Origin of the sequence: Asaia astilbis JCM 15831 (genome assembly GCF_000613845.1) — a bacterium.
Lineage (GTDB): Bacteria > Pseudomonadota > Alphaproteobacteria > Acetobacterales > Acetobacteraceae > Asaia > Asaia astilbis.
Window position 1 is genome coordinate 1 of record NZ_BAJT01000015.1, and the last position, 57,671, is coordinate 57,671.

The 57,671-nt window shown below is 58.6% G+C and carries 52 protein-coding genes, 6 pseudogenes and 1 riboswitch (1 of these 59 running past the window's edge); of the genes and pseudogenes, 20 read left to right on the forward strand and 38 right to left on the reverse strand.

The genetic code is table 11. The annotated features are described in order from the left end of the window. A partial coding sequence (locus tag JCM15831_RS18605; RefSeq protein ID WP_035774404.1) for a hypothetical protein occupies window positions 1-408 on the reverse strand: 408 nt, incomplete at its 3' end. Window positions 409-657: 249 nt separating this feature from the next. Between JCM15831_RS18605 and JCM15831_RS11500 the strand changes: the two genes are divergently transcribed. From JCM15831_RS11500 to JCM15831_RS11515, 4 genes are all read left to right on the forward strand, one after another. Then, a complete protein-coding gene (locus JCM15831_RS11500; RefSeq protein ID WP_025824379.1) occupies window positions 658-993 on the forward strand; it encodes a flagellar hook-basal body complex protein FliE in 336 nt (111 codons plus the stop codon). A gap of 12 nt (window positions 994-1,005) precedes the next feature. Then, a complete protein-coding gene (locus tag JCM15831_RS11505) occupies window positions 1,006-1,281 on the forward strand; it encodes a flagellar biosynthetic protein FliQ (protein ID WP_025824380.1) in 276 nt (91 codons plus the stop codon). Between the two features lie 47 nt (window positions 1,282-1,328). After that, window positions 1,329-2,120, forward strand: coding sequence for a flagellar biosynthetic protein FliR (locus JCM15831_RS11510; RefSeq protein WP_035774406.1), 792 nt, complete (start codon window positions 1,329-1,331; stop codon window positions 2,118-2,120). Window positions 2,121-2,198: 78 nt separating this feature from the next. Continuing rightward, on the forward strand, window positions 2,199-3,272 hold the full coding sequence (locus JCM15831_RS11515) for an EscU/YscU/HrcU family type III secretion system export apparatus switch protein (RefSeq protein WP_025824382.1): 1,074 nt from the start codon (window positions 2,199-2,201) through the stop codon (window positions 3,270-3,272). On the opposite strand, the gene JCM15831_RS11520 is transcribed toward JCM15831_RS11515, so the two are convergent. Then, window positions 3,269-3,763, reverse strand: a complete 495-nt coding sequence (locus JCM15831_RS11520; protein ID WP_025824383.1) for a lipocalin-like domain-containing protein — start codon at window positions 3,761-3,763, stop codon at window positions 3,269-3,271. The two genes, JCM15831_RS11515 and JCM15831_RS11520, sit on opposite strands and share 4 nt — an antisense overlap. A 1,143-nt stretch (window positions 3,764-4,906) precedes the next feature. On the opposite strand from JCM15831_RS11520, the gene JCM15831_RS21950 reads away from it, so the two are divergent. The 3 genes from JCM15831_RS21950 to JCM15831_RS23400 are packed head-to-tail and all read left to right on the forward strand — an operon-like array spanning window position 4,907 to window position 7,901. Further along, window positions 4,907-5,992, forward strand: coding sequence for a TonB-dependent receptor plug domain-containing protein (locus JCM15831_RS21950; RefSeq protein ID WP_198024311.1), 1,086 nt, complete (start codon window positions 4,907-4,909; stop codon window positions 5,990-5,992). Continuing rightward, a complete protein-coding gene (locus JCM15831_RS21955) occupies window positions 5,986-7,236 on the forward strand; it encodes a TonB-dependent receptor (RefSeq protein ID WP_198024312.1) in 1,251 nt (416 codons plus the stop codon). The genes JCM15831_RS21950 and JCM15831_RS21955 overlap by 7 nt, the downstream gene beginning before the upstream one ends. After that, the gene (locus JCM15831_RS23400) at window positions 7,233-7,901 is read left to right on the forward strand and encodes a TonB-dependent receptor domain-containing protein (RefSeq protein ID WP_051528477.1); all 669 of its coding nucleotides are present in this window, start codon (window positions 7,233-7,235) and stop codon (window positions 7,899-7,901) included. Before JCM15831_RS21955 ends, JCM15831_RS23400 begins: the two co-directional genes overlap by 4 nt. Window positions 7,902-7,919: 18 nt before the next feature. Here JCM15831_RS23400 and JCM15831_RS11530 read toward each other — a convergent pair whose 3' ends face one another. Beyond that, window positions 7,920-8,945 carry a HoxN/HupN/NixA family nickel/cobalt transporter gene (locus tag JCM15831_RS11530; protein WP_156938859.1) on the reverse strand — a complete coding sequence of 342 codons (1,026 nt, stop codon included), beginning with the start codon at window positions 8,943-8,945 and terminating at the stop codon, window positions 7,920-7,922. 111 nt (window positions 8,946-9,056) lie between these two features. Further along, window positions 9,057-9,269, reverse strand: a riboswitch (cobalamin riboswitch). Between the two features lie 199 nt (window positions 9,270-9,468). Here JCM15831_RS11530 and JCM15831_RS18615 point away from each other — a divergent pair. After that, window positions 9,469-10,837 (forward strand): annotated as a pseudogene (locus tag JCM15831_RS18615) (NAD-dependent succinate-semialdehyde dehydrogenase). A gap of 130 nt (window positions 10,838-10,967) precedes the next feature. Further along, a pseudogene (locus JCM15831_RS18620) lies at window positions 10,968-11,830 on the forward strand (SDR family oxidoreductase). 91 nt (window positions 11,831-11,921) lie between these two features. Here JCM15831_RS18620 and JCM15831_RS11545 read toward each other — a convergent pair. Then, a complete protein-coding gene (locus JCM15831_RS11545; protein WP_025824385.1) occupies window positions 11,922-14,012 on the reverse strand; it encodes a S46 family peptidase in 2,091 nt (696 codons plus the stop codon). A 648-nt stretch (window positions 14,013-14,660) separates the two neighbouring features. Here JCM15831_RS11545 and JCM15831_RS22875 point away from each other — a divergent pair. The 3 genes from JCM15831_RS22875 to JCM15831_RS11555 all read left to right on the forward strand — a co-directional run bounded on the left by JCM15831_RS22875 (window position 14,661) and on the right by JCM15831_RS11555 (window position 17,743). Continuing rightward, window positions 14,661-15,530 carry a TonB-dependent receptor plug domain-containing protein gene (locus tag JCM15831_RS22875; protein ID WP_232228159.1) on the forward strand — a complete coding sequence of 290 codons (870 nt, stop codon included), beginning with the start codon at window positions 14,661-14,663 and terminating at the stop codon, window positions 15,528-15,530. 107 nt (window positions 15,531-15,637) lie between these two features. Continuing rightward, a complete protein-coding gene (locus tag JCM15831_RS22880) occupies window positions 15,638-17,194 on the forward strand; it encodes a TonB-dependent receptor plug domain-containing protein (RefSeq protein ID WP_232228160.1) in 1,557 nt (518 codons plus the stop codon). A gap of 165 nt (window positions 17,195-17,359) precedes the next feature. Further along, window positions 17,360-17,743 carry a VOC family protein gene (locus JCM15831_RS11555; RefSeq protein ID WP_025824386.1) on the forward strand — a complete coding sequence of 128 codons (384 nt, stop codon included), beginning with the start codon at window positions 17,360-17,362 and terminating at the stop codon, window positions 17,741-17,743. Here JCM15831_RS11555 and JCM15831_RS18630 read toward each other — a convergent pair. The 5 genes and pseudogenes from JCM15831_RS18630 to JCM15831_RS11575 all read right to left on the reverse strand — a co-directional run bounded on the left by JCM15831_RS18630 (window position 17,728) and on the right by JCM15831_RS11575 (window position 23,138). Further along, window positions 17,728-20,825, reverse strand: a pseudogene (locus JCM15831_RS18630) (efflux RND transporter permease subunit). The gene JCM15831_RS11555 and the pseudogene JCM15831_RS18630 overlap by 16 nt on opposite strands. A 7-nt stretch (window positions 20,826-20,832) precedes the next feature. After that, window positions 20,833-21,144: an efflux RND transporter periplasmic adaptor subunit gene (locus JCM15831_RS20375; RefSeq protein WP_156938851.1), complete on the reverse strand. Its 312-nt coding sequence runs from the start codon at window positions 21,142-21,144 to the stop codon at window positions 20,833-20,835. Then, window positions 21,129-22,082: an efflux RND transporter periplasmic adaptor subunit gene (locus JCM15831_RS18635; protein ID WP_156938852.1), complete on the reverse strand. Its 954-nt coding sequence runs from the start codon at window positions 22,080-22,082 to the stop codon at window positions 21,129-21,131. The genes JCM15831_RS20375 and JCM15831_RS18635 overlap by 16 nt, the downstream gene beginning before the upstream one ends. 14 nt (window positions 22,083-22,096) lie before the next feature. Continuing rightward, a complete protein-coding gene (locus tag JCM15831_RS11570; protein ID WP_025824387.1) occupies window positions 22,097-22,363 on the reverse strand; it encodes a metal-sensing transcriptional repressor in 267 nt (88 codons plus the stop codon). A 73-nt stretch (window positions 22,364-22,436) separates the two neighbouring features. Continuing rightward, window positions 22,437-23,138: a pirin family protein gene (locus JCM15831_RS11575; RefSeq protein WP_025824388.1), complete on the reverse strand. Its 702-nt coding sequence runs from the start codon at window positions 23,136-23,138 to the stop codon at window positions 22,437-22,439. A gap of 91 nt (window positions 23,139-23,229) precedes the next feature. On the opposite strand from JCM15831_RS11575, the gene JCM15831_RS11580 reads away from it, so the two are divergent. Further along, entirely contained in the window at window positions 23,230-24,171 is a 942-nt protein-coding gene (locus JCM15831_RS11580) for a LysR family transcriptional regulator (protein WP_025824389.1), read from the forward strand. 66 nt (window positions 24,172-24,237) lie between these two features. After that, window positions 24,238-24,672, forward strand: a complete 435-nt coding sequence (locus tag JCM15831_RS11585; protein ID WP_025824390.1) for a helix-turn-helix domain-containing protein — start codon at window positions 24,238-24,240, stop codon at window positions 24,670-24,672. A gap of 13 nt (window positions 24,673-24,685) precedes the next feature. Here the strand turns inward: JCM15831_RS11585 and cobM are convergent, their stop codons facing one another. The 3 genes from cobM to cbiE are packed head-to-tail and all read right to left on the reverse strand — an operon-like array spanning window position 24,686 to window position 27,079. Continuing rightward, window positions 24,686-25,468 carry a precorrin-4 C(11)-methyltransferase gene (cobM, locus tag JCM15831_RS11590; RefSeq protein WP_025824391.1) on the reverse strand — a complete coding sequence of 261 codons (783 nt, stop codon included), beginning with the start codon at window positions 25,466-25,468 and terminating at the stop codon, window positions 24,686-24,688. Continuing rightward, complete coding sequence (locus JCM15831_RS11595) at window positions 25,465-25,848, reverse strand: cobalamin biosynthesis protein (RefSeq protein WP_025824392.1); 384 nt, start codon at window positions 25,846-25,848, stop codon at window positions 25,465-25,467. The genes cobM and JCM15831_RS11595 overlap by 4 nt, the downstream gene beginning before the upstream one ends. A 58-nt stretch (window positions 25,849-25,906) precedes the next feature. Then, window positions 25,907-27,079 carry a precorrin-6y C5,15-methyltransferase (decarboxylating) subunit CbiE gene (cbiE, locus tag JCM15831_RS18640; protein ID WP_306301847.1) on the reverse strand — a complete coding sequence of 391 codons (1,173 nt, stop codon included), beginning with the start codon at window positions 27,077-27,079 and terminating at the stop codon, window positions 25,907-25,909. A 3-nt stretch (window positions 27,080-27,082) separates the two neighbouring features. Here cbiE and JCM15831_RS18645 point away from each other — a divergent pair. Further along, window positions 27,083-27,822: pseudogene (locus JCM15831_RS18645) on the forward strand (cobalt-precorrin-6A reductase). Here the strand turns inward: JCM15831_RS18645 and cobJ are convergent. From cobJ to JCM15831_RS18695, 25 genes and pseudogenes are all read right to left on the reverse strand, one after another. After that, on the reverse strand, window positions 27,798-28,559 hold the full coding sequence (cobJ, locus tag JCM15831_RS11610) for a precorrin-3B C(17)-methyltransferase (RefSeq protein WP_025824393.1): 762 nt from the start codon (window positions 28,557-28,559) through the stop codon (window positions 27,798-27,800). The pseudogene JCM15831_RS18645 and the gene cobJ overlap by 25 nt on opposite strands. Continuing rightward, window positions 28,556-29,278 (reverse strand): precorrin-2 C(20)-methyltransferase, encoded by a 723-nt coding sequence (locus tag JCM15831_RS11615; protein ID WP_025824394.1) that lies wholly within the window; start codon window positions 29,276-29,278, stop codon window positions 28,556-28,558. Before JCM15831_RS11615 ends, cobJ begins: the two co-directional genes overlap by 4 nt. Beyond that, window positions 29,275-29,910 (reverse strand): precorrin-8X methylmutase, encoded by a 636-nt coding sequence (locus JCM15831_RS11620; protein WP_025824395.1) that lies wholly within the window; start codon window positions 29,908-29,910, stop codon window positions 29,275-29,277. The genes JCM15831_RS11615 and JCM15831_RS11620 overlap by 4 nt, the downstream gene beginning before the upstream one ends. 37 nt (window positions 29,911-29,947) lie before the next feature. Continuing rightward, window positions 29,948-30,976 carry a hypothetical protein gene (locus tag JCM15831_RS18650; RefSeq protein WP_084490677.1) on the reverse strand — a complete coding sequence of 343 codons (1,029 nt, stop codon included), beginning with the start codon at window positions 30,974-30,976 and terminating at the stop codon, window positions 29,948-29,950. 172 nt (window positions 30,977-31,148) lie between these two features. Then, window positions 31,149-32,597, reverse strand: a complete 1,449-nt coding sequence (locus JCM15831_RS11630; RefSeq protein ID WP_025824396.1) for an NADH-quinone oxidoreductase subunit N — start codon at window positions 32,595-32,597, stop codon at window positions 31,149-31,151. Beyond that, window positions 32,597-34,147, reverse strand: a complete 1,551-nt coding sequence (locus tag JCM15831_RS18655; protein WP_084490678.1) for a complex I subunit 4 family protein — start codon at window positions 34,145-34,147, stop codon at window positions 32,597-32,599. Before JCM15831_RS18655 ends, JCM15831_RS11630 begins: the two co-directional genes overlap by 1 nt. Then, entirely contained in the window at window positions 34,095-35,489 is a 1,395-nt protein-coding gene (locus JCM15831_RS18660) for an NADH-quinone oxidoreductase subunit L (RefSeq protein WP_232228161.1), read from the reverse strand. Before JCM15831_RS18660 ends, JCM15831_RS18655 begins: the two co-directional genes overlap by 53 nt. Next, on the reverse strand, window positions 35,465-35,926 hold the full coding sequence (locus tag JCM15831_RS22885; protein ID WP_232228167.1) for a proton-conducting transporter membrane subunit: 462 nt from the start codon (window positions 35,924-35,926) through the stop codon (window positions 35,465-35,467). Before JCM15831_RS22885 ends, JCM15831_RS18660 begins: the two co-directional genes overlap by 25 nt. A 10-nt stretch (window positions 35,927-35,936) precedes the next feature. After that, a complete protein-coding gene (gene nuoK / locus JCM15831_RS11645; RefSeq protein WP_025824397.1) occupies window positions 35,937-36,248 on the reverse strand; it encodes an NADH-quinone oxidoreductase subunit NuoK in 312 nt (103 codons plus the stop codon). A gap of 1 nt (window position 36,249) precedes the next feature. After that, window positions 36,250-36,753: an NADH-quinone oxidoreductase subunit J gene (nuoJ, locus tag JCM15831_RS11650; RefSeq protein ID WP_025824398.1), complete on the reverse strand. Its 504-nt coding sequence runs from the start codon at window positions 36,751-36,753 to the stop codon at window positions 36,250-36,252. A 2-nt stretch (window positions 36,754-36,755) separates the two neighbouring features. Beyond that, window positions 36,756-37,268, reverse strand: coding sequence for an NADH-quinone oxidoreductase subunit NuoI (nuoI, locus tag JCM15831_RS11655; protein ID WP_025824399.1), 513 nt, complete (start codon window positions 37,266-37,268; stop codon window positions 36,756-36,758). Between the two features lie 13 nt (window positions 37,269-37,281). Beyond that, entirely contained in the window at window positions 37,282-38,229 is a 948-nt protein-coding gene (gene nuoH, locus JCM15831_RS18665) for an NADH-quinone oxidoreductase subunit NuoH (protein ID WP_051528481.1), read from the reverse strand. 10 nt (window positions 38,230-38,239) lie between these two features. Beyond that, a complete protein-coding gene (gene nuoG, locus JCM15831_RS18670) occupies window positions 38,240-41,278 on the reverse strand; it encodes an NADH-quinone oxidoreductase subunit NuoG (RefSeq protein WP_373277645.1) in 3,039 nt (1,012 codons plus the stop codon). Next, a complete protein-coding gene (locus JCM15831_RS18675; RefSeq protein ID WP_373277646.1) occupies window positions 41,275-42,279 on the reverse strand; it encodes a complex I 51 kDa subunit family protein in 1,005 nt (334 codons plus the stop codon). The genes nuoG and JCM15831_RS18675 overlap by 4 nt, the downstream gene beginning before the upstream one ends. Then, window positions 42,279-42,788 (reverse strand): NADH-quinone oxidoreductase subunit NuoE, encoded by a 510-nt coding sequence (gene nuoE, locus JCM15831_RS11675; protein WP_025824400.1) that lies wholly within the window; start codon window positions 42,786-42,788, stop codon window positions 42,279-42,281. Before nuoE ends, JCM15831_RS18675 begins: the two co-directional genes overlap by 1 nt. Beyond that, window positions 42,775-44,538: an NADH-quinone oxidoreductase subunit C/D gene (gene nuoC, locus JCM15831_RS11680; RefSeq protein WP_025824401.1), complete on the reverse strand. Its 1,764-nt coding sequence runs from the start codon at window positions 44,536-44,538 to the stop codon at window positions 42,775-42,777. Before nuoC ends, nuoE begins: the two co-directional genes overlap by 14 nt. A gap of 11 nt (window positions 44,539-44,549) precedes the next feature. Then, complete coding sequence (locus JCM15831_RS11685; protein ID WP_025824402.1) at window positions 44,550-45,191, reverse strand: NADH-quinone oxidoreductase subunit B; 642 nt, start codon at window positions 45,189-45,191, stop codon at window positions 44,550-44,552. A gap of 2 nt (window positions 45,192-45,193) precedes the next feature. Further along, window positions 45,194-45,649: an NADH-quinone oxidoreductase subunit A gene (locus tag JCM15831_RS11690; protein WP_025824403.1), complete on the reverse strand. Its 456-nt coding sequence runs from the start codon at window positions 45,647-45,649 to the stop codon at window positions 45,194-45,196. A gap of 267 nt (window positions 45,650-45,916) precedes the next feature. Next, on the reverse strand, window positions 45,917-47,218 hold the full coding sequence (locus tag JCM15831_RS18680) for a glycoside hydrolase family 15 protein (protein WP_198024313.1): 1,302 nt from the start codon (window positions 47,216-47,218) through the stop codon (window positions 45,917-45,919). Window positions 47,219-47,349: 131 nt separating this feature from the next. Then, window positions 47,350-47,745, reverse strand: coding sequence for a trehalase-like domain-containing protein (locus JCM15831_RS21965; protein WP_269530454.1), 396 nt, complete (start codon window positions 47,743-47,745; stop codon window positions 47,350-47,352). A gap of 96 nt (window positions 47,746-47,841) precedes the next feature. Then, window positions 47,842-48,672, reverse strand: coding sequence for a glucose-6-phosphate dehydrogenase (NADP(+)) (locus tag JCM15831_RS22890; protein WP_306301849.1), 831 nt, complete (start codon window positions 48,670-48,672; stop codon window positions 47,842-47,844). Next, window positions 48,555-49,346, reverse strand: coding sequence for a glucose-6-phosphate dehydrogenase (NADP(+)) (locus JCM15831_RS22895; RefSeq protein WP_232228162.1), 792 nt, complete (start codon window positions 49,344-49,346; stop codon window positions 48,555-48,557). The genes JCM15831_RS22890 and JCM15831_RS22895 overlap by 118 nt, the downstream gene beginning before the upstream one ends. 95 nt (window positions 49,347-49,441) lie before the next feature. Then, entirely contained in the window at window positions 49,442-51,058 is a 1,617-nt protein-coding gene (locus JCM15831_RS11705) for an efflux transporter outer membrane subunit (RefSeq protein WP_198024315.1), read from the reverse strand. Beyond that, window positions 51,058-52,640, reverse strand: a pseudogene (locus JCM15831_RS18690) (DHA2 family efflux MFS transporter permease subunit). The gene JCM15831_RS11705 and the pseudogene JCM15831_RS18690 overlap by 1 nt, the downstream one beginning before the upstream one ends. Next, window positions 52,637-53,757: pseudogene (locus tag JCM15831_RS18695) on the reverse strand (HlyD family secretion protein). Before JCM15831_RS18695 ends, JCM15831_RS18690 begins: the two co-directional pseudogenes overlap by 4 nt. A 351-nt stretch (window positions 53,758-54,108) precedes the next feature. On the opposite strand from JCM15831_RS18695, the gene JCM15831_RS11720 reads away from it, so the two are divergent. From JCM15831_RS11720 to JCM15831_RS11740, 5 genes are read left to right on the forward strand one after another with little or no spacing between them, the layout of a single operon-like run. Continuing rightward, the gene (locus tag JCM15831_RS11720) at window positions 54,109-55,386 is read left to right on the forward strand and encodes a molybdopterin molybdotransferase MoeA (protein ID WP_232228163.1); all 1,278 of its coding nucleotides are present in this window, start codon (window positions 54,109-54,111) and stop codon (window positions 55,384-55,386) included. Further along, window positions 55,376-56,413, forward strand: coding sequence for a GTP 3',8-cyclase MoaA (gene moaA, locus JCM15831_RS11725; protein WP_025824406.1), 1,038 nt, complete (start codon window positions 55,376-55,378; stop codon window positions 56,411-56,413). Before JCM15831_RS11720 ends, moaA begins: the two co-directional genes overlap by 11 nt. Before the next feature lies 1 nt (window position 56,414). Beyond that, window positions 56,415-56,912, forward strand: coding sequence for a cyclic pyranopterin monophosphate synthase MoaC (moaC, locus tag JCM15831_RS11730; RefSeq protein ID WP_025824407.1), 498 nt, complete (start codon window positions 56,415-56,417; stop codon window positions 56,910-56,912). After that, the gene (locus JCM15831_RS11735) at window positions 56,893-57,156 is read left to right on the forward strand and encodes a MoaD/ThiS family protein (protein ID WP_232228164.1); all 264 of its coding nucleotides are present in this window, start codon (window positions 56,893-56,895) and stop codon (window positions 57,154-57,156) included. Before moaC ends, JCM15831_RS11735 begins: the two co-directional genes overlap by 20 nt. Continuing rightward, a complete protein-coding gene (locus JCM15831_RS11740) occupies window positions 57,153-57,587 on the forward strand; it encodes a molybdenum cofactor biosynthesis protein MoaE (RefSeq protein ID WP_025824409.1) in 435 nt (144 codons plus the stop codon). Before JCM15831_RS11735 ends, JCM15831_RS11740 begins: the two co-directional genes overlap by 4 nt. Before the next feature lie 36 nt (window positions 57,588-57,623). Here the strand turns inward: JCM15831_RS11740 and JCM15831_RS11745 are convergent, their stop codons facing one another. Further along, on the reverse strand, window positions 57,624-57,671 hold the end of the coding sequence (locus tag JCM15831_RS11745; RefSeq protein ID WP_025824410.1) for a sulfite exporter TauE/SafE family protein. It continues 738 nt past the right edge of the window; only the last 48 of its 786 coding nucleotides appear in the window; its start codon lies off the right edge, out of view — the gene reads right to left on this strand; it ends in the stop codon at window positions 57,624-57,626.

The following is a 57,671-nucleotide window of genomic DNA, read 5'->3' on the forward strand; positions in this document are numbered from 1 at the left end:
GGTCAGCGGAACATAGATATTCGCATTCAACCGTGCTGTCCGACCATGAATCTGAATCGACCCGTCAACGCCCGTTTTACGTCCAGGTGATCCGTTGCCAGCCGCCTCATCAGGGGCCCCTCTGGTGACAATGTCGATGTATTTGGTCTCGTTATCGGCACAGATCTCAACAGAGGCTGATCCAATCGTCTGACCTCCAGAGCGATTGGCGTCACCTTGTATTATCGCCTCTATCTCCGCAACGCGGACAATGCCTGAAGGGCACCGGATACTATCTCCCGTCCCTTGATCCACCGCGATCGGACCAGCAAGAGCGCTCGCAGGCATTAATGAGGTCAGGGCTGCAAGAGCCCCCGCACAATAGAAGACGCAACGCGCCTTGGGAGCAAGCTCCAGCGTTCCTGGCACTCGTTCTTTCCTTAGCCATCGTTTCAAATCATATTCGGGGGGAGCGTATTGCAAGAACACCCATGAGATAAGGCGTCTTGCACGAAAATGGTTTAGAAAACGTTCCTTTTCGCGACAAACGAACCGCTCCACCCTATTTAATTAGTAGATCTCGAAACATGTTGCCGCAGGCATCAGATCACGTTACGAACGCTTAAAGGAAGTGACTTATCGCTTCATCACGATCTCCTTCAAAATTGGTGTAGACCCATGATCAGCGACGTCACCACCCGTAGTCTTGATGCGTTGAACGCTTACGGACAAACCCAACGCAGCCTGCAAACCGGCATGGGCCAGAGCGATAGCAGCCAGCAATCGACTGATAGTGTCACCAATTTCAGCAACGTCCTTGGAGACGCCCTGAAAAGCGCCATCCATGTCGGCAAAGCCGCAGAAACACAAGCGGCTACAGGCCTCTCAGGGGGAGGCGATCTGACCACGATCGCAACATCTGTGGCCGAGGCCAAGATGACCCTGCAAACGGTAACAACCGTTCGTGATCGCTTCGTTCAGGCCTATCAGGACATCATGAAGATGTCAGTCTAACGCTGAGCGACCATGCAGCCAACCGTCGATATCCATGAAATTCTGCAACAAAGTCTTTTTGTTGCAGTGAAGATGGGTGCTCCGTCGCTTCTTGCGTCGCTGGCGGCTGGCATCTTGGTCTCCCTTTTTCAGGCCGTCACACAGGTCAATGAAGCGACACTCTCCTTCGTCCCGAAATTTGTTGCCGCAACGGCGGCACTGATGCTTACGAGTTCATTCCTGTATGCGACGCTGCATAGCTACGCCATGCAGATCTTCGATCAAATGGTCATCGCCGGGGGGTCATGAACGGCACGGCCAACAACCCGTGTTTCCCTCATGCGTCGCAGTAGCCCATGATTGACCTCTCTATTCCTCTACCCGTCTTGTCGGCTATCTTCATACTGACCTTGTGCCGGGTCAGCGCCCTGATCATGGCTGCGCCTGGCTTCGGAGAATCGACTTCTCCCATGGTCGTGCGCGCCGGTCTCGCCATCACAATCTCGGTCCTGATCATGCCGGTGGTCCAGCCTCAGCTCGAAAAGCTGGCGACACACATCCTCACGAGCCCCACTTTGCTCGTCGTAGCCGTTGGTCAGGAACTTCTTGTAGGGATTTTTATCGGCTGGATTGCAAAGCTGGTTGCCCTTTCTCTGGTCATTGCCATGCAGTTCATTGCGACCTTTACCGGCCTAGCCAGTGTGTTGCAGCCCGATCCGGACCTTGGCGCTTCAAGCACCGCAATCAGTCACATGGCCTCTTCCCTGATTCCTGTCCTGTTTTTGACAACCGGGCTCTACGTCCTGCCGCTTGCAGCCCTGACAGGATCATATAGCGTCTTCCCACCGGGCGAGATGCCGCTCGTGAATGACATGGCCAAAGCGCTCGTCATCAGTACGGCACTCAGCTTCAAGCTCGGCTTTCAATATGCTGCACCGTTCGTCCTCATCGGCACGCTCTGGCCGGCCATGCTTGGCGTGTTGAACCGCCTGATGCCCTCTATCCAGGTTTATGGTATCGCCATGCCTGCACAGCTTCTTGGAGGCGTGTTGCTCATCGCCCTCCTGATTCAGGTTATCACCGGCGTTTGGCAGGAGCGAATGCAGGAGGCACTGTCAGAACTTCCCGGAATTCATGGGCAGCGCTAGACTGGCTGCCTCGATCTTGCAAAACGCGTCCGCACTCGATGCGCTATTTGAGAGACATACTGCGATAAGGGTGGGCTGATGGCAGAGGAAAGCAGTAGCGAAGATCGCACGCAAGCTCCTACAGGCCGACGACTTGCCAAGGCGCGAGAAGATGGCAACGTCGCCCAATCTCGCGAAACCCAGATGCTGCTGGTGTTGGGCGCGTTCCTTGCTGTGTTTTCTTTCGTCGGGGCAACCTCGGCCTCCCGTTTCGTCAATCACATGCATGGGCTCATCGAGCATTTTTCAACGCCTATCGACGATATGGCCACGATAGGCCTGGTCTTGCGCCAGGCGTTGCAGGAAGGCTTCATCCTCATGGCACCTCTGGTGCTTGTGAGCATCTTCGTTGTGGTCGGATTCAGCCTATTCCAGACCCAGTTCCTGTTCCGTCCTCAGGCTTTGACCCCTGATCTGAAGCGCCTTTCACCCATCACAGGTGTCAAACGTGTCTTCAGTATGAAGAACGTCATCGAACTCCTGAAGAGTATCGCAAAATTTCTGATCTTCGGGATCGTGCTTTACAATATTGCCAACGGAACACTGGCGATCGCCCCGGAAGCCGAGAGATGGACGCTGCGCCGCCTGACCTATGAACTCATTTCCTGGTTCATCTACGCCACTCTTGTCATTCTACTCGTCCAAATGTTCATCTCAGGTCTGGATGAGCTCTGGACCCGGTATAGCCGGATGCAGAAGCTGAAAATGAGCCATCAGGACGTCAAGGACGAGACCAAGCAGGAAGATGGCGATCCGAAAATCAAGGCAAAACGTCACCATCTGCGCATGCGCCGCGCCCGGCAACGCATGATCCAGTCAGTCAAAAAAGCGACTGTCGTGGTGACGAATCCCACTCATTACGCCGTCGCTCTGTCGTATGAGAGTACGGAAGCAGCAGCGCCCAGAATTGTCGCCAAGGGGAAAGACGAACTCGCAGCCCGTATCCGCGACGCGGCTCAGGACGCCCGCGTCCCTATCGTGAACAGCCCGCCCCTCGCACGCGGCCTCTACACCCTACCTCTGGATACAGAGATCCCGCCTGAGTTCTTCAAACCTGTTGCTGCGATTATTGCCTACGTGATCAAACTCAAAACACCGAGATCACGAAATTAGGCCGGCATGACTTTCGCCTTGCCCGCAGGAGAGATCCGACGAAAACGGATGAGGCTTCGCGTCATCTTGTCGGGAGCCCAGTTCGGCATATAGCGCCACGGAGTGGAAACGTCTGCGAAGCCGTTTTCAATGGTGACGAAACGCTTCTGCTCTGAGCCAACCCATTCCGGCACCCACGCTGTCTCAATCTGAGTGATCCAGGCATTTCCCTCGATCCTAAAACGTCCGATATAAGAGACGAGCGTCTGCAAAAGCGCCGCCCGATCCAGATCATTGCGGGCAGGAACCCGGCCCTCTCCCTCCAGATTGAACGCAACCCAGTCGTCGTCCGTGAAAATCACACGCCCCCGCGGGGCTTCTCCCATTGCCGGGACAAGGCAGGCCGTATCACGTTCTTCGACGCTGTAGGAGACGAGTTCCCAAGTCCCGATCAAGGCCTGGCGTAGCGCGTTTCCACTGAGCGTTTTATCGTCACTTGTTTCATTTACCATCTGATCTGCCCGGCTGTTTAACTCTCGCTACTGAGCGCGAAACGACTTTCTGAATGTCTGCATAAAAGCCAGAGCCCTCTGAATTCAATACAAGATCGCGCGAAATCAGAACAATCAGATCCACACCCCACCCGCGTCACAGTTGGTCCAGGCGTGGCTGTAACCCCGCCATAACCTCTAGATGACCCAGGCAGAAGAAGCACGATCTCAAGAACTGCAGCGATGTCCATGACGAGGTTACCCCTGCTGCGATGATGATGACATCGCCGTTTCCCCCAATCACAATTTCACCCCACAGGCGGCAGCACATCGAAGGAAGAGGCGAACACGGCTAGCTGCAATTCCCCTCTCAAATCGAGACCGAACCGAGCAGCAGTTGTTGCCGTTAGCCCTCTGGTGCAAGACTACCCCAGCGGCCGTTCGAGCCAACAAGATCATTTTCCACTGCCCCTTTAACAGATGCGACGATGAGGCTGCGGCGCAAAAAATTGAAGAATTCCCTTCCCCTAAGAAGGCATCTAATCTCTTAGAACTGCTCAGCAGCTTTAATTTCTACGAACAGGGCGCTCTCAGAGCAAGAATCCCAATGAAATCACATTCATCTCTTATCGATCGGCTAAAGATACACAAGAGGAATGACATAAGTTTTTGATTATCTGCTCGATATATAATAGTATAGATTTTACTATGATCATAATGTAACGAAAAAGCATTTCTTATATTGTTCGTTTTAAGTATCGAATGAAAAAAATCTTCGGAATTTATAACTCTAGACTTCATCTGTATCACCTTACGGTATCTTCGTGACAAAAGATCGAAAGAGATTTTCTGCGTTGATTTGGAAGCGATAGCATGAGACCTTCCGATCATACCCTGAAAACGAGGCTGGACACGATGAGAAACCCCGGGCGCACTGCTATCCAGGGTGTTCCTCTGAAAAAGAAACGCAGGCTCGTTTTTACTCTTTTCAGCAGCTGTACCTCACTTGCGTTTCTCAGCATCGCAGAGGCAAAGACGACGCAGAAACCTTCTCCGTTGAAGACGATCGGATCAAGGAAAACGCCTCCGAAGATTGCCCGGAAAGAAGACACCAGCAAGGAAACAAAGAAAAAATCACTGCGTGAGATTCTCGCTGAGCCGCACATGGAAACGGAAACGCTCTATGTGACCGGCACACGTCTCACCCAGTCCCGATTGAGCAACGTAATGGCTGGCTCAACGCTGAGCAGCGAGCAAATCAAACGTCGCGGTTATCTGGATCTGGGCCTGGCCCTCCTCCGTGAAAACCCTGCGGTAAGCATCCCCGATAATGCTCCGGTCGGGGGACAAAACATGTACGGTACGGGACAGTCTTTTGTCAGCCTGCTCAATCTCGGATCGCAACGCACGCTCACGCTTGTAGACGGTATGCGTATGGGAGGAGGCGCCTCGGCCTCCATCTATGGTGTCGGTTCCGGCTCTCAGGTCGACATCAGTGCGATGCCAACGTCACTCGTCAAAACCATCGACACACGCCTGGGCGGTGCTGGTGCTGCCTACGGCGCCGACGCTGTGGCGGGCGTCGTCAATTACGAACTCGACGACCATTACAAAGGCGTCTCGCTAAACGCTCAGGGAGACTGGTCGCAAAAGCTCGATAACGCCGCTGAGAAAATCACCTTCAAGGCAGGAAGAAGTTTCGACCATGACCGGGGCGGTCTTGTTTTCGACGTCGAGTATCGCAACCAGGCCGGGATGCTTCTCAGGGATCGACCAGACATCCTGAGCGAAGGTGCGGTCTTTTATCACCGTCCGACGCTTGGAGAAAAAACTGCCTACACAAACGTATTGGGGTCAGGCGCGCGCATGATTCAATACTCTCTGACCGGCATTCCAACACTGCGTGGGAATTACGGCGACTTTCCCGTCTATGGAGGCGTTTACGGCCCGACCTATGCAGGGCTTGCCGATGCGGGAATTCCTAGCGCGAATGGCACCCCGCTTGTCTTCAGCCAGAACGGTCAGGCTCTCGTACCATATAATAGCGGCACGCTTCTCCAAGGGGACAACGCTCTTGGTGTTGATGGCGATGGCGTCGCCCTGCGCAATTACACACAGATGCGCACCCCAAGCGAGAAGATCAACCTCACCCTGCTCGGCCATTACGATCTTACGCCCCATTTTCATGCGACCTGGCAAGCTGGTACGCCAGAGGCAGCGCGGTCAACCAGAGCGCAATGGGCATGTTGAGCAGTGCCACAGTCAATAATGCCCTGACTCCCAATTCCAACGGACCGCGAAGCAGCAGCTTCTTCACGGAAGGCGTGACAAATGGTCCGCTCACGCTAAGCACCGATAACCCTTATCTCACGACTGCAGAGCGTGACACGATCAAGGCGGCTCTCGCAGCCGAGGGCCTCCCCACCGATCAGTTTTATCTCAACCGACTCAACCAGGATCTCGATACGGGGTACTCCCGCACGACGATGCAGATGTATCGTTTTCAAGGAGGATTGCACGGGGACTTCTCGACACTGGGCCGTCGCTTTGACTGGAAGGTTCGAGGCGAATACTCCCGGTACAGCGATATCACGACCCGGCCCTCACTGGTCGTCCCCAATCTGGTCAACGCCCTAAATGCGGTACGCGCTGCCGACGGAACTATCCAGTGTGCTGACGGGTACGAAAACGCGCCGATCGCAACCGGAAGCAGCGTCTGCGCTCCGCTTAATCCGTTCGGCTTCAACCAGATGACCCCTGCGGCACGCGATTACGTCACGGCTCTTGCCCGAGCGACAAACCGCAACTCGCTTCGTGACATACAGGCGGAAATAGGGTCCACCATTCTCAAACTGCCTGCCGGTGACATACGCTGGGATCTGGGCTACGAACACCGCCGTGAGGCCTATCATTTCGATCCGGGAGCTTACTGGAGCGGCTGGAAACAGGCAGATGGAAGCGCGCTGCAATATGGCAATGACACGCCTGTTCCAACGACGGGCGGTGCTTATCATACGCATGAGGGCTTTGGTGAACTCGATGTTCCCCTTGTCTCACCTGCCATGCACGTTCCGGGTGTGTATCACCTTTCACTCACAGCCAATGGACGGCTGACCTATAACAGCGTCTCCAATGCCTACTGGACCTATATGGTCGGCGCATCGTGGTGGCCGACACGGGATTTCGGCATCAGCGGGAACTATGCCGTTTCAGCACGCAATCCTGCTGTCGGTGAGCTCTTTGCCCCACAATCGGGTACCTATCAGGGAGGCATTGACCCCTGCTCGTCGGTCGGTCTCGCTTCCGGCCCCAACCCTGCCTTGCGCGCCGCAAATTGCGCGAAAGCCGGGATAACCCAGCCCTTTATCTCGAACTTCAATTCCTACACCGTATTCGGGACTGCAGGCGGCAACACCAGACTGCGTAACGAGCATTCTAAAAGCTATACGGGCACCTTGAATTCCGTCCCCACTTTATTCGCGGCCTGGATATGAAAGCCTCCTACGTGGATGTCAGGATAACGGATGCAATCACCTATCTGAGTGCCAAGAACCTTCTCGACGCCTGTTACGACTCAGCAAATTATTCAACAAATGCGTTCTGCTCGACCTTCCAGCGTGACTCTACAGGGCAGATCACAAGCTTCGAGTCAGGCTACTACAATATCGCCAATTACGATACGCAGGCGTTGCAAGCGACACTTGAGTACACCTTCTCTCTGCAGCGACTGGGAATGCCGATCGACGCGGGTACGATCGATTTGCAAGGCAACTACGTTCATTATTTCAAAAATCAGCAGAACTACCTTGCCAGCGCCTACCCTCTGACTGGGAACACAGCGTCGCCCAGAGACAATTTCACGATCAATACCACCTGGCAGCGCGGCGCTTTCTCCGCGCAATGGCAAACAATGTGGTACGGACCGAGCGCTTTCATGCTGCAGGTCCCTGCGAACACTTATGAAGACAATCAACGTCCGCCATTTGTTCAATTCAATCTCGCGCTCAGCTATGACATCACCAAGAACCTCTCTACGAGCTTCGTCATCAATAATGTCACCGATGCAGTGCCTGACTACCCAGGCACCTATAGCCTTGCCCGTTATTACGAAGCGCTGATCGGACGCAGCTTCCAGATGCAGATTGGCGCCAGTTTCTGACTGGCACCACAACCGGAATCACCCCCTGCGCCGTCTGTCTCTTCGTGTCATGGCCAGCGACAACATCCAGGCGAGCACGAACAGACCGATCACAACAAAACCGATCTGGTTGAAGCTATCGCTCACGAGAGACACGAGCTGCCAGAAACGCCCCTCGAAACCGATCTTGTCACCCAGCAGTTTCAGCGTCTCGATACTGCCGATCCCGACCGCAACAATCACCGAAATGAGCGTGATAATAATATTGTAGCGCAGCTTGCGCAGAGGATCGACGAAGGCCCAGCGATAGGCACCCAGCATCAGAACGCCATCGGCCGTATCGATCAGGGCCATGCCAGCGGCGAATAAAGCCGGAAAGATCATGATCGTCGCCAGGGAAACCCCCTGACTTGCCTGAGACGCGGAGAGCCCCAGCAGCGAGACCTCCGTCGCCGTATCGAAGCCAAGGCCAAAAAGGAACCCAAGCAGAACCATATGCCAGCTGCGAGACACCAGACGAAACAGGGGGGTGAGCAGGCGGGCCAGAAGCCCTCCCCGGCTCAACATCGCGTCGATGTCCAGCTCTTCGACAGCGCCTCCCGCTCTGACATGGCGCCAGGCCTTCCACGCCCCTCTGAGAACAACGAAGTTCGTGATCGCCAGCGCGAACAGAAAACCTGCCGAGATAAGTGTGCTTGTCACGCTCCCGATGTCGCGCCAAGCCTCGAACCGGGCCTGCATCGCTTGAGACAGGAGAGCCGTGCCGAAAGCGGCCAGAACAACGATCAGGGAATGACCGATTGCAAACCAGAACCCGGTCAGAAGCGGCTGACGGCCCATCTGGATAAATTTGCGCGTGACGTTATCGATCGACGCAATGTGATCAGCGTCCACAGCATGTCGCAGACCGAAGCCATATGCGAGCAAAGCATTCCCCAGGAGCAGGGGCTTGTCGCGTAGCAGGACGAACGCCCAGACCCATAGCCCGAGATTGGCCAGAACCAGACCCACCCCAAGGAGCGCAATCCGCCAACGCAGAAGATCGGTCGGCATGGTGCCTTTCATGACGTGATCGCTCACAGGCACACACTTTCAATCGAGAGGCCCGACCGCGAGAAGAATAATCCAGCTGCCAAATCCGTGTCTCCGACAACCGGATCGACCCGTCCGGTCATACTGTCAACATAGACGAAGGCAGGTCTCCTGGCTCACGGTTCACCGTCGCCTGCGCCTTCCCGGGGTATTTCTATCCCAGTGGCCTGAGCAGGGACTCTCCGTTCACAGTTGCGGGGACAGCTGCCGCCTCGAACCCGATCCTGACCGGATCCGCCAGTTCATTCGGCATTCCCTTTTCACTCGCTTGCGCAAGACCTTCGACATGAAGGGACGTACCCCTTCATCGACCTCAAAGCCAAGCCACTTTCCGAGATGAGAGCCTCGTTTTCTCCCCTCGGCGAGAAACATGGGCGTTCGCACGAAACCGTTGTTTCGTTACATTGCACGCAACCATCACGCAGCTTCATCCTTTTTATCCCATATCAAACACCCGGACACACACCGGGTGGCCACAGGACAAGGAGAAGGCACGATGAGCCTTTATCGGACGATCAACGGCAACGGGCAAAACCGAACGCGAATTCGAACTCCACACGAAGGATCAGGCTTTCGAAAAGCTTGAGGCTGCGCATAAGCTTTACAATGATGACTGGCGCCATCGCAGCTTCGACGAACGCAAGGCGGTCATCCTCAAGGCCGCCCAGATTCTGGAGCAGAGCAAAGAGAAATATGCCCGTCTCATCTCCATCGAAATGGGCAAGGTTCTTCCGGAAGCGATTGCGGAGACCGAACTCTCGGCCAACATCCTGCGCTTTTATGCCGAGAACGCCGAGAAATTCCTCGCGCCACGAGAGATCGAGGTTGCCAAGGGCCGTGCCACCGTTCTGAGCCAGTCTCTGGGCGTCATCTATTGCGTGGAACCCTGGAACTTCCCTTACTACCAGCTTGCCCGTGTCGCCGGTCCCAACCTGATGGCAGGTAACGTCGTCGTCGCCAAGCATGCGCCCGGCGTCCCACAATGCGCTCTGGCGTTCGAAGCCCTGTTCCTGGAAGCGGGCGCCCCCAAGGGAGCGTGGACCAATCTGTTCATCGACAACGATGTTTCCGAAGAGCTGATTGCACGCCCTGAAGTGCGTGGTGTCGCCCTGACAGGAAGCGAGCGGGCAGGCAGTGCCGTCGCAGCTCAGGCAGGCAAGGCGCTGAAAAAGTCCACGCTCGAACTCGGCGGCTCCGATCCGTTCATCGTCCTTGCCGATGCCAATCTCGATGAGGTCATCCCACGCGCTGTCGCAGGCCGTATGTCCAATAACGGTCAGGTCTGCACTGCGGCCAAGCGCATGATCGTGCACGAATCACTCGCTGATGATTTTGTCCGTCGCCTCTCGGACGCCATTACCGAATTCCGGTATGGCGACCCTCTGGAGCAAGGCGTCACTCATGGCCCTATGAGCAGCGAAAACGCTATGAAACTGGCCCTGAGCCAGGTCGAAAAGGCTGTTTCCCATGGCGCGACCCTCGTCACGGGCGGCAAGCAGCTCGACCGCGAGGGCTTCTTCATGCAGGCAGCGCTCCTGACCGGCGTGACCAAGGATAACCCGATCTTCTACGAAGAGATCTTCGGTCCCGCAGCGATCGTCTATTCGGTCAAGGATGACGACGCCGCCATCGATCTGGCCAATGACTCGCCCTTTGGCCTCGGGGGGTCAGTGCATACAAGCAATGTCGAACACGGCCGCAAGCTGGCCGAGCGTATCGAGACCGGCATGGTATTCATCAATGAATCCACCGGCACAGCTCCTGAGCTGCCGTTCGGCGGCGTCAAGAACTCCGGTTACGGTCGAGAGCTTTCCTCATACGGTATCGAGGAATTCGTCAACCACAAGCTGATCCGCTCAGCCTGATCCGACGATCGACATCAGGGGCTTTGTCCCCTGATGTTCTTCACTGGGGAACTACACCTTACTCTTTCGCGATGAAGACAGGCTGGCAAGGCGCCGCGCCCTTTCCGTCTTCAACACGAAGGTGTTCCCCATGACAGATTTCCCCAAGCCGCCTTTCGATACCCCCCTTCAAGAGCGCATTCCGGGTCAGACGGATGCCATGACACCCAAGCCCGACCATGGTGAAATCAGCTATGAAGCTCGGGCCGTCTCGAAGGCAAGGTTGCGCTTATCACTGGCGGTGACTCAGGGATTGGACGCGCAGTTGCGATCGGCTACGCCCGTGAAGGCGCCGATATCGCGCTTTCCTATCTCGAAGAAGAACAGAAAGATGCCGAAGAGACGGCGGCCTGGATCGAGAAGGCAGGGCGCAAGGTCATCCTTCTGCCGGGCGACCTGAAGTCACGCGAAATCTGCAAATCTGTCGTGGACAAGACTGTCTCCGCTTTCGGGCGCCTTGACGTGCTCGTCAATAACGCAGCCTTTCAGGTCGAGCGCCTCGCGCTCGAAGATATCTCCGAAGACGAGTGGGACGACACCTTCGCGACAAATATCGGCGCGACCTTCCGCATCACGCGTCATGCCGTGGCCCATATGAAAAGCGGTGCGTCGATCATCCACACGATCTCGGTCAACGCCGACAGCCCGAAACCAAGGCTGCTCGCCTATTCCGCCACCAAGGCAGCGATCCAGAATTTCAGTGGTGGCCTCGCCCAGCTTCTGGGCGAGAAGGGCATTCGCTCCAATACCGTCGCCCCTGGCCCGATCTGGACGCCGCTCATCCCGGCTACAATGCATGGCGATCATGTTCATGTATTCGGTGAGGATACGCCGCTTGGGCGCCCCGGCCAGCCTGTCGAGCTGATCGCACCTTATGTAATGCTCGCCAGTGATGAGGCCAGCTACATCTCGGGCGCCACCATCGCAGTAACGGGCGGCACTCCGGTCATCTGAAAACAAGAGAGGCTTTAGAGGGATGTCTCCCTCTAAAGCCTCTCCAAGGGCCGTCCTGCTTGCGACGGCCCTTTTTCTGCCGAGACGACGATCAGCGATGACCGCTGGTCAGCTCATCCGCCAGAACGTCTTCATGATAAACCTTTCTCAGAGCAGCAATAATTGAGCTCGTATCGGTCGCAACAGCCCGGTTGTTGCTGATGTCGTAATACAGATCCCCGGCAAGGCTCGGCAGGTTCCCGTCAAATATCAGCCCAACCGCCTTGCCGGCACGGTTGATGACAGGGGAGCCTGAATTGCCGCCGACAATATCGTTGGTCGAGACGAAATCGAGATGCGTAGAAAGATCGATCTTTGTCTTGGCGTCGAGCCAGCGTTGCGGAAGAGCAAAAGGTTCGCTGCCCGTCGCATGGCGATACATGCCCGCAAAATCGGTAAAGGGCGCAACATCCACCCCGTTCTTCCGCCATCCCTTGACCGTCCCGTAAGACAGACGGGGCGAGAAGGTAGCATCGGGAGAAAGTGTGTCGAGACGTCCTTCATCCTTCGCCTGAGCGAAACGGACACGGGCGATATCGCCCTGAGCCTTGTGCAAGGGAGCGCTCACCTCATCGCGCATTTTGTCACGCAAGTCGGTGTAGCTCGGATAGAGCTTGCGGACGAACATAACCAATGGATCTTTTGACGCCTCGATCGCCTTGAGGCCTCCGTTCCACAAAGCCAGGCGCGCCGATGGGTCGCCCATCCCCGTTCCCTTGATGAGACGTGCCGCGAGCTCGTCCGGTGCATCGGAACCAAGCGCCAGATGCACCAGAGCGTCGTCCGCTCCGACCGTCTGACGCAGACTGGTCAGGCGCAGCGCGAACATGGCGGTCTCGAGATCCGAATGGAAAGGCTCTTGAGCGCCCAGAGCGCTCTCGATTTCACCCAGCTGCGCATCATGGAACCCCGCATGGCGCTTCGCATCGGGCATGCCGCGCTCATGCGCGCCCTCGACCAGGGTAATGACATCGTCGAGAACACCACCGAACACCATGCTCAGCGCCAGATTGCGCGCGAAGAGGTCCTTTTCGAGGGCGATAGCCTTGTCCACCTCCCTGAAAGGCTGTCCATAAGCTGCCTTCCGGGCTGGATCCGCATCGATCCAGCTCTGCAGCGCCGCGTCTTCTTTCGCACGACGTGCCACGATGTCACTCGACTGGAGCGCCGCCTGTGTTCCTGAGAGCGATTTCAGAGCATTCTGAACGCCAAACAGCGTATTTTCAGACTCTTTGGCGTGAGCTGCGCTCTCACGCCCGTATTGCCACAACATCCCCACCCTGGCGGAATACAGGGCGATGACCATCGGATTGACGACATCCCGCTGGAAAGCCAGAGCAGCGGCAGGGAGCCCGCGCTGCGTCCTGCCCGGATTGCCGGATGTAAAGACAAGCTCGTCAGCCTTCGGACCTGCGGGATCGACCTGCAGGAAGGGAGTGTGAACCGGCTTTCCCTTTTCATAGACCCGCAACATCGACAGATCGATGTCGTAGCGCGGATAGTCGAAATTGTCGGGATCCCCCCCGAAGAACGCAATGCCCTGCTCGGGCGCCATGACAATGCGCACATCCTTGTAACGGCGATAGCGATAAAGCGCTGTCTGGCCGCCATGGTAAAGCGACACCATATCGCACCGCCAATGCGTGTCATCACCGCCAATGCAGTCCTTGGTCAGCTTGCTCTCGACCTCCTGAAGCGCTGCCGAATAGGCGGCACCCTGCTTGCCCTTGGTCGCGTCGGCCACCGGCGCAGAAACATCCTTCATCGTATCGAGACGATCGAGCTCCATTCCGGGGCATTGGCGCTCCTCGGCGAGGTCTTTGGTGTAGAAGCCTTCCCGGAAATAATCGTGGTCCTTGTCTGACAAAGCCGCCAGACAGGAATTGGCACAATGATGATTGGTCATCACCAACCCGTCGCCAGAGACGAAGGAGGCAGAGCACCCTTCAGCCAGACGGGCGGAGGACTGCACCACATGCTGAACCCAGCTGGCGTCGGGCGTAAAGCCATAGGATTTCTGCAAGGCAGCCTTGGGCAGATGGTCGAAGGTCCACATCCCTTCATCCGCCTGTGCAGATCCGGCAAAGGCGACAGCGCCCAGCAGAGCAGAAGAGAAAAAGAGCGGAGGTCTTTTGAAAGCCATGGATCGAAAGCTCAGAACTAGAGAATGATATAATATATCAATCCACATCATGCCCTGATTTGCAACCGGAAGACTCCGCACCCGGAGTGAACACGCCCAAGCTGGAATCCTCTTCTCTCATCGGTAGAATTGATATCGGTAGAGAAACATTGCGGATCAGGCCTGTCAAAACGCCGTTTCGGTTTCGTGACAGTTTCATGACATGATCCAATTTTTATCGAACCCCCTCGAAAGCCCTCTCGACCCTGCAAGGCCCTTCCCGGAAGGATGAAACAGGCTTTACGAAGTAGTTACATGACGTTTCAAAAGAGAGGAGGCCTCTCCGCTAGGAACGTTCGAGTTTTCGAGGGGAGACTACAACCGGCATGAACGCACGGTGATTAACTCTCATCGCTCGAATGGATAAAAAAATCACCCGAATTCCTGCATGTTGTCAGTTAAATCGAAGCGAAAGTATATCTTCTTGCATTGAAATCTTGGTGCAATCTTGTTGCATCTTGAGCGAATTTTTCTCTGTTACATTGCCGGAAATATTTTCACAGAAAGTAGAAATATTACGACATATTGACATAAAATCTTAACTTTACTCCGACCGCCTCAGTAACGTTTTTGCGACCCGTTACATCCAGACACGTGTCGGAGAGCCCGGTGAAAAGACTTGCCCTGTTCCTTGTTGCAACAACTGCTTGCACGCCATTCCTGAGCGCTGGCGCTTACGCTGCTGCCGCATCGGCCACACAGGAAGTCGACCAGAAAAAGGCCGACAAGACGACTGCACTGACGAAGAAAAACAAGTTCGTCACAGGTTCGGATGAATCCGAACAGGTGGTCGTCACCGGTACGCGTGAGAGCCATGTGAAGGCACGCCAGAGCATCAGCTGTGGTCGTGATCTCCTCCAAGCTCTTGAGCGTTCGGGCGAGCTCAATATCGCCAATGCGCTGACACGGACCTATCCGTCCATCACCATGAGCGCCCGTGGATCGAACACGAACTCGCTGGTCTCTTCCGTTCAGATGCGTGGCCTCGGCCCCAACGAAACGCTGGTTCTGGTTGACGGCAAGCGCCGCCACTCGACGGCGAATATCGTTCAGAAGCCGGGCCCCCAGTTTGCCTCGTCAGGCGTCGATCTGAACATGCTTGCGGGCAACATGATCGACCATATCGAAGTGCTGGAAGATGGCGCAGCCGCCATGTACGGCTCTGACGCGATCGCAGGCGTGGTGAACATCATCACCAAGAAAAAAGATCACGGTCTGACGCTGAGCGGACAGGGCGGCGCCAATGCCTATCTCGCAGCGGTGAGCAGTATCAGCTCGATGCCGATGGCGGCTTCAAGCTTGGCAAGGACGGTTTCGTCCATCTCGGCGCCCAGTTCTATCAGACCGAACACGCCATTGCCTGGGGCCCCGACCACGCGCTTCTCGGCTACTGGCCTGCTGGCGCCGATACCAAGAACTACTTCGTTGGCGTCAAGCCCGGGTCAGAAAGCTGGCGCGGCCGCAAGACCGATTATCTGAGCACCCCGAAAGAAACGCGCGAGACCTTTGCGCTTAATTTCGGCAAGCCTCTGGCAGCAGGGATCGAGCTCTACGGTCAGGCAACGCTCGGTTATCGCCATGCCGAGATGATGGCTTACAAATATCCCTATATCGTTCCGGCTGCCGGCATCACCGAGCTGCGTCCGATCACGGGTGATGACGAACTCGATTACGGCGTCGAGCTTGGCCTGAAGGGTCACGACCTCCTCGGCTTCGACTGGAACCTCTCCACCGTCTATGGCGGCGACAATTCGCGCATCAGCATCCGCGACGTGGTCAATCTGGGCCAGCTCGCCCGCACGGGTTACTCGCCGAGCAAGTTCTGGGATTACACCCAGAAGAACACCCAGTGGACGAACAACCTCGATCTGCGTCGTGGCTTCAAGATCTGGTCCATGCCGGTCAGCCTCGCCTTCGGCGGCGAGCATCGTCTGGACTCGTACCAGATCGTCTCGGGCAATCCGGAATCCTACCTCGACGGCGGTCCGGTCGAGCACGCCGGCATCCCGCCGCAATCGGCAGGCACCTGGTATCGTAATATCTATTCGGCCTATGTGGATGCGACCATCCGCCCGACAAGCAAGCTGTCGATCGATGTCGCTGGCCGTTACGAATACTATACCGACACCGACAACACCGAAAACGGCAAGCTCTCGGCGCGCTACGATTTCACCAACCGCTTCGCCCTGCGCGGGACGATTGCCAATGGCTTCCGTGCTCCTACCCTGCAGGAATCCCATTTCAGCCGCCTGAACATCTTTGCAGGCACAGGCAGCGTCGGCGGTCAGCTTCCGGTTGAGTCCGCAGCAGCACGCTCGCTCGGTGCCCAGGGCCTGAAGCCGGAACGTTCGGTCAATGCCAGCGCAGGCTTCACCATGGAGCCCGTCCGCGGTCTGCATGTCGAAACCGACGTCTATCAGATCAATCTGCGTGACCGTATCGTTCAGGGTGGCACCGTGCGTGGTGCTCAGGCACTCGATGCGATCCGTTCCTTCGGCTTTGACGTCTCTCCTTCGGCAACAAACGCCGCTGCATCGTCAGCCTACTTCCTGTCGAACGGTGCCAGCACCCGTACGCAGGGCCTCGACATCAAGGCAGACTACCTTCTGCGTCTGCATGATTACGGCAATGTCGCTCTTATGGCGGCCTTCAACCTGAACCGTACCCGTCTGCACCACAACGGTATCTCGACCATCGGCAAGCCGCTGCTAAACGAACAGACGATTGGCTACATCACCACGGCAACGCCGCGCAGCAAGATCATCCTCAATGCCTTGTGGACGATCGGCCGCTTCGACGTGAACGTTCGTCAGAGCCGCTACGGCGAGACGACCAACATGATGACGTTCCAGGATTGGACACCTTCTTCTGCCACCTGCCCCGGCGGCGGCGCAGCGCGCTACTCCACCTCCTGCTTCGGTCAGTTCAAGAACTCCCCGCGCTGGCTGACGGATCTCGAAATCGGCTACAAGATCACCTCGCGTGTTCATGCATCGATTGGCGTCAACAACGTGTTCAACGTGCGTCCCCGTCGCCTCCCCGGCAATCTCGTCCCCGCCGGTGGCTCGATGTACGATCAGTTCTCCAATCAGGTTCCGTTCACGGGCGGCTATTACTTCGGCCGCATCAGCGCCAGCCTCTAAGCCAGCGTCGAAACATGATTTAATAAAGCCGGGGGCGGAAACGCCCCCGGCTTTATGCGTTTAAGGGCCAGGCGCAATACGCCCTCGCCTGGCGTCATAAAGTCGCCTTCCTGACCCGGGTCCCCTGCATCGCAGAGCGACCTGCCTCAAAAAAGGATCAACTCCATGTTCAGTCACATTGTCGTCGGCAGTAACGATCTCGACGCGTCCAAGGCATTCTACGATGCCGTTCTCGGTGCGCTGGGATGTCCGCCCGCCAAGATCGACTATGATGCAGGACGCATGCTTTACGTCCATGACAACGGGCGCTTCCTGGTCACGAAGCCTCTCAACGGCGAAGAAGCGACAGGCGCCAATGGCGGTACGGTCGGCTTTGCAGCCAAGTCACCGGAAGAAGTTGAAGCATGGCATAAAGCCGGTCTCGCCAATGGCGGCGTAACGCTTGAAAACCCACCGGGTCCCCGCGATACCGTCATCGGCAAGCTCTATCTGGCCTATCTGCGCGACCCCTCAGGCAACAAGATCTGCGCTCTTCACGCCATGGGCTGAGCACTCTGCTCCGCCTCTGGGCCCTTCGTCGGCTTATCGTTGAAGAAGCGGGCATAGAGCAGGGGCAGAACAAGCAATGTCAGGAGGGTTGACGTCATCAACCCTCCGATCACGACCGTCGCCAGAGGTCGCTCGACTTCGGCCCCCGACCCGGATGAAAATGCCGTCGGAAAGAAGCCGAAACTGGCAACAGAAGCCGTTGCGAGCACCGGGCGAAACCGCGCCTTGGCAGCTTCGAAAGCAGCCTGTGCCGCTCGCATCCCTGCCTCGCGGAACTCCTGAATCTGGCTCACCAGCACCACCCCGTTGAGAATAGCGACGCCAAACAGGGCGATAAACCCGATCCCTGCCGCAATGCTGAAGGGCAACCCCCTGATCGCAAGCGCAAAAACACCCCCGGTTGCAGCGATGGGCAGGTTGATAAAGACGAGCAGCGCTGCTCGCGGCGTCCCGAGTGCGAGGATGAGAAAGACAAAAATCAGTACAAGCGCCACGGGCACCACGAGGCTCAGCCGCTTCATGGCAGAGTCGAGATTACGAAACTGACCAGCCCAGCTCAGCTGGTAGCCCGGAGGCAGAACCAGATCCCGGGCAACGGTCGACTGTGCTCGGTGACAAAGGATTTGAGATCGCGACCCCGGACATTGGCCTGAACGATCACCCGACGGTGCAGCGACGCGCGATCGATCCGGGCATTGCCCTGCTCGACCGAAAGACGCGTCACGTCCTTGAGCAAAACCCATCCATGCCCGTCTTCCCGCCGGATCTGCAGACTACCAAGTCGCTCGGCAGACGCACTGACCCCCTCGCTGAAACGGATCTGGGTCGGGACTAACGCATTATCGAGAATGACCGGACGCCCGATATGCCCACCGATCGCCTCGATTGTTGCGAGGATTTCAGGCACGGCGACACCGAGCCGCGCAGCCGCATCGCGATTGACGTCGATATGCAGGTAGGGGACCGATCCCTCACCCTGCTGCGCAACATCAGCTGCGCCCGGAATGGCGGAGACAAGGCTGACAACCTTGCCAGCCAGCCGGTTGAGCATGGCCAGATCGTCGCCATAGATCGAGATCGCGATCTGGCTGCGGACGCCCGACAGCATGTCATCCATGCGCATCTCGATCGGTTGAGTCCAGGAATACGCCGCATCGGGGAGATCATGAGCCAGTTTCGCGCTCATGGCCTCGACCAGACGCGCTTGGGTCATGCCCGGCCTCCATGCCTCTCTGGGTTTGAGAAAGATAAAACTATCCGTCTCATTTGTGCCCATCGGGTCGGTCGGAATCGCCGAGGTACCGGTATTGCTCACCACGGTCTCCACTTCAGGAAAATCCTTGATGATTTTTTCCTGCTGCGTGACCGAGTGAAGCACGGTCGGTAGCGACGCGCTCGGCAGACGATTGGCAACGACGACCAACGCTCCTTCTTCAAGCTGCGGCACAAACTCTCCCCCAAGTCGGGAGGCCAGGATCAGCGCCAGGACGAAGATCGCTGCTGTGGCGAGAAAGACCGTTTTCGCGTGCGCTGCACACCACGCCAGGGCGGGCTCATATCCCTCGCGCAGCATCCTGACAAAGCGCGTCTCGCGGTCTTGAGGCGCACGTCGTAACACCACGGCGGACAAGACCGGCACGACAAGAAAACAGTAAAAGAGTGAGGTCAGCAGCCCCATGATGATCGTCTGCGCCATGGGACGAAACATCCGCCCTTCGACACCCTGCAAGGTCAGGATCGGCAGATAGACCATCACGATCACGAAAATAGCGAAACTGACAGGGCGCAGCACGGCGCGCACTGTGTGTACGGCAAGGCTTTCAAGCGACTCACCCGGCGCGCTCCGGCTGCGCTCGACCATCAGATGCTCGACGATCACCAGAGATCCGTCGACGATCATCCCGAAATCGATCGCACCGAGGCTGAGAAGATTGGCCGATATGCCGAAAAAGCGCATGCCCACAAACGCAGCGACAAGGGAGACCGGGATAACGGACACAATCACCAGGGCGGCCTGCCAGTTACCCAAAACAGCAAACAGCGTCAGAAACACGAGAACCGCTCCAAGAAGGAGGTTCTCCTTGATGGTATGCACGGTCTCGCCCGTCAGCGTTGAGCGGCTGTAGAACGGCTTGAGCCTGACGCCCGGCGGCAGGGAATGCCGGATCGACGGCAGGGCCTGGGCAAGGGCTCCGAGTGTCGCATTCGAACTCGCACCCTTTTGCATCATCACGACACCATTGACGATCTCGCCCTGACCATCGCGAGTCACGGCGCCAAGGCGCAGCCTGCCGGAGAGCGAAATGCTGCCCAGATCGCGCAGGCGCAGAACGACACCCTTGTCACCCATCACGACCGGGATAGCACCGAAATCTGCCAGAGAACTGACAAGGGCGCGCCCGACGACGATCTGCTGCTCCGCCTGCCGGGCAATCCATCCCCCACCCGACGAGGCGTTATTGGTCTCGATCGCTTCGTAGATCTTCCCGATTGGAACGTTATGCGCGCGCATGCGTGCCTGATCGAGGGTGAGCGTATAGGTCTCTTCTGCGCCGCCGTTGACGTTGACGTCTGCAACACCCGGGACAAGACGCAATTGGGGCGCGACCGACCATGTCATGAGGCGGTTCAACGCGAGCGGGGAATATCTTTTATCGCCCTCGATCTGGATCTGCATGATCTCGCCCATACCGGTGGCGAGCGGCCCCATGGACAGGTCAACGGGCACGGCGATGCTCTCACGCGCCTTTTGCAGCCTCTCATTCACACGCGTCCGATCCAGGTCGAGATCGGAATGTTCGTCGAATTGCAGATAAACGACCGATACCCCGGTGCGGGACACCGAGCGCAGATCGATCAGATCGGGCAGACCGGTCAGGCTGGCTTCGAGCGGAAAGGTGATCTGCTTCTCGACTTCCTCCGTCGCAAGCCCCGGTGCCGTTACCGAAACCAGGACCTGTTGCGGTGAGATATCGGGAACAGGCTCGACCGGCAGGCCCGGCACAACGCAAAGCCCTGCGAGCACGAGCAACGTGCACAGCGCCAGGACTGCCAGCTTATTACCTTGGAGAAACTGCCACATCGTCCGGTCAGTCATCCGTCATGGAAGAGAGGAGCAACATCGATTTCAGCGTGAAGCTTCCGGCGCCCACAATCCGGTCGCCCTCATGCAGCGCACCGACCACGAGAGCACTCTCCTCATTCTGCTCATCGAGCTTTACCTCGACGGGCATGAAATGAGTCGCATCACGCTGCAGAAAGACCAGCTTCTTGCCATCGACTTCCTGAAGCGCTGCCTGGGGCACAACCAGACCTGTTTTTCCGGCACCGGTTTGAAAGACAGCATCGAGCATCATGCCGGGCCTGATGAAGCCGGGCGGCTTCTTCAGCGTACAGACCACGCGCACCAGCCTGTGGCCGGATCGGCAAGGCCCGCCACCGTATCGACATGGGCAGAAATCGCAGGGGCGTGATCCTGCCCTGCTGCGTGAAAGACAGCTCCGGCACCCGGGACAAGACGGGCAGCATCCTCCGCAGAGAGATCGGCGACGAGCCAAAGCCGGGAGAGATCGACCACCGTCACGAGATTATCGCCCGCCGTGATGTCAGCGGCGACAGAGGTACGGATCGCCTGCACGATCCCGTTGACCGGGCTGATCAGATCGGAGGCTTCATCCTGCACGATACGCTCGGTGACAGATGTGAACTCTTCGGTCTGACGATGTTCGAGCGTCTCCAGATCGGCCTGACGGGCTGTCACCTGCCCCCGTTGCTGTTGCAGCACCATGCGCCGGCGCTCGAGCTCACCTGTGGAGACGGCACTCCCGACGAGCGCAAGACCCCGTTTATAAAGCAACTCCGCTTCTGTCTCGCCTGCTCGCGCTGACGCCAGAGCGGCCTCGACCTGCTGACGTTGCAGATGAAGTTCGTGCAGGGAATGATCCGTATAAGAGATGAGCGCCTGCCCCAGTGTAACCGGCTGCCCGGGCGTCACATGCACCGCCGTGACCTTGCCGCTACCGGCTGAGTGGATGTCGATCACGCGGCTGGTATCGGCATCGACACGGGCCATAGCCGGAACCAGATGAAACAACACGCCCTGTTTCAAAGGCAGAACAGCGAACTGCTCATTGCGCTGGGCCTCTTGCGACAGCTCAAGAGGCTGCACGCCGTTGGGCGCCGCCTGTGCAGGTGGCGCGCCGACTGAAGATGCCCCGGTCGATGTTCCAGCTGGCGACGCCCAGACCGATGCACCAGAGAAGAAGAATGCTGTCGCAAGAAGCAGGGCAGCACGACGCCCTGATTCCACACCCCATCCCGGACAGAAAGTGACCCTCATCGCCCGCACCTTTGTCAGAGATATTTCACAAGACGTTCGAATTCCTGCACGGCATCATCCCGGCTAATCCCGCCATCGGCCATCGCTTCGACGATGCAATGCTCGACGTGATCCCGTATCAGGCTCCGCTTCGCGTTGCGCAGCGTGTTTTCGACAGCCTGAATCTGCTGCGCCAGATCGGCGCAGCTTCGATCGGCGTCGATCATCTCGAGAATACTCTCGAGATGACCACGGGCCTGCCTGAGACGAAGAGAAATCTGTTTATGCTGCTGCGCGCTCATGCAGTCCCTATACTAGGGGGGAGGGTATAGGGAAGGCTTTTATGAGCTCTCTTCTGCCCGCAGGATCTTCCGATCAGGGAGCCGTCTCGACAACCACAATCTCGGAATCGTCATGTGCCGTCAGGATGAGGTCCCCTTCGTCCCGCAAGGCCACCCCATCTCGTGGATTCAGGACAATGCCTCCCAGCTCGATGGCGCCAGAAGCGAGGACGGCATAGCCGGACCAGCCCGGCGCCAATGCCCAGGTAACGGTTTCGCCCCGCTTGATCGTGGCTGCCTTGACCCGAGCCGATGCATTGATCCTGAGCGCGTCTTCATCGCCTTCCATCCCCGATGCCAGCGTCACAAGGCGGTTGTCCCGCGCTTCGACCGGGAAGGGTCGCGTCCCCCAGGACGGCGCATGACCCCGGCGATCCGGCATGATCCAGATCTGGAAGAGCGTCGTCACGTCGGATTCCTGATTCGCCTCGCTGTGAACGATGCCACTTCCGGCTGACATGACCTGAACCTGACCTGCCTCGGTGCGCCCCTCATTGCCGAGCGAGTCTTTATGGGTGATGGCCCCCTGACGCACATAGGTGATGATTTCCATGTCCCGATGCGGATGGGCCGGAAAGCCGCTATCTGGCGCGATCTCGTCGTCATTCCAGACACGCAGCGCGCCCCACCCCATACGCTCGGCGTCATGATACCCGCCGAATGAAAAATGATGGGTAGCCTTGAGCCAGCCGTGATCGGCATGGCCCAGAGAAGCAAAAACGCGATGGTCGATCATGAGTTACTTTTCCTTTCCGCTATGCTGCGACAATAGGAACCCTTCCCTCAGTTAAGATATAGAAAGTATGGCAATTGATCGGTTCCGATAAATGACAACACGCCTGCCCGATTTCGAGGCTCTCGCCATCTTTGCCCGTATCGTGGAACTGGGATCTTTCAGCGCTGCGGCGCGTGCCCTTGGTCTTTCAAGGCCGACCGTCTCGAAAGCGATCGCGCGCCTTGAACAGAGCACTGGCACTTTTGTCTTCAACCGGACCTCGCGCCAGCTCGCCCTGACCGAAACAGGACACCGCATTCTCGCGAATGCCGTCCGGCTTCTGGGCGAGGGTGAAGCTGCTGAGGCTGAGCTGAGAAAGGCCGTACTCCATCCCCACGGGTTACTCAGGATCACGGCGCCAATTTCGTTCGGCCTCAACCACGTAGCACCGCTCCTACCGGATTTTCTGACCCGTTTCCCCGATATCTCGCTTTCCATGACCTATACCGACGATCAGCTCGATCTGATTGCCGGGGGCTTTGACATAGCGATCAGGATCGCCACCCACGCCTCGTCTTCGCTGCGTGGCTTGCGCCTGTGCCGTATCCCGCTGCTTCTGGTTGCTACACCCTTCTACCTCGATCAGCACGGACGTCCCGCGCATCCGAGAGAACTCAAGCAGCATCAGGGCTTTCTTTACACAAGCACGCAGGGCGGCAATTTCTGGCGTGTGAGCCACGAGGATGACATGCTCCAGATCGAGCCCCCCAAACCGCGCTTCAGCGGCAATAATGCCGAAGCGTTCCTGCCCTCACTTCTGGCCGGGCATGGCATCGGCCTGTTTCCCGAATTCATGATCTCGACCGATTTACGAGCAGGAAGGCTTGAGCAGGTCCTGCCCCAATGGCAGTTCCCCGACACGGAGCTCTGCCTGCTGACGCCCCCGGGCCGGTCGCACCCGGCACGCGTTGCTACCTTTCTCGATCAGATTGGCGAAGCGCTTCGTCTCACACCGTGGCGGCATTCTGAAGACACGCACCAAAAAGGAGGGTGATTTTCTTCACCTTCAAGTGCTATTTCATGATCAATAAAAATTCTGCAGAACAGAGAGAAAAAAGATATGCCCGCTCAACAGAAGGGAGAAATGTCGCCAAGTTTTGTGCTCACGCGGCGCATTGCAATGCTTCGAAAAAGTCAGGGACTTAGTCAGCAGCAACTTGCCGACTCTCTGGGTGTCTCACGCTCTGCTGTTGCTTTTTGGGAAACAGGGCGTGTCGGTAGTTTGCGTAAATACATTCCCAAGCTTGCCGCTCTGTTTGAAGTCTCGACCGAAGCCTTTCTGACCGGCATGATCGAGGAAGAAATTCCGGCAGTTCTGACGCCTGACGAAAACGATCTTCTTCGTCTTTACCGTCTGCTGGACCCAGAGCTGAAACTGACAGCGCAGAAATGGATGGAGCGTCAGGTGCACAAACAGGCTCTTGCCAGAAAGCAGGAAGCCCTGCGGGCTGCCTCGTCTACCCCATCCGAGGACAGTCAGGGGACACTCCCCTGACATTTCTGACGATTTAGATAATCTCCTTCAGAGAGGTTTCATCCCGTCCCCTAAAGCGTCTTTGATAGTGCGCATCATAAAGAGCGCTCTCGCGGACCATTTCCGGATTGAGTGCCTTGCCAACGAGAATCAGCGCAGTCCGCGTTTCAGGCGCGTCTTTCATGACCGCGACGATGTCGCCCAGCTTTGCCTCCACGCACCGCTCATCCGGCCAGCTGGCACGGGCAACCACCGCGCTCGGGCAGGAGGCCCCATAAAACGGCACCAATCGCGTCACGACCTCCTCAAGCCTGTGAATGGCAAGATGGATGGCAAGTGTAGCGCCTGTCGCGGCAAAGGCCTCCAGCGTCTCTGCCTCAGGCATAGCCGAAGCCCGTCCGGAAAGACGTGTCAGAACGAGGCTTTGCACAATTCCGGGCACGGTCAGCTCGCGCCCGAGAAGGGAAGCTGCCGCCGCATAAGCCGGCACACCCGGCGTGAGCGTGTAAGGAATGCCGTGTTTCTCAAGCCGCGCCACCTGCTCGGCAACAGCGCTATAGAGAGAGAGATCTCCTGAATGCAGCCTCGCAACATCGAGGCCATCGCGATGGGCCTCGACGCAGAGAGCCTCGATTTCGTCCAGACAAAGCGGCGCCGTATCCACTAGCCGGGTCTGCGCCCCGCAAAACCCCAGAATTTCGGAGGGAATGATCGATCCGGCATAGAGGCAGAGCGGGACCTTCGCGAGAAGGTCGCGACCTCGCAGGGTCATGAGGTCTGCTGCCCCCGGCCCGGCTCCTATGAAATGCACGGTCATGGTGTCAGCGCCTCTTCATCGATCGACGCAAACGCGCATGTCACGCCTACTCCGGCAAGCCGGGCACCCAAAAGACGCGCATTCGGCCCCAAAGCGGCCAAAGCACAACCCTCTGCAATTGACCCAAAACCTGTTGCGATACGCGCAACCTCGGAATGGGTCAGGCAACGTGGCTGCACGGAGGCGAGAGCCAGAAGATCCACGACGGTGATGGGAAGGGCGAAGAACTGCGAAACCCCCAACATCGCCGCATGATGCTGTCTGAACGCAGGCACTGCCAATCCCTGAGGAGCCCCCCAAAGGGCAATCGCCTGCTCGACAACCGAGATCATCGCCTCTGGAGAGGCATTAAGCATACAGCCCAACCCTGCGATCAACACGGCCTGACTCCCCGATACTGCGTCACAGTCATCGCAGGCCTAAACCCAAACACATCACCTATCGGCCCCAGACGCTCCAAACTGATGCGCGATAGCGCACCCCCCCACTCTTTGAAAGCCTGAAAGAGCCTCTGCTCGCCCTCAAGCGTGACGGCATTGGCGACCAGACAGCTCCGGGCTTCAATGCCGACCATCCCAGATCGAGCACGCCAGGCACCCCAACACCGCCCCCCACAAAGACAGCATCGGGCACCGGCAAACCGGGCAACGGGCAAGGAAGAGCGTGCTGTTCCACGTGAAGCTCAGGCACGCCCAGGTGTTCCGCGTTGCGCAGAATACGGGACACGCGTTCCGGCGCGCGTTCGACGGCGAAACAACGATTGGCCGGATGGCGCAGCATCCACTCGATCCCGACCGAGCCCGAGCCTGCCCCCAGATCCCACAAAATCTGTCCCGGGTACGGCCCGAGAGCCGAGAGAGTGACAGCCCGTATCTCCTGCTTGGTCAGTTGCCCGTCATGCTCGAAAAGCCGGTCAGGTAACCCGCTGCTTAGAGAAAGAAGCTCCGCTTCTGGCCCGGCAACGACCTCAACGCCGATCATGTTCAACCGCGCCAGATTCTGGGGAATGGCATCGCAGGCGCGTAATGTCCGCACACACTCGCGAGGCCCATCGAGGGCCTCAAGCAGATGAAGAACACTGTGCCCGCATCCCTGTGCTGTCAGCCAGCTGGCGAGTTGGGCGGGAGTCGCCTCATCGGCTGAAAGCACGAGAAGCCGCGCGCCTCGCTGCAAAAGAGGTCTCAGACGAGCAATCGGACGCCCGCAAAGCGAAGCAATGCTGACCTCCTGAGCGGCCCACCCCAGACGCGAACAGGCAAGTGTGACGCACGAACGCGCAGGAAGGATCTCGAGCGCATCCCGGCCGAAATGCGCCACGAGCTGAGTACCCACACCGAAGCAGAAGGGGTCGCCGGAAGCCAAGACAACGGTCTTCTTCCCGGCGCAGGCTTCAAGTGCCTGCATCGATTGGGTGAAAGGCGAAGGCCAGGGCAGACATTGTGCATCGCTCTTTCCTTCGATCAGGGAGAGATGACGTGTGCCTCCCATGATATGATCGGCCTGGACGATAGCCCGTTGCGCCTGCCGCGAAAGCGCCTCAAATCCATCTTCACCAAGGCCGATGACGGTGAGCCAGGGTCCGGACTCTGACAGGGAAGCAAGAGAAGGCAAACGATGAAAATCCTGATCCTGGGGGGGACGAGCGAAGCACGCCAGCTTTGTCAGGCGCTGGAGTCTCTTCACCAGCATCATATCATTTTTTCACTGGCTGGGGTTACCAGCTCTGCGCTGCCCGTGCCCTGCAAGACACGGAGCGGCGGATTTGGAGGGGTGTCCGGACTGAGCACCTTTCTCCGGGCCGAGGCGATCGACGCGGTGATCGATGCCACCCATCCTTTTGCCAGCCAAATGAGCCATCACGCCGTCGAGGCGCCCGACACTGCGACATTCCACTGCTGCGTCTCACGCGCCCGGCATGGCAGGCCCCAGCGGGAGCATCATGGCAGCATGTCTCGAACATGACCGATGTGTCAGAGGCTCTAGGCCCGACACCACACACTGTCTTTCTGAGCACGGGCCGCAAGGATCTCGCTCCCTTTTTCGACACACCGCATCGCTATGTGCTGCGCAGTATCGAGCGTCCATCAGGGAGCCTTCCCCCTCAGACAACGCTCATTCTGGCACGGGGTCCGTTTACCCTTGAGGACGAGACAAACCTTCTGCGCCATCATGGAATCACCTGTCTCGTTACGAAAAACGCAGGGGCTAAAGAGACCGCCGCCAAGCTGGACGCCGCCAACCAGCTGAACATTCCCGTCATCATGGTCGACCGCCCTACCCTGCCTGACGCACGAGAATGCCAGACAATCGATGCCGCTTTAGACTGGATTCAGGGGATACGACGCAGCGTGTAGAACCAGGGCGGCCGCCCGGGCCGTTCGATCTGGCGGGTCTGGGCGCAGCCGATCAACACCAGCGTGCTCATATCGGCACTCGCCCCCTCTGCCTGCGCCAAAACCGTGCTTTCGATCCGCTCACCCGGCCTGCCGATGGCGCGGGCGAATATCACCACCGTCTCCCCCGAAAGCACGTCACGCAGCACGGCGAACCCCCGATCCAGCTGGTCCGGGCGCGCCAGAGAGCGCGGATTATACAGGGCGATTACGAACCCGGCTTCAGCGGCTAGACGCAATCGTTTTGCCAGAACGTCCCATGGCTTGAGATTATCCGAGAGCGAGATGACGCAAAAATCGCCTCCCAAAGGCGCGCCGATACGCGATGCTGCCGCCAGAACCGCCGTCACACCGGGAAGGACCCGTATATCGATCTCCCGCCAAGAAGACGGCCCTTCCGAAACAGCCTCGAACACGGCACTCGCCATACCGAACACACCGGCATCTCCACCGGAGACCACAACAGGGACACGCCCCTGCTGAGCCAGCGTCAGAGCGTGACGAGCCCGGTCGAGCTCTTCCCGGTTATCCGTCTCATGTGCGATAGCCGTTTTTGCAGCCCCAAGCGCAACGGCCCTTGCAACATAAGGACCGTAACCCAGAAGATCCGTTGCCTGCGTCAGAGCGAGACACGCTTCCTGCGTGATCTGCTCCCCGGAGCCCGGCCCCAGCCCGACGACATAGAGAAGTCCCGTCATCGCGCCCGGCGTCGCCCCGGCACGAGAATCATCGAGAAATAGGGCGCTTTCTCAGGCGCCTGACCGAGGGGCAGACAGACCTGTCCCGACTGGGTCCCGCGCTCGACATAGACCGCCTTGTCGTGGCGACCTGCACGCCGCAGTGCCGACTGAACCTTGGTGAAGTTGCGGCCCAGCTTCATGATGACATGAGCATCGCCCTTGCTCAGCCACGCGGCCAGGCTATCCTCATCGAGGGTCGCAGGCAGCACGCTCAGCACATCGTCGCCATGGACCATCGGCAGATGGGCCGCAGACCAGCACCCGCTCATGCCCGAGATACCCGGCACAATTTCGCAACGATGTTTCGGGCTGAGCCGGTCGAAAAGATACATTGCCGAGCCATAGAGAAAGGGGTCACCCTCGCATAACAAGGCGACCTGTTCACCACAATCCAGCGCTTCGCCGAGGCGCTGGGCGCAGTCATCGTAGAAGGCCCCCATCTCCAGCAGATACCGGGGGTCCTCTACCGGCACACCTGTCGTGAAAGGGTAATCGAAGCGCAGTTCTTCGGCAGACGCCGGGATGTGGGCATCGGCGATCACACGCGCATGACCGGGGCGTCCGCATGCCGCAAACCAGGCCACACGATCGGCCTGTGACAAAAGGCGGACGGCCTTGAGTGTCAGCAATTCGGGATCGCCCGGCCCCATGCCAAGAATTCGGCAGATACCGCTCATTCCGTCTCGCTTGCCAGCGCGTTCACGCAAGCAGCGGCCATGGCGCTACCGCCTAACCGACCGCGGACAATGGCCCAGGGAATGTCATCGAGAAGCGCCAGAGCCTCTTTCGATTCCGCGGCACCAACAAAGCCGACCGGCATGCCGATGATCGCTGCAGGACGTTTGCCGCCGCGCTCAATCAATTCCAGCAGGCGAAAAAGAGCTGTCGGCGCGTTACCGATGGCGACCAGAGCCCCCTCAAGCGTGTCACCCCAGAGATCGACCGCCGCGGCCGAGCGCGTATTGCCGATCGACGCCGCAACTTCCGGGGTGCGGGGATCGCGCAGGGTGCAGATTACCTGATTATCTGCTGGCAGGCGCGCGCGTGTCACACCGCGCGCCACCATTTCCGCATCGCAAAAGACCGGTTTGCCTGCAAGAAGCGTGGCACGGGCAACGGAGACGAACCGAGGCGAGAAAGCCAGTGATCGCGTTACCTCGACCATACCGCAGGCATGGATGACCCGCACTGCGACGCGGGATTCATCAGGTGTGAAGCCCGAGAGATCGGCCTCGGCCCGAATGGTCGCAAAGGACTGCGCGTAAATTGTCGCCCCATCGCGAATGTAATCGTAGCTCCCCTCGGTCATGGGCGATGCCTATCCTTCCTGTCACCTCAGGCCCTTTTTACGCCCGGCAGAGACGCCTTCGCACGTCCTCGACGTCAAGACCAGTCTCTACCGGATGATCGCGCGTCGTTCCCTGACAGATAAGATCATACCCGCCCTCACGCGCGACCAGTGTGACATCGCTGCTGTCACGGGACGCGCAGCCTTTGGCGCAGCCTGAGACATGCAATCGCCTGCCCTTGAGAAAAGGCGCCAGGAAAAGCGCATCCTGTCGCGTCGACGCCAGGCCCTGCCCGCATCCATCCCGGCCGGGACACGCCGTCAGCGCCAGACGCGGATCACTAGGACCGGCGATAAGGTCTGGCGCCGCGACCGGACGATCCATCACCAGACCGCGCCAAGGTGTGACACGAACCCTCGCCTCCGCCTCTGCGATCGCTCTGAAACCGGAAGCGCTGATTTCACCCATGATCGCTACAGCGCCGAAACTGCCCGGCAGGAAGGCACCCAGCAATCGAGGGATCGCTCCCTTGAAAGGAGGCGCCTGATGGAGCGGCCGTCCGGCATTGGCGGCCGACGCCGAGGACGCGAGACGCTCCAGCACGAGAGGCACAAGCGCCTCCCGGTTTGAGGCGTGTCGCTCCGCACCACGATAAAGGCACCATACTCCGTCTTCATGGCGCAGCATGAGATCGGCACGCAGGGCACCGGACGGGATGAAGCCGCCGCCATCGACCGCGACGCTGTATTTTTCGGGGGCTTGCCAGCTCTGCTGGGGCGATGTCAGCGCCGCTTCGAGCTCTCTAGCAACCAAAAGCGTATCAGGAGCACAGGCTGGATCGATGCCCGCAAGAGGAGACATGAACAGTAGACGCCGTCGCGCCTCGCGTTCGGGATCGGCAAGTCCCAGACCCTGCCCCGCAGCATCAGACGCGAAGCGTTTTGCCGCCTGCTCCTCGAACCCGCGCAGCTGCAGATTACCCCGCGTAGTGAGGCTGATCCGTCCATTTCCCCGCGTCGCAGCCCGTTCCGCCAAAAAAACCAGCTGAGCGGGCGACAAACCCTCAAGATCAGGCGTCACCCGCACGAGCCAGCATCATGGGTCTGCATGGGAGCATGCAGGCTCGGGCACCATCCTTTTTTAAGCGGAACGCGTGTCATGAGGAGGGTGATAGCGCCGGCAGGCGATTTATACCCATAAAAAAAAAGCTGCATGCCTTACGACATGCAGCTTGCTCACCCCGGGCAGGGCGGCGTTCTCAAGGCAGTGTCGCAGGCGCCGAAGGGACAGGCGGCGCCACAACGAGTGCCTGACTGCGTTGAACGAGCGTGCTGGGGAAAATGCCCAGCAGGATCGTGGCGCAGGCCAGAACCGTTATCAACGCTGCATTGACCGGGGTCGGTGCCGTGAGCTCGGCATCGCTCTCACGGCCGGCTGGTGCAGGTGTCAGCATGATCAGGATCAGACGCAGATAGTAGAACAGACCGATCGTGCTGCTGAGGATCAGAACAAGGAGCAGCAAGGTCTGATGGGCCGAGACACCGGCTGCAACTATGTAGAACTTTGCGAAAAAGCCGACTGCGGGCGGGATGCCTGCCAGCGAAATCAGCATCGCCGACATGGCCAGCGCCGCCGCAGGCTTGCGACGGAACAGACCGTGCCATGCGCGGATATCCGTTCCCTGAGGCAGGACGCCATTCATGATGGCGAACACACCCAGCGTGGAGATGGCATACGCCGCGAGGTAGAAAGCTGCAGACGCCACACCGAACGGGCCCGGCGAAAGAAATGCCACCAGCAGATATCCGACATGAGCGATCGACGATCCTGCCAGGAGGCGACGGAGGTCAGTCTGCACCACCGCCATCAGATTGCCACCCAGCATACTAAGGACGGCCACGATCAGGATCTCATTCACCTGCGCCCCAGGCAGAGAGAGATCGACCGACGAGAAGTAGCGCAGCATTGCCGCAAACAATGCGATCTTGGAGGTGACCGCGACAAGGGCCGCCACCGGCACCGACGTGCCTTCAAGTACATCGGCCAGCCAGAGATGGAACGGCACGGCTGAAAGCTTGAAGAACATGCCCGTCAAGACGAGGATCAATCCCATTGCGCCGATAATCGGCTCGGGAGCATGCGACAGATCAGGCGCAGCGAAACGTAGCGAGCCGGTCTCGGCGTAGATCAGCGCAAAGCCGAATACCATGACGGCCGAGGCCACACCCGAGAGGAGCAGATATTTCATTGCCGCTTCGCCTGCGTCCAGACGCGTGTTCCGAAACGCGATCAGACCGAGCAGGGCCAGACTGAGGGTTTCGAGCCCCAGGAAGAACGAGACGAAATGCACGGCCCCTGTCATGGCGACTGCACCCAAGGTGGAGAGCGTCAGGAGCAGGAAATATTCGCTGTTGACGGTCGGATCGGCGCTGATGGCGCCATGACGCGACATCAGCACGATGGCCAGCGCAGAGAGAATGATGAGCGCGCCCGCAAACGAAGCCCACGGATCGGGCGCGAAAAGAGGCATCGCGCCTGTCATGATCAGCACGGTCGGCATCATGATCGACGCAAGTGCGGCGACGAGTACCAGCACGCACAAAAGGGCATCACGAGCGACATGGCGCCGCCACGAGATGGCGGCCAGCTGCACGAGCCCCCCGAGGCAGAGCACCAGCACAGCATTAGGAAGGAACGAGAAGGACATTACTGGGCCTGCTCCTGAGCGATGCTCGCGATATGGGGGCTCGCAGGAACTGAAAGATTCAGAACAGGCTGCGGGTAGACACCAAGCGCAAGGAGAAGAAGGGCCGCCACACCGAGAACGGCGATATGCGGCACGGAAGGCGCACCAAGCGGAGCGGCAACATCGGTCTTTTTCGGGCCGTAGAAGACGCGGAACATCATCGTGAGCGAATAGACCGAGGAAAGAACCAGACCAGCCGCTGCAAAGAACGTCATGGTGTGGCTAACCTGCCAGGTGCCCATCAGCACGAGGAACTCGCCAACGAAGTTACCCAGACCGGGCAGCCCGAGCGACGCCGCCGCAAAGAACATCGCCAGTGCCGAGAAACGCGGCATTGCGGGCCACAGACCGCCCATCTTGGACATGTCACGCGTGCCGAGGCGATCTTCCAGCAGACCTGCAATGACAAAGAGCGCGCCGGTGCTCAGACCATGCGCCACCATCTGCGCGATTGCCCCTTCCATACCGATGCGCGTGCCCGAGAACACACCCAGCAGAATGAAGCCGAGATGGCTGATGGACGAATAGGCAATGAGGCGCTTGATGTCGTCCTGTGCGACGGCAAGCCAGGCGCAATAGAGAATACCAACGACACCGAGCGTCATGGCAAACGGCGCAAGATGGGTTGCCGCTTCAGGAAAGAGCATGACCACGAAGCGGATCAGGCCATATCCCCCGGTCTTGGCCAAGACGCCCGAAAGCAGAAGGCTGACCGCCGCGGGTGATGCGGCGTAGGTGTCGGGCAACCAGGCGTGAAAGGGCAGCATGGGCAGCTTCACCGCAAAAGCGATGAAGAACCCCAGCATCAGGATCGGCGCAATCGGTGCGATCAACGCTGTCTGCGAGAGCGCGAAGTAGTCGAAGGTGATGACATTGGTGCGCTGGGCATTGACGATCACCAGCCCCAGAATGGCCAGAAGCATCAGCAGGCCACTGCCCTGCGTAAACAGGAAGAATTTCAGCACGGCGCGCTGACGTCCGGCATCACCCCAAATCAGGATCAGCCCGAAAAGCGGCAGCAGCATCAGTTCCCAGAAGAAAAAGAACAGGAACAGATCTGTCGCCATGAACACGCCATTGATCCCGGCGACGGTCGCCAGAAGCAGGCAGTGAAACAATCCGGCGCGATCTGCCACGTTACGTGAGCTGAGCAGCGCGCAAGGCAGGGAGACCAGTGCGTTGAGCCAGAGCATGACCAGGCTCAACCCATCGAGATCAAACCGGATATTGATGCCGAGCATCGGCACCCAGGCCATGGAGAAATGGGCGAACCATCCCCCTGCCCCGGCACCATTGGCAAGGCTGCTAATCGTCACCTGAACGAGAAGAACCACCATCAGGGCCAGGGTGATCAGCGACGACACCCAGGCAGCGCGAGATGCACCTCGCAACCCGACAAGCCAGGCTGCGAGACCCCCGATGAAGGAAGAAGAACGAGAGCGGGAAGTGCCAACATCGTCATACCGCCAGACAAAGAGCTGCAACCGTTCCTGCCGCGATCCAGCCAGCATAGCGACGCACCTGGCCGCTCTGCAGCTTCGCAACAGCATGTCCGCTGCCCTGTGTGAGGGCTGCAACCAGATCATAGAAACGATCGATAAAATCACGACGGTTCAGATGGGCAAGCACCATGAACGGCCGTACGAAAACCCGGTCATACAGCGTATCGAAGCCCCAATCGGCACGCAGCGTGGCGATGGCGGGGCTTTCGGCTGCGACCGGCGCTTCGCCCTTGGGGCGCCACAGCGTCCAGGCGATGGTCACACCGGCAATCGGCACGAGAGAGCCGAGAATGAGCAGGCTTGTATTATGCTCTTCGGGCAGGGCACCAAGGACAGGGGCCAGCAGGTTCGAGAAGATATGCACGTTTGCGATCACATCTGGCATTTCCATCCAGCCACCGCCAATGGCGAGCACGGACAGGATGGCCATCGGCAGCGCCATGGCCATGCCCGACTTGCCGTGAGCATGGGTGCGATGATCGCCCCAGAACACGATGAACACGCAGCGGAAGATATAGATCGAGGTCAGGAACGCGCCGAACAGCGCGCCAGCCCAGAAGATCGGGCTCAGCTCATACGCACTGCCAAGAATGAGCTCTTTCGAGAAATACCCGGCCGTGATCAACGGCAGACCGGCGAGAGCAGCCGAGCCCGCCAGGAACGCGGCGAACACCCAGGGCATATCCTTGCGCAGGCCACCCATCTTGAAGATGTTCTGCTCGTGATGCACGCGCAGGATAATCGAACCTGCCGCCATGAAGAGCAGCGCCTTGAAGAAGGCATGGGTCACGAGATGGAACATGGCTGCATGCCAGGCGCCACACCCGAGAGCCAGATACATATAACCGAGCTGACTCATGGTGGAATAAGCGAGGATGCGCTTGATATCGGTCTGAACCAGCGCACTTCCTGCTGCGAGCAGGATGGTGACAAAACCAACGATGGCGCAGGCCAGCATGGCGAGTGGCGTCAGGACAAACAGCCCATGCAGACGCGCCAGCAGATAAACACCGGCCGTGACCATGGTTGCAGCATGGATAAGGGCCGAGACGGGCGTCGGGCCCGCCATGGCATCCGGCAACCAGGTCTGCAGCGGCACCTGAGCTGATTTGGCCATCGCGCCACCCAGAAGCAGGAACATGCCCAATGTCAGCAGACGGGGGTCTGCATGCGGGCCGACTGCGAGAAGCGTCGGAATATCCAGCGAACCGACAGCCGTTGCCATCAGCAGCATGCCGAGCAGGAACAGCGCATCGCCAACGCGGGTAACCACGAAGGCCTTGCGGGCTGCGATGGCATTAGCCTGCTCGCCGTACCAGAAGCCGATCAGCAGATAAGAGCAGAGACCCACCCTTCCCAGCCGATGAACACACCCAGCAGATCCGACGCCAGCACCAGCAGCAGCATGGAGGCAACGAACAGCGTCATATAGGTGAAGAACCGGGCAATATCCGGATCGTCATACATATAGGCGCAGGCATAGACGAGGATGAGGAAGCCGACGCAGGAGACGACCAGCATCATGACCAGCGAGAGCCGGTCGAGCGTGAGCGCGATCTGAGCGTTGAAAGAGCCCACATTCATCCAGTTCCACAGCACGACGTGCAGCGAACCGAGAGAGTCGGGACCAGACAGAAAGCTTGAGGCCGAGATGACAGCGAAAAAGGCGCAAAGACCCATTCCTGCGCCGACGAGCAGCGTCGTCGCCCGTGCGGGCAGCTTTCCGCCGGTCAGCATCAGAATGATGGAGACCGCAAGCGGACAGAGAATGACAAGAGGAAGCAACATAGCCACGAGACTAACCCCCCAGACGGTTGCCGGTATCGGCATCAAGCGTGGAGCGTCCGGCAGCATGCAGGCGCAGGATGATGGCCAGACCGACAGCGGATTCCGCTGCAGCAAAAGCCACGACCATCATGAACATCACCTGGCCATCGGCCATGTGCCAGCGATTGCCCGCCGCAATAAAGGCGAGGCAGGCCGCGTTCAGCATGATTTCGGTCGACATCAGCATGAAGAGCAGATTGCGACGCACGAGGACGCCGAGGGCTCCGAGCGAAAAGAGAATGACAGCGACAATGAGCGCGCCATTGGGATCGGCAGCAGTCATATCAGGATTTTCCTCCGATCCGGCGCCCGATGTGATAGGCGCTCACAAGTCCTGCCAGCAGCAGGAACGAGGAAAGCTCGACGGTCAGGATATACGGGCCATAAAGGCAAAGACCGACCGCCTTGGGACCGATCGGGGCACCAACCGTGCCCACCGTCATGGTGTTGTGGCTCAGGCCGTAAACCAGAAGCCCCATCAGCAGGACGGAGATCACGCCGGGGCCCACCCAGGCCCCACCGGCAAACCAACCCTTCTCACGCATCTGGTCCGGCTGTCCGAGGTTGATCATCATCACGACGAAAACGAACAGCACCATGATGGCACCGGCATAGACGATGATTTCGAGCATGGCTGCGAAGGGCGCCCCGAGCTGCTCGAACATGCAGGCCAGAGCCAGAAGAGACACGACAAGATAGAGCAGGCCGTGCACCGGAATTGTGCGGGTGATTGCCAACGCGGTCGCGCCGATGGCAATCAATCCATAGAGTTCAAGCATGATATTCATGATCAGGGCATCAGCGCATGAATATCGACAGGCTTGGCTTCATTTTCGGCTTCACCTTTATTCTTGCCCGGGATCTTGAGCCCCGAAACATTATAGAAGCTGTAATCATGTACCTTGCCGGGTCCGCTGATCAGGAGGTCTTCCTTCTCGTAAACCAGGTTCTGGCGCACATATTCGCTCATCTCGAAATCGGGAGTGAGCTGGATGGCGTAGGTCGGGCAGGCCTCTTCACAAAAGCCGCAGAAAATGCAGCGTGAGAAGTTGATCTGGAAGAATTCGGGATACCAGCGTCCTTCCTTCTCGCCCTTTTGCAGGCTGATGCAATCGACCGGGCATGCCGCGGCACAAAGATTGCAGGCCACACAGCGCTCCTCGCCGCTGGGATCGCGGGTCAGAACGATACGACCGCGATAGCGGGGGGACAGATACGGTTTGACGTCCGGATACTGCACCGTTTCATTGCGATGAAACATGTGCAGGAACGTCATCCATATGGTGCGGAGAATACCGAGCATGGCGCGCCCCCTCTCAGACGCCCGCGCGCAGCAGAATGACCGCGCCGGTAACCAGAATGTTGAGCAGAGACAGCGGCAGCAGCACCTTCCAGCCGAAAGACATCAGCTGGTCGTAGCGGGGACGCGGCAGCGCTGCACGCAGGAGAATGTAAAAGCAGATCAGCAGGAAGACCTTGATCGCAAACCACAGGATCGGCGGCAGGAACGGACCGTGCCATCCACCCAGATAAAGCGTGGTGATCAAGGCAGAGCTGAGCGCAACGCCAGCATATTCAGCGAGATAGAACAGACCGAATTTCATGCCGGAATATTCGGTATGAAACCCTGCACCGATCTCGTTTTCACCTTCGGGAAAGTCGAAAGGCAGACGATGCGTCTCGGCAATACCTGCAAGCAGGAAGATCACCGCACCAACGCATTGCGGGATAATGAACCAGCAATTTGTCTGTGCCTCGACGATGTCACGGATGCTGAACGAGCCGGCCGCCATGACGACGCCCATGACCGAAAGCCCCATGAAGACCTCGTACGAGATCATCTGGGCTGCGGCACGCATGCCGCCGAGCAGGGCGTATTTATTGTTTGAAGACCACCCGGCGAGGACGACCGAATAGACACCCAAACCCAGCATACCGAAGACGAAAAGCAGACCGACATTCAAATCGCCTGCAACACTCCAGATGGGTGTAATCGGCACAACGCCGAAGCAGAGCAGCACTGCCATGAAGCCGATGATCGGGGCGATGAGGAAAACCCATTTATCGGCGAAAGGCGGGATCCAGTCCTGCTTGAACAGCATTTTCATCGCATCGGCGATGATCTGGAACAGACCGAACGGCCCGACGCGGTTCGGACCGGGACGATCCTGGAACACGCCGAGAAGACGCCGCTCCAGTGTCGTCGAGAGCGCTGCGACGCGAGAACGCCAAAGACGGTCACGACGATCACAAGAATTGGCCACACGATGGGCATCATACCGCGCTCTCCGTTCCAATACGCTCGGCAGGCGCCGTGATTTCAAGAGAGACCCAGCCCGGCGTGGACCAGGAGCGCGACACCATATGCGGGGGGCAGGTTGCCACCCCTTCCGGCAGGCTCGGATCGGAGACGGCGTCAACAGTGCAGAGCTCGCCGTTCAGGGACAGACGAACCTGCGCCCCCTTGGCAACCGCCCCGCCGACACGAACCACGGCTGGTGCCGCACGATCTGCGATCGGCTGGGACATCATGCTCATTTCATCAGTTCCGAAGACGCGGGCCTCTGGCAAAAGCATGAACTGACCGGCACGCGGCGCGAAAGCCGACGGCACATCCATGGCATAAGATCCGGCGGCGTTGGCAATGCCTTCAACCAGACGGACGCCACAATCACCGCCGCGCATCTTGCCGCCAATCTCCTGCTGGAAGCGGTTCAAGGACTGCTCCGAGTTCCAGCCCGGCACCTGATAGAACGGCACAAGCGTGCCGGGCATGTCGGTGCCGTAGGAGCCCTCCATCGTGGAATGCAACGGCGTATCGGGCGAAGCTGGCGGCGGAATGTCGCGCACGCTGATATTGGCGCGGATCGCCGTGCGTCCGCTGACACGATGGGTCTGGCTCCTCAGAGGAATGCCCTCGAGCGTGTAATCCGAGCTGGGTGCAGCTTCAGGGATCCTGGCAAAAACGGGCAGTGTCGCCGCAATTTCCGCAATCAGATCGTCCAGCTTGCTCCAGGGCTTCACATGGTCAAAGCCTGCCGCTTGGGCCAGATCAGCGATCCAGCGCCAGCCCGCCTGAAGCGGCGCGTCGGGATAGACGACCTGGAAGAAACGCTGAGCACGGCCCTCTGCGCTGACCAGTGTGCCATCCGTCTCGGAATAGGCTGCCGAGGGGAAAGTGATCTGGGAGCGGATCGCCGTCGGGGTAACCGAGTGATCGAGCACAACGAGATTAGCTGCTCCCCCGGTCACAGTGTCGAACGCTGCCTTGTCGAGACGACGGCTCAAATCATTTTCGAGCACGATCAGCGTCGAACCAGCTGCACGAGATGCGATCTCATCAAGAGACAGCCCCCCCATAAGCGCGAGGCCCATAGAGTTGGCTTCTGGCAGGACAAAGCTGAGGAGCGGTGCCTTGCCCTTGGCCGCGAGCGCCGAAGCGATGTTGGCTGTCGCCTGAAGCAGGGCGGCCGAGGCATATTGCAGACCGGAAACCAGAAGCGGCTTTTCAGCAGCCAGCAGGGCGTCGGCAATGCGCGATGCCGAGGCGGCTTCGCTTTCGGTCAGGCCGGCAACATCCGGTGCGGAGTCATCGATGCGATGCGCAATTGCAAATCCAAGACGCGCCGCGTCTTCAGGCATGGTCCGAATGGGATCCTGTGCGAACCCATCCAGATCGGTCACTGTCGGGGAGACCAGGAACAGCGGCGAAACCGTATCCTGACCGAGCGTACGCACGGAGGCATCCATCCAGTGCGGGACGCGTGCCTGATCTGCTGCCTTGTTAAAGGCCGTGCGCTTGATCTGGCGCAGCGCGAGACTCATGCGCGGCGACGTTGCCGCAACATCTTCACCCAGGATCAGCGCACCGTCCGAGGTTTCCATCTCCTGCATGGTCGCGATCCGAGCCGCGCTCGTGCTCATCAGCGAAACCGCCAGTTTGACAAGGCTATGCTGGGGTTCGGCCATGCCGGTGGAGAAGTTTTCTTCTCCAACCAGCTTGCGCAGCGCGTAATTCGATTCAAGCGACGCACGCGGTGAGCCGATACCCACCAGCTTGCCCGCATTGGCGATCTTGCCGAAATGATCGAGCGCTGCCTGTGCCGGAACCGGCGTCATGTCACCATTGATGACGTAGCCTGCCGAGCGCAGACGCGTGGGCGCATTGACCCAGCCATGCCCGAAACGACCGCGATCGCAGAGGAAATAGCGGTTTACTTCGTCGTTGTAGCGGTTGAGCGTCCGACGAACCTTGCCTGCGCGCTCGTTGATGATCGTGTTGCACCCCGTCGCACAGTTCGAGCACACGGAAGGTGCTCCACGCATGTCCCATTTGCGGCTGTACATTTTCGAGAACGGCTTGTCGGTGAAGACACCTGTCGGGCAGACCTCGATCAGGTTGCCGGAGAAGGGGCTTTCCAGCGTACCGCTCTCATGACGACCGAAATAGACGTTGTTATGCGAGGCAAATACGCCCAGATCCTCGCCGCCCGCATAGTCACGGTAAAAGCGCACGCAGCGATAGCAGGAGATGCAGCGGTTCATTTCGTGTTTCACGAAAGGACCGAGTTCCTGATTGTTATGGGTGCGCTTGTCGAAGCGATAGCGACGCTCGCGATGACCGGTCATGACGGTCATGTCCTGAAGATGGCACTCGCCACCTTCTTCGCAGACCGGGCAGTCATGAGGATGGTTGGTCATCAGCCACTCGACGACCTCACCCCGGAACTCCTTGGCTTCCGGATCGTCGACCGAGAAAATGGCGCCCTCGGTCACGGGCGTCATGCAGGCCATGACGATACGGCCGCGCGTATCATCGGCGTTGGCGTATTGCTTGACCGCACATTGGCGGCAGGCGCCAACCGAGCCGAGCTCGGGATGCCAGCAGAAATAAGGCAGGTCTTTTCCTGCTTCGAGACAGGCCTGCAGAAGGTTCACGTCAGTGCGTGCTTCAACCTCGCGGCCGTCGATTACGATTTTTGCCATCGGGCCGTACCTCCTAAGCCGCCTGCCTGCGGCGCCGCTCTCTGCGGTGCCGGGGGTGGGCTTGCTGACAAGTCGCTGGAAATCTTCGGCGAACATCTTCAGGCCGCTGGCCAGAGGCGCGATCGCGCCCGGTGCATGGGCGCAGAATGTACGCCCCATCGGACCGATCAGACGGGCTGCATCGTGGAGGCGTTCGATATCCTCCGGCGTGCCCCGTCCCTCTTCGATGGCAATCAAAAGACGCTCGACCCAGGGCAGGCCGTCACGACAGGGCGTGCACCAGCCACAGGATTCCTGCGCAAAGAAATGCTCGAGATTGCGGATCATCCGATCGGGCTGGTCTTGTCATCGAGCAGAATGGCCAGACCCGTGCCGAGGCGACTGCCCGCCTTCTCCGGTGTCGGATAATCCATGATGATGTCGGCATGTTCGGCACCGAGAAACGCCGTCGAGGCGCCACCGGGCAGGAAGGCCCGCAGCTTGTACCCGTCCTGCATGCCGCCTGCGCATTCGTTCAGGATCACGCCGAGCGAGGTGCCGAGCGGCAGTTCGAACACGCCCGGACGCTTGGCACGACCGCTGACACCGTAAAGCTTGGTTCCGCCATCGACGCAGGCACTCAGCCCCAGATACCACTCGGTGCCATTGGCCAGGATATGGGGAATATTGCTGAAGGTCTCGATGTTATTGACGACCGTCGGCGCGCCCCACAAACCACCGATCTGCGGGAACGGTGGCTTGGCACGCGGATTGGCACGACGGCCTTCCAGCGCCGTGATCAAGGCCGTTTCCTCACCGCAGATGTAACGACCGGCGGAAGGATGAACGTGCAGATCGAAATCGAAACCCGAGCCAAGGATATTCTCGCCCAGGAACCCGGCTTCACGCGCCTGAATGACCGCCTGCTGCAGACGCTCCAGACCCAGATGATACTCGCCACGCAGAAAGATGATGCCGTGCCGTGCCTGAATGGCGTAGGCCGAGATGATCATCCCTTCGATCAGCTGAAGCGGATTGCCTTCAACAAGAATACGATCCTTGAACGTACCCGGCTCCATCTCGTCACCATTGGCGACGATGTATTTGAGACGGTCTTTTGAGGATTCCTTGGGGACGAAGCTCCACTTCATGCCGGTGCTGAAGCCAGCACCGCCACGACCGCGCAGCTTCGAGTCCGTCACCTCGGTGATGATTTCAGCGGGGCTCATGCCAAGCGCACGGCGCAGACCGCGCCAGCCGCCTTTCTTGTCGTAACCAGCCGGATCGAGCGGCGTCTCGCGATTGACGAGCGCCAGAAGCGGCTGTTTTTCGGGGTTGAGACCTGTCATCACTTCTTCCTCGCCCGAATGTCGTCGATGATGCCGTCAATATCTTCCGGACGGACCGGGCCGTAGAGGTCCTTGCCAACCAGCATCGCCGGGGCATGGTCACAGTGACCGAGGCAGACGATCGGCAGGACGGTGAAGTCACCATCGGGCGTCGTCTCGCCCATCTTCACACCCAGCTTCTTGCAGAGGCGCTCGCGTGTCTGTTCGGCGCCCATGATGTAGCAGGAGACGGAGTCACAGAGCATGACCACGTTTTTGCCGACCGGCTTGCGAAACAGCAGATTGAAATAGGTGGCGATACCATCCAGATCGGCCTGGGACATGCCCAGAACCCGTGCCGTGTGGGCCAGATGCGCGTCATTGATCCACCCGAAGCGCTCCTGCACCAGACGCAGCGCTTCAATTGCTGCGCCGCGCGGGTGATGCTCGTGGGCTGCCATGTCGATGAAGGTATCGACGAGATCCTGAGGGAGTTCGGCGTCCTGCGCCGTAAGGTCAGCGGTCGACATCGGCCATCACAAAATCGATGCTTCCGATAATGGCGATGAGGTCGGCAATCATGGTGCCGCGTGACAGCATCGGAAGCTGTTGCAGATGAATGAACGACGGGGTGCGGATACGTGTCCGGTAGGACATCGTGCCGCCATCGCTCACGAGGTAATACTGATTGAGCCCCTTGGTCGCTTCGATACAGGAGCGCACTTCGCCCTGCGGGATGACGGGCCCCCAGCTGACGCCCACGAAGTGATGGATGAGCGTCTCGATGTCATGCATCGTGCGCGGCTTCGGCGGCGGCATGGCCAGCGGATGCTCGGCCTTGTAGTCGCCACCCGGCATGTTATCGAGGCAGTAGCGGATGATACGCAGGCTCTGACGGATCTCTTCGATATGCACCGCAGCGCGATCGTAACAATCGCCATTGACCGCGGTCGGAATATCGAAATCGATCTGGTCATAACCGGAATACGGCGCCTTGCGACGATAATCCCATTCCAGACCCGTAGCGCGAAGGCCCGGTCCCGTAACGCCCCAATCGATGGCCTCTTCGGTGTTGTAGACACCAACGCCTTTGGTACGCGCCTTGAAGATCGGGTTCTTCATGACGAGTTCGTTATACTCATCCAGACGCTTGGGCAGGTAATCGAGGAACGCACGTACCTCGCCGTCCCAGCCCTGCGGCAGATCCATGGCCACACCGCCGATGCGGAAGAACGCCGGATGCATGCGGAAACCGCAGATCTTCTCGATAATCTCGAAAACGCGTTCGCGATCCGTGAAGATATAGAAAACCGGGGAAAGCTGCCCCAGATCCTGAACCATGGTTCCGTAGAACACGAGATGGCTGGAAATACGGAAGAATTCAGCCAGCATGACGCGGATGAGCTGGGCGCGCGGCGGCACGGTAATGCCCGCCAGTTTCTCGACCCCCATCACATAGGGGAAGTTATTCATCACCCCGCCGACATAATCGATACGGTCGGTATAGGGGATATAGCTGTGCCATGTCTGGCGCTCAGCCATCTTCTCGGCGCCGCGATGATGGAACCCGATATCGGGCACGGCATCGACAATGAACTCGCCCTCAAGCTGCAGCACGACGCGGAAAACACCATGGACCGAAGGATGATTCGGGCCGAGGTTGAGGAACATGAAGTCGCTGTTTTCGGACTGCCGCTTCATCCCCCAGGATTCGGGGTCGAACTTCAGAGCTTCCTGCTCGTCGAAAACCTGATCTTCGGAGAGTGTGTAAGGCGGCCGTTCGGTGGCGCGGGCGTAATGGTCTTTCCGCAGTGGATGACCAACCCAGGTCGGGGGCGTCAAGATACGAGAGAGATGCGGATGCCCCTCGAACACGACACCGAACAGATCCCAGGCTTCGCGCTCAAGCCAGTTTGCATTCGGCCAGATGTCGGTGATGGTGCCGATATTGGCATCGTCAACCGCAAGCGGCACTTTGAAGCGCACTTCGTCAATCGGACCGTCGAAAGACTGGATGTGATAGATAACGGTAAAGTCTGACGCCGGAAGGCCATCACGATGGATGCGCTGGCGCTCATCCACACAGGTCAGATCCAGCAGCATACGCAGCGCGCCGCCCGACTTGACGGCCTGAAGCACAGCGCGGATCTGACCACGGGAAACCCAAAAGGTCGGCACGCCATCGCGTGTCTTCTCTTCCATCGTGATCATGTGAGGTGGGAAGGCAGCAACCGCCGCTCCCATAACGCCAGAACGGCTTTTCTCGAAAACTTCGCTCATTCCCACGCTCCTCAGATCGTATCCGGGGTGCGCAGCTTGGTGACCGCCATGCGCTCTTCGCGCTTGAGGTCACGCATGCTGGGAGGCGTCACCTTGGTCACTCCCTGGTCGCCCACCATCCAGCTCAGAGGACGCCGCTGCTTGCCAATGGAATCCTGCAGCAGCATCAACCCTTCGAGCAGCGCGTCAGGGCGCGGCGGACAGCCCGGCACATAGACGTCTACCGGGAGAAAGCTGTCGACACCCTGCACGACACTGTAGATGTCATACATGCCGCCAGAGTTGGCGCAGGAGCCCATGGAGATAACCCAGCGAGGCTCAAGCATCTGGTCGTACAGATACTTCACGATCGGCGCCATTTTACGAAAGACCGTGCCGGCGATCACAATCAGATCGGCTTCACGCGGCGTGGCACGCAGAACTTCAGAACCGAAGCGCGCGATATCGTAGCGGCTGGTAAATGCCGTCGCCATTTCGACGTAACAGCAGGAAAGACCGAAATTGAACGGCCAGACAGAGTTTTTTTGCCCCCAGGAAATAAAATCCTGAAGCTTTCCGACAACAAGATTGCGACGCACATCCTCATGCATCAACAACTCTTCCGGAGACTGCAAACGGGGCTCGCCGACGGCGGAGGTAAGAGTCCAAGTCATCGTTATACGACCTCGCGCTCGGGGATTTTGACAAGTTCAACGGGGGAGTTGGGCGGCACCTTGACCGGCATGCGGCGGTGCTTGGGGCCCCATTCAAGGGCGCCACTGCGCCACAGATAAATCAGGGCGAGGGTCAGAAAGACGACAAAGGTCAAGACCGAGAAGAAGGCGGCCCAACCGGCCTCGACCACTACGGAAGCCCAGGAATAAATAAACACGCTCTCAACGTCGAAAATCACGAAGAAGACGGCCAGAAGGTAATACTGCACCGGCAGACGGATACGCGCCGAACCCGTGGAAAGGATGCCTGACTCGTAAGGGAGGCTCATTGAGCGCCCCCGCGCTGCGCCAACGCGACGAGGCCCGAGAGCAGCAGAGAGCGCCACCACAATGCAAAGGAAGATGACCGTAAAGGCCACGTAGATCGCTAAAGCATGATCTGCGAGAAACTGAGACACTGGCGCAACCACCTATTCCCGACGAGACCAGAAGCCGATGTACCGTTGCAGCGTGTAACACTGGTCCGGAACTAAATAGCTAGTGGTCGTGAGGTTTTTTATCTGCGCCATTGCGTAGCATCACATCAAGTCCCTGCCTATCACCAGAAGGGGAGCACACGAACCCGTGATTATTAGTATAGTTTCAGTCCTCTTTTTGTTGATATCTATTATCAACTCAATGCCGTAACGAAAAACTTCATCCCGAAGACTTGTTGATATTTATTATCAACTTCGCAATCCTTCATGAGACAGGGCCTGATCGAGGTATTGTCCTGCCCTGATTAGCGCGAGATGAGTAAAGGCTTGCGGGAAATTGCCCAGATGTTCGCCGGTCGGACCAATTTCTTCTGAAAAGAGGCCCACATGATTGGCATAAGACAGGGTCTTGTCGAACAAGAAGCGGGCCATCATCACATCGCCTGAACGCGCAAGACACTCGATGTACCAGAAAGAGCACATGGTAAAGGTGCCTTCACTCCCGGAAAGACCATCATCATTATCGCCTTCGGCCACGCGATAACGGAAAACATGGCTGTCATCGACCAGTTGCTCGCCAACCGCCTTGAGGGTAGCGACCCAGCGTGGATCCTGATCGCCGATGAAGCCCATCAGAGGCATGAGGAGACATGAGGCATCGATTGCCGTACCCCCCTTGTACTGGACAAAATACTGCAGATCCTCGTTCCAGAAGTTATTCTGCACATCCATGTAGATGGCATTTCGCTCCCGCACCCAGACGGCAATGCGTCCCGGAAAACCGCGCTCCTCAGACAGGCGGATGGCACGATCCAGAGCGACCCAGCACATGATGCGGGAGAACAGAAAATGCTTCTTGCCGCCGCGGACTTCCCAGATACTTTCATCCGGCTGATTCCAGTTAAGACAGAGCCAGTCGATACCCTCGGCAATCGACTCCCACGCCTTCCAGCTCAGGCGCTCGCAATGACGGTCTGCATGATAAACGGCGTCCATCATTTCGCCGATGATATCGAGCTGAAGCTGATCCTCGGCACCATTGCCAATACGAACGGGACGTGAGTCCCGAAAGCCGCGAAAACGGGTCAGCTCTGTTTCGGGAACGAAATCCTTGCCATCGATCGCATACATCACCTTCAGGCGCGCTTCATCCGGCTGTGCATCGAGACGACGCTGGTGCAGCCAGCGAATGAAGGCTGTCGCTTCTTCCGTGTGACCCGTTTTCATGAACGCGTAGACCATGAAAGATGAGTCGCGGATCCAGCAATAGCGGTAATCCCAGTTCCGCTCGCCGCCGGGGTCCTCAGGCAAACCGAACGTCGCCGCGGCGACCATCGACCCGTGCTCTGCCGATGTCAGCAATTTGAGGGCCAGAGTCGAACGCGTGATTTGCTCGTGCCAGCGCCCGTGATAATCGGCCCGGGCAACCCAATCGATCCAGTAATTGGCCGTCGCCTTGAAGGCGTTCGAGGTCCAGTGATCTTCAGTGCAGAGATTTTCATCGCCGGTCAGACTATCGAGCATGAAAATGGCGGTCTGGTTGAAGTCCAACACAAATTCCGCACACGCATCGCCCTCGCTAATCTCAATGGGGATCGTCGAGCTGATCCGGAGTTTCGGCAGATCGTCGCGGTCCGGCTCGAACAGAATGACCCGATCACTGAGTGCGCGCGCTTTATGGCCTACCCGTGCGTAATCGAAGCGGGGTGCACAATGCAGCCGGAACTTGATGGAGCACGCACGGCCTTGACGCGACGGATGACACGCTGCTCGGGATAATCAGCACCAAGCGTCATGAAATCCGAAATTTCGCTGACACCCTCGGTCGAGAGGACGCGCGTCAGCAGAACATTGGTATCAGGCACATAGAACTGACGAAACGTTCCTCCTGCGAGCACCGGCGCCAGAGCAAAGCTACCGGCCTCCGGCTCGAGCAGAGACGCAAAAACGCTTGGACTGTCGAAGCGCGGCCAGCACATGAAATCGATCGATCCGTTGAGCGCGACAAGTGCCGTTGTTCTCAGATCGCCAATGACAGCGTGATTTTCGATCGCCATGTTCATCATCAGTTCTTTCAACCATGCCCTTTCGACGGGCGTCGGTTAGAGAAAAATGGGCTCGTGCCTGGTGAAGCGACATGCTGAAACCCGGCACAAAATTCTGTGCCCAGAGTGTTAAGTCACGGGAAGCCAGCGTCGGCCGTCACGCTCAAGCAGCGCCGCTGCCTGATCCGGTCCGTCCGTTCCGGCCTCGTAGAGAAAGGGCTCCTGCGCAGGCGCCACGATCGGATCGACTGCCGCCCATGCTGCCTCGATCGTCTCTGCGCTCTGAAACAGCATCTGGTTACCGCTCATGCAGTCATGCAGCAGGGCTTCATAGCCGACATTGGGTGTCTTTTCGAAAAAGTCGTCGTAGAGAAACCGGCTCTGGACCGGCGCAATAATCTCTTCGAGCCCCGGTTGTTTGGCATCGAAATTGATCGCAACGCCCCGCACAGGATCGAGCAAAAAACGAATGACATTGCCGATGCGCGGATCATCCATATCCTGATTGAACAGAGCGTAAGGCGGCTTTTTGAAGACCACATTGATCTCGCTTCGCCGTGCTGACAGGCGCTTGCCGGTACGCAGATAAAATGGCACCCCGCCCCACCGCCAGTTATCGATGTGCAGCTTCATGGCGGCATAGGTTTCTGTCTGGCTGTCTGGGGCCACACCGGGCGCATTGCGGTAGGACGGCACGGCGGCCCCTGCGATCTTTCCTGCCCCATACTGTCCGGGCACATAGTCCTCGACTTTCAGCGGGCGTATCGCCTGAAGGAGACGCGTCTTTTCCTGACGCACGGCCTCGGCTGCGAGAGACGCAGGCGGCTCCATCGCAATCAGGCTTAAGAGCGTAAAAAGATGATTAGGGACCATGTCGCGAAGAGCGCCCGTCTGCTCATAGAAGGACCCGCGCTTTTCGACGCCGATCGTCTCGGCGACGGTGATCTGGACATGATCGATATATTCCCGCCGCCAGATTGGTCGAACAGTACATTCGAAAACCGGGCGATCATGATACCCTGATTGGCTTCCTTACCCAGAAAATGATCGATCCGGTAAATCTGGTTTTCCGTCGCCTGTCCCCGCATCACAGCATCGAGCTCGCGCGCCGAAGCAAAATCATGACCGAAGGGTTTTTCGATGACGATGCGTCGGTAGCCTCGCCCCTCTTTCAGAAGCCCCGCCTGCCCCAGCCCCGTCGCGATGCGGGCAAAAAACCGCGAGGCAACAGCAAAGTAGAAGATAACGTTTCCGGCGCCCAGCGCCTCACGCAGTGTGTTGTAGAGATCTGGCTGGGTAAAATCGCCGGAAAGATAATGCGCCTTCGCAGTGACCCGCTCCCAGACGCTCCGATCGAGCTGGGGGCAGGAGAACTCCGCCGACGGATCCTTGGCGTCCTGCTCGGCAAGTGTGAAGAGTTTTTCTGCCCATTCCTCTCCCGACTGCTCAGCGCGATCGACCGCCATGATCTGAAAATCAGACGGCAGAGATCCCGCCATCGCAAGATCATAAAGAGAGGGAAGAAGAAGTCGTCGGGTCAGGTCGCCGCCTGCCCCGAAAATAACCAGCTTGCAGGGCAGGAGATCGTCCGACTTCTGGAATACGCCACGAAGCTGATTAGTAGCCGTTGACATGATGCTCCTCCCTCTTACTCAGCGAGCAAGAGGGAAAAGCTTAACGAACCGGATAGATCATCCGATTATTTTCCACGCCTCAAACAATTACGTGATCAGGCGTGGTGAGATTTGTCATCCCCAGCCTGTCTGACAATTGAATCTACAGGCTTGTCTTGCGGAAACTGCGTCTCCCAGCCCCCGCCCAGAGCATTGTACAAACGGGCCATATTGCTGGCGATGGTCGTCGTGCTGTCTGCCAGCTGAAGCTGGGCCGACAGCAGATCGCGCTGCGCCGAGAGAACGTTCAGATAGGTAGTCAGACCGCTACGGTACTGCTCCTGCGCCAGCTTCAGAGCGCGCTGACCCGCGTCAACTGCTCCCTGCAGACCGTCGCGTCGCCGTTGCTCGTCACGATAGGCGATGAGGGCGTTATCGACATCACGCCACGCCCCAAGCACCGTCTGGCGATAGGTGATCGCAGCCGCTTTTTCGGCATAGCGGTTCAGCATCAGCTGCCCACGCAGACGCCCGCCCTGAAAGATTGGCAGTGAAATGGAGGGGCCGATATTCCACGCACGCGCGTTCCAGAACCCAAGATCACGGAACGACAGCGATTGCAGACCGAAATCGGCGTTGATCGTGATTTTGGGATAAAACTCGGCCTCTGCTTCAGCAACATTGGCAACAGCCGCATGAAGCTGCGCCTCGGCCTGACGAATATCAGGACGGCGCTGTGCCAGCTCGGACGGCACGCCGACAGGGACGCGAGGAGGCACGACAGGAATCCCCGCCGTCCGTGTCAGCTCGTCATTGAGCGTGCCCGGAGGCGATCCCAGCAAAAGGCTGATCGCATTGATCTGCTGTTCAACGCGCTGCTCGAGCTGGGCGATCTGGGCCGTCGTGGAATCAAGCTGAGCTTCGGCGCTTGTCACGTCGAGTTCGGTGACGAACCCTGTTTTCTGACGCTCTTTCGCCAGCGCAAGCGTTCTGGCCTGCGTGTCACGATTAGCCGTGGTGATACGCAGCTGCTCCTGAAGCCCACGAAGGGTCAGGTAGTCATTGGCCATGTCGGCCTGCTGCGCGATCAGGATGCCCCGGCGTTCTTCATCCGTTGCCTGCAGATCAGCCTTGGCTGCCTCATACTGTCGGGCAACACGCCCCCAGAGATCGACCTCATACTGAGCGTCGATCGAATATTTCCACTGGTTCAGCAAAGGAACCGTGGCGTCACCCGAACTCTGATCCAGCAGGGTCGCGCGCTCCTGCGTCAGAGCCCCGTTACTGCTTTTCCCGACACTGGAGATGATGCGCTGGATCATCTTCGAGCTGTATTGCGAGCGCGTATAGGAACCGCTGGCCGACAAGCCCGGAAAGCGCTCTGCGCCCGCCATCATCAGCTGCGCACGGCTTTGCGCCAGCTGTGCCGTTGCCCGCTGGATATCGAGGTTCTGCGTTGCCAACCGGGTCTCGAGCGAGGTCAGGGTGGGGTCGTTGAAGATCTTCCACCAGGTCGGATCGGGCGCATCGGCGCTCGTCTGACTGCCTGCCTGGCCAGAGTGCGCATGCATATCATACTGGCTGGGCGACCACAGATCGGGCTTGTGGTATTTCGGCCCGACGCACCCGGGCAGGGTCAGAGCCATGGCAAAAGAGGCGCCACTCATCATGAGCGTGCGCGGGGAACGGCCTGTCTTCAAGGCGTGGCTCCAGAAGGTCAAGAAAATCGTCATTAATGGGCACCTCCGGCCGGGCCTTTTTTAGCCATCGGAGACAGCAGGAAGCAGAAGGGAACGACACAGAACGCCATGATGCCGATCACCATGAAGGTCTGGTTGTACGCCACCATGGATACCTGCTGCATGAAGCTCTGATAGTAACTATGGACAGCAAACTGATGGGCCGCAGGCGACGGCAAGCCTGCATCCACGGCCACCTTTTGCACTGTGTTCAGATAGTCCTGCCCATTGGCATTATAATCGGAAGACCAATGCGCCATCAGGCTTTGCCGCACCTGCTTGGTTTCGGTCACAGCGGCCGTCGCGAGTGAGATGGCCAACGAGCCGATATAATTGCGCGACATGCTGAACATTGCCGACGCATCCGAATTCAACTCCTTGGGCAAGGTCGAATAGGCAATGGTCGAAAGCGGCACGAAGAGGAACGCGAGCGCCGATGTCTGAAAGACACGGTATCGCACAAGCTCGGCATAGCTCGTCGTCGGAACGAGCTGCGCCGAATAGAAGAGCGCAAGCCCCATGATGAAGAAGCCACAGGCGATCAGATAGCGCACCTGCACGACGCCCATCAGTTTTCCGACGATGGGGATGAGACAGATGATCACCGCGCCACCCGGCGCCAGCACCTGACCCGATATGGTCGCCGTATAGCCAAGAACCTGCTGTGCGAATTGAGGACGATAATCGCGGACGAGTAGAGAAGCGCCCCGACCATGGCCATCAGAAACGTGCTCACGGCAAAGTTGCGATCTTTGAAAATGGCAAGATTCAAAAGCGGGTTCTTGGCGCGCAGCAACCAGATGATCGCGCCAATCACACCAACGGCACCGAGCACGGCCATGGTGATGATGAAGGGCGACCCGAACCAGTCATCGTCTTCACCGCGATCGGCCATGATCTCAAGACAGCCAAGGCCGAGCGTGATCAGGCAGATGCCGATGACGTCGATCTTCTCGCGTTTCTGCTTCTCCCACGGTGGATCCTCGACCAAGGCCGACACGCCCACCAGCGTCAAAAGACCGAACGGTACGTTGACGTAGAAAATCCAGCGCCACGAGAAATTATCGACGAGATAGCCACCCAGAAGCGGACCGAGAATAGGTGCAACGATGGTGGCCAGAGCCGTCAGACCGAATGCGGCACCGCGTTTTTCGGGCGGAAACGTATCGAGGATGATGGATTGCTGGTTCGGCTGCAATCCGCCGCCGAACAGACCCTGCATCAGACGAAAGATGATCAGCATCGGCAGGCTCGTCGACAATCCACACAGAAAGGACGACACCGTGAACATGGCAATACAGATCAGAAAGTAGCGCTTGCGCCCGAGCAGCTTGCCGAACCATGCCGAGATCGTCAGCACGATACCGTTGGCGACCAAATAGGCGGTCAATGCCCAGGTCGCATCGTCGTAGGAACTGCCAAGCGCGCCCGCGATATGGGGCAACGCCACATTGATGATGGTGGTGTCGAGCACCTCCATGAAAGCGCCCAGCGTCACCACAACTGCAATCAGCCAGGGGTTTGCTTTCGGCTTCCAGCTGGAATGGTCGGCTTTGTCGCTGGACGCGTCGCTCATGGGACAGTCACCGTCGGAACGACAGAAACACCAAGCGGCAGCGGCACGTTCGGGTCGAGACCGCTATCGATCAGGATCTTGACCGGAACACGCTGGACGATCTTCACGAAATTGCCGGTCGCATTTTCAGGCGGGAAGGCGCTGAACGCCGAGCCTGCACCGAGCTGAATCGAGTCGACATGACCATGAAGCTTGAGGTTCGGGTAGGAGTCGACCTCGATCTCGGCCTTCTGACCGGCACGCATTTTGGCGATCTGCGTTTCCTTGAAATTGGCAACCACCCAGACTTCAGGCTCGACGATTGAGAACAGCTTCTGCCCAGTCTGCACGAAATCGCCCTGCTCGACATTACGCTGCGAAATCCAGCCATCATGGGGCGCCCGCAGTTCTGTCCAGCCAAGGTTGAGCTGCGCCTGCACGAGATCAGCTTCTGCAGCCTTGAGAGCCGCTTTCTGCTGCTGCATGGACGATTCCTGATTATCGATATTCGCCTGCACAGGGGTGGATTGCTGCAATTCACCCTCAGCGCGCATGACTTCAGCACGTGCCTGATCCAGCGCAGCCTTTGAATAATCGATGTCCTGCTGAGTCTCGCTGCGCGCGACACGCTATGCTGACGGCGATAATCGGTCTCGGCCTTGAAGAGCTGCGCCTGAGCAGAAGACAATGCGCCCTTTGCCGAAATCAGACGGCCCGGAAAGTTCTGCTTAGCGACCAGAACCATCTGCGTTGCCGCTGCAAAATTGGCCTGAGCCTGCGCGATGCTGGCCTCAGCCTTGTGCAGCGAAGCGAGATAGTCACGATCGTCGATCTTGACCAGAATCTGGCCCGCATGAACGAATTGGTTATCGTTCACCAGAAGCTGCGTGACATAACCATTGACGTGAGGCGCGACCGAAAGCTTGCGACCTGCCGTAAAGGCATCATCGGTTTCGATCTGGTTGCGGGTCAAAAGCCAGTATCCCAGCCAGACAACCGCAATGACGGCAACGACCAGAATCAGGATCGCTATCTTGACCGGGCTGCGCTTCTTGCCCCCGTTCTGCTTACCCTGATCGTTCTTCTGCTCGTCATCGCCCTGCGATGCACGATTATCCTGCTCGTCGCCCTGCGCCATGTGCATCCTCTCGGCGTTGTGCCCTCTCCTGAGGGACAACTCGGTTTTTGGGTCTGAAGACCCGAGTTCTATCGGCCGATCTGAAAATGACCGTTCGGTTCGGTCACGAACTAGCATAGCTGTTTGGGGCCATCAATCATCTGTTTCAGAGAATGTCTCGTCTTTCACGAACTGTTCGCAAACCCTTGAGGCTCAACCCTCACAGGGTTCCGCAGTTGCGTGACACTTTGAGGTTTTCCCCTCTCGATTCTTTTCGACATCGAAAAGGCCAAACCAGCTCTCTCTCCCCTTCCGGTTCATGGACACGCTTGCGTCGCGCCCCAGATATGGAAGAGGCCAGTCGATCAGCTCATGATAGGGTTTGCGCTTCATGCCGCTTCTTGGGAAAACATCACCTATGGTAAGGGAGCGTCTATGTTCGATCTGCTGACAGTAGAAATTGCCGACAGCCTCGTCAGGGATTCCGTCGCACCCTTCGGTCAGGAAACCGTCCCGCTTGAGCAGGCTGCCGGGCGCATCCTTCATCAGAGCGTGAAGGCGGAGCGCGCGCTTCCCCCCTATGACCGCGTCATCCTCGACGGAATCGCTGTCAGGTGGCAGCCGAACCTCTCGGCATTCACGCTTTGCGGCACCCAGCCGGCTGGCCACCCGCCCATAACGCTGCCGGACGCGCCTGTCTCAAACGGAACGGCCTCGGCCATCGCTGTCATGACGGGCTCGGTCCTCCCCTTCGGCACAGATACCGTCATTCCGCGCGAGCACTTCAAGATCGCAGGGGATCAGGTGACGCTCCGAGAGGGCTGCCTTCCGTCAAAAGGACAGCACATCCACCCCAGAGGCGCGGATTGCGAAGCTGGAGCCATCCTCCTGCAAGCAGGCATCAGACTCACCTCGCCCGAGATGGCCATTCTGGCCGCCAATGGTGTCTCACATCCGAGCGTCACGACTATTCCTTCGATCGCCATCATTTCGACAGGGGACGAGCTGGTCGCGCCCGATGCTCCTGTAGAAGCATGGCAGATCCGTCGTTCGAACGACTATGCAATCTCCGCCTCCCTGTCCCGCAAGGGGTTCACGCGGCAGGCTTTGTGCCTGTTACCCGACGACCTGCCACGCATGACCGAGAGCCTTGCCACATTGCTCGATCAGCATGACGTGCTGGTTCTGAGCGGGGGCGTTTCGATGGGGCAATTCGACTTCGTACCCAAGGCGCTGACCGCCCTCGGTGTCAAAACCGTGTTCTACAAGGTGGCGCAGCGCCCCGGCAAACCGTTCTGGTTTGGCCTTTCCGCCAAAGGCCAGCCTGTTTTCGCGCTGCCCGGCAATCCCGTTTCCGCACTCGCCTGTTGCAGCCGACATGTCGTGCCCGCTTTGCTGGCGGCTCAGGGGCTTTCTGTGGCCCCCCTTCGTGTATTGCTCGACGCATCGCTGACGCCGCTCCCGACCATGACCCGTTTCGTCCCGGTCCGTCTGATTCATGACGAGAACGGCGCCGCCCGTGCTCAGCCGCACCCGATGCCGACATCGGGCGATTTCAATCGTCTTGGCGTCACCCATGGTCTCGTCGAGCTCGCACCGGGTGAAACGCCTCTACCTCCCGGAAGCGTCGTGCCTTTTTATGAGTGGTGAAACGTCTCTTCCTGACGCGCCCCGGGATCGCCTCGCCCGGCCCTGGCATGATTTGCGTATTTCGGTCATGGACCGGTGCAACTTCCGATGCCCCTATTGCATGCCGCAATCGGTCTTTCATGACGATTTTGCCTTTCTCGCCCCGTCTCAACGCCTTGATTTCGATGCGATCATTCGCATCGCGCGGCTTTCAGCAGGTCTCGGTGTCAGTAAACTTCGTCTGACGGGGGGTGAGCCTCTTCTCAGACCCAATCTTTCCACACTGGTGCAACAACTCACCTCCCTGCCGGGGATCGACGATGTCGCGCTCACGACCAATGGCGTACTTTTGGGGCGCCATCTCGACGCCCTCCATGAGGCTGGCCTCTCGCGCCTGACGATCAGCCTAGACAGTCTCGATCCTGTTATTTTCAGCCAAATGAGCGGGGGCCGTGACGTCCTCAGCACCGTGCTGAGCGCTATCGACGCTGCGGCCCGACGCGGTTTTCCGGGCGGCATCAAGGTCAACACAGTGCTTCAGCGCGGCGTCAATGAGAAAGATATCCTGCCTCTCGTCGAGCGGTTTCGCCATTCGGGCATCATACTGCGGTTCATCGAATATATGGATGTCGGCACGCGCAATCACTGGTCCGAAAGCGCCGTTGTTCCTTCGGCATCGGTTCTGGAGCGCATCGCCGCGCGCTGGCCGGTCGAACCCGTGGCACCGCATTATCGCGGCGAAGTGGCACAGCGCTATCGCTTTACCGATGGCGCAGGTGAAATCGGCTTTATCTCGTCTGTGACAGCCCCGTTTTGCGGTGATTGCTCGCGCGCGCGCCTGTCTTCTGACGGACAGCTCTACACCTGTCTTTTCGCGGATGAGGGCACCGATCTGCGCCCGGCTCTTGCCGATCCGGATGATCAGGCACTCGACAGGCAATTGCGTCACATCTGGCAAGGGCGCGGGGATCGTTATAGTGAAAAGAGAAACCCCGAGCCGCAACGCGCCTCGGGAGATCGCATCGAGATGTATTATATCGGAGGCTGAAATGGCGTCGCTGACCCATGTAGATGAAAGCGGGCAGCGCCCCCGTATGGTCGAGATCGGTGACAAGAGCGTCACGCGCCGCGAGGCCCATGCCCGAGCAAAACTGCGTTTCCCTCCCGAAGTCGCTCAAACACTGGCCGATGCCGGATATATGACGAGCAAGGGCGCGGTCCTGACCGTGGCACAGATTGCAGGTATCATGGGCACCAAGGCGACCGCACAGCTGATCCCGCTCTGCCATCCCCTTTCTCTTACAGGATGCAAGGTAGAGATCACGATCGAGGATTGTGACGCCATTATCGATTGCCGCGTTAAATGCGAAGGCAAGACTGGGGTCGAGATGGAGGCCCTGACCGGTGCCACCGTCGCGGCACTGACGCTTTACGATATGTGCAAGGCACTCAGCCACGACATGGTCATCCACGATGTTCGGCTGATGGGAAAAACCGGCGGCAAGCGCGATTTCGGGCACGATACTCATGATGCTGGCACGCCCTGAGATGCCTCGCCTCACTCTGGAGTATTTTGCTTCTCTTCGCGATGAAGCCGGATGCGCGCAAGAGCAGATCGAGAGCACTGCGCCAAGCCTGAGCGCTCTTTATGACGAACTCTCGCAGCGACACGGCTTCAGTCTGCCCGCCACCCGGCTGCGTGTCGCCGTTAATGCTGCTTTCGCCCCGTGGGACCAGTCGCCCAGAGATGGCGATCATGTTGTCTTCATTCCTCCGGTATCCGGCGGATGAGCGCTTTTCTTCTGACAGAAACGCCGATTGATCCCACATCATTCAGCGCCGATCTACGGCGCGACGAAGCCGGCGGCTATTGCAGTTTCGAAGGTTGGGTCCGCAATCACAGCGACGGACAAGCCGTCCTCGGGCTCGATTATCAGGCTTACCCGGCTCTTGCCGAGACAGAGGCTCTTGCGGTGCTGAGGGAAGCGGAGGCCCGTTTCGATATCGTTGCGGCTTCGTGCATCCATCGCACAGGCTCGCTGGTAATCGGTGACATGGCCGTCTGGATTGGCGTGTCAGCCGCCCACCGCGATGCGGCCTTCACGGCCTGCCGCTTCGTGATCGACGAAATCAAGAAACGCGTACCTATCTGGAAGCGAGAACGCTACGCAGACGGGCATTCTGAATGGATCGCCTGCCATGAAGTGACTGAGAATTCCTGAGATCGTAAGGATCCCGTCTCCCTCATGAGCCTTTCTTCAGATCAGACGCCAGCCCACGATAAACAGCACCAGCGCGAGCACCGT

Coding starts and splice junctions, on each gene's coding strand:
- nuoE (WP_025824400.1), bottom strand. CDS start 42,788: ATGTCGACCGCTGACCTTACGGCGCAGGACGCCGAACTCCCTCAGGAT.
- JCM15831_RS11555 (WP_025824386.1), top strand. CDS start 17,360: ATGTTCAGTCACATTGTCGTCGGCAGTAACGATCTCGACGCGTCCAAG.
- JCM15831_RS22880 (WP_232228160.1), top strand. CDS start 15,638: ATGATGGCTTACAAATATCCCTATATCGTTCCGGCTGCCGGCATCACC.
- JCM15831_RS11720 (WP_232228163.1), top strand. CDS start 54,109: ATGATAGGGTTTGCGCTTCATGCCGCTTCTTGGGAAAACATCACCTAT.
- JCM15831_RS11575 (WP_025824388.1), bottom strand. CDS start 23,138: ATGATCGACCATCGCGTTTTTGCTTCTCTGGGCCATGCCGATCACGGC.
- JCM15831_RS11620 (WP_025824395.1), bottom strand. CDS start 29,910: ATGACCGAGGGGAGCTACGATTACATTCGCGATGGGGCGACAATTTAC.
- nuoJ (WP_025824398.1), bottom strand. CDS start 36,753: ATGAATATCATGCTTGAACTCTATGGATTGATTGCCATCGGCGCGACC.
- JCM15831_RS11520 (WP_025824383.1), bottom strand. CDS start 3,763: ATGGTAAATGAAACAAGTGACGATAAAACGCTCAGTGGAAACGCGCTA.
- JCM15831_RS11615 (WP_025824394.1), bottom strand. CDS start 29,278: ATGAGCGGTATCTGCCGAATTCTTGGCATGGGGCCGGGCGATCCCGAA.
- JCM15831_RS11515 (WP_025824382.1), top strand. CDS start 2,199: ATGGCAGAGGAAAGCAGTAGCGAAGATCGCACGCAAGCTCCTACAGGC.
- JCM15831_RS18635 (WP_156938852.1), bottom strand. CDS start 22,082: ATGAGGGTCACTTTCTGTCCGGGATGGGGTGTGGAATCAGGGCGTCGT.
- JCM15831_RS11580 (WP_025824389.1), top strand. CDS start 23,230: ATGACAACACGCCTGCCCGATTTCGAGGCTCTCGCCATCTTTGCCCGT.
- JCM15831_RS21955 (WP_198024312.1), top strand. CDS start 5,986: ATGTTGAGCAGTGCCACAGTCAATAATGCCCTGACTCCCAATTCCAAC.
- moaC (WP_025824407.1), top strand. CDS start 56,415: ATGGCGTCGCTGACCCATGTAGATGAAAGCGGGCAGCGCCCCCGTATG.
- JCM15831_RS21950 (WP_198024311.1), top strand. CDS start 4,907: ATGGAAACGGAAACGCTCTATGTGACCGGCACACGTCTCACCCAGTCC.
- cobJ (WP_025824393.1), bottom strand. CDS start 28,559: ATGACGGGACTTCTCTATGTCGTCGGGCTGGGGCCGGGCTCCGGGGAG.
- JCM15831_RS11545 (WP_025824385.1), bottom strand. CDS start 14,012: ATGGCTTTCAAAAGACCTCCGCTCTTTTTCTCTTCTGCTCTGCTGGGC.
- JCM15831_RS11530 (WP_156938859.1), bottom strand. CDS start 8,945: ATGAAAGGCACCATGCCGACCGATCTTCTGCGTTGGCGGATTGCGCTC.
- cobM (WP_025824391.1), bottom strand. CDS start 25,468: ATGACCGTGCATTTCATAGGAGCCGGGCCGGGGGCAGCAGACCTCATG.
- nuoG (WP_373277645.1), bottom strand. CDS start 41,278: ATGATCCGCAATCTCGAGCATTTCTTTGCGCAGGAATCCTGTGGCTGG.
- moaA (WP_025824406.1), top strand. CDS start 55,376: ATGAGTGGTGAAACGTCTCTTCCTGACGCGCCCCGGGATCGCCTCGCC.
- JCM15831_RS11705 (WP_198024315.1), bottom strand. CDS start 51,058: ATGACGATTTTCTTGACCTTCTGGAGCCACGCCTTGAAGACAGGCCGT.
- nuoK (WP_025824397.1), bottom strand. CDS start 36,248: ATGACTGCTGCCGATCCCAATGGCGCGCTCATTGTCGCTGTCATTCTC.
- JCM15831_RS11510 (WP_035774406.1), top strand. CDS start 1,329: ATGATTGACCTCTCTATTCCTCTACCCGTCTTGTCGGCTATCTTCATA.
- JCM15831_RS11685 (WP_025824402.1), bottom strand. CDS start 45,191: ATGACTTGGACTCTTACCTCCGCCGTCGGCGAGCCCCGTTTGCAGTCT.
- JCM15831_RS11630 (WP_025824396.1), bottom strand. CDS start 32,597: ATGTCCTTCTCGTTCCTTCCTAATGCTGTGCTGGTGCTCTGCCTCGGG.
- JCM15831_RS11740 (WP_025824409.1), top strand. CDS start 57,153: ATGAGCGCTTTTCTTCTGACAGAAACGCCGATTGATCCCACATCATTC.
- JCM15831_RS11735 (WP_232228164.1), top strand. CDS start 56,893: ATGATGCTGGCACGCCCTGAGATGCCTCGCCTCACTCTGGAGTATTTT.
- JCM15831_RS11505 (WP_025824380.1), top strand. CDS start 1,006: ATGCAGCCAACCGTCGATATCCATGAAATTCTGCAACAAAGTCTTTTT.
- nuoC (WP_025824401.1), bottom strand. CDS start 44,538: ATGAGCGAAGTTTTCGAGAAAAGCCGTTCTGGCGTTATGGGAGCGGCG.
- nuoI (WP_025824399.1), bottom strand. CDS start 37,268: ATGCTCGGTATTCTCCGCACCATATGGATGACGTTCCTGCACATGTTT.
- JCM15831_RS22895 (WP_232228162.1), bottom strand. CDS start 49,346: ATGTCAACGGCTACTAATCAGCTTCGTGGCGTATTCCAGAAGTCGGAC.
- JCM15831_RS22885 (WP_232228167.1), bottom strand. CDS start 35,926: ATGTTGCTTCCTCTTGTCATTCTCTGTCCGCTTGCGGTCTCCATCATT.
- JCM15831_RS11500 (WP_025824379.1), top strand. CDS start 658: ATGATCAGCGACGTCACCACCCGTAGTCTTGATGCGTTGAACGCTTAC.
- JCM15831_RS18655 (WP_084490678.1), bottom strand. CDS start 34,147: ATGCTGGCTGGATCGCGGCAGGAACGGTTGCAGCTCTTTGTCTGGCGG.
- JCM15831_RS11585 (WP_025824390.1), top strand. CDS start 24,238: ATGCCCGCTCAACAGAAGGGAGAAATGTCGCCAAGTTTTGTGCTCACG.
- JCM15831_RS23400 (WP_051528477.1), top strand. CDS start 7,233: ATGAAAGCCTCCTACGTGGATGTCAGGATAACGGATGCAATCACCTAT.
- JCM15831_RS18675 (WP_373277646.1), bottom strand. CDS start 42,279: ATGACAGGTCTCAACCCCGAAAAACAGCCGCTTCTGGCGCTCGTCAAT.
- JCM15831_RS11570 (WP_025824387.1), bottom strand. CDS start 22,363: ATGAGCGCGCAGCAGCATAAACAGATTTCTCTTCGTCTCAGGCAGGCC.